Source organism: Amycolatopsis sp. MtRt-6 (assembly GCF_017308975.1).
In the GTDB taxonomy this organism is placed as follows: domain Bacteria; phylum Actinomycetota; class Actinomycetes; order Mycobacteriales; family Pseudonocardiaceae; genus Amycolatopsis.
Window position 1 is genome coordinate 1 of sequence record NZ_JADWPD010000009.1, and the last position, 53,082, is coordinate 53,082.

The window sequence follows — 53,082 nt, forward strand, 5'->3', positions numbered from 1 at the left end:
GGTCCCTCGATGCCACCAGACCCGGTGACACCACCCCCCGGATCATGCGAGCGACTGGGGGCCTGAGTCATGCCGGGCCTGGCGACCACAGCTCCTTGATCAGGAACTACGAAAAAGGTAACGGGGCCGGGTGGCGGAGCCTCCGGCTCGGGGCGAAGCCCCGGATGTCACAGTCCGCAGGTGGGTGCCGGTTACCTTGAAGTGCGCGGCGCCCCTTCGGTTAGGTGGGTGGCGTGCGCGTAGACATCTGGTCCGATCTGGTCTGTCCCTGGTGTTACCTCGGCAAGCGCCGCTTCGAGCGGGCGGTGGCCGAGGTCGGCGTCGACGTCGAGCTGGTGCACCACTCGTTCCAGCTCGACCCGTCGTTCCCGCGCGGGACGTCACGGCCGACGCGCGAGGTACTGGCCGAGAAGTTCGGCCGGACGCTGGAGGAAGCGGACGCGATGGAAGCCGAGATGGAGGAGCGCGCGGCCGCCGACGGCCTCGAGTACCACCTCGACGGCGTCCACATGGGCAACACGGTCGACGGCCACCGCCTGGTCCACCTCGCGGCCGCGCACGGTCTGGCCGACGCCCTCGTCGACCGGCTCTACGCGGCCCACTTCACCGAGCGGCGGTCGTTGTTCGACCGCGATTCCCTGGTCACGCTGGCCGCGGAAGCGGGGTTGGCCGCGGACGAGGCACGAGCGGTACTCGAGTCCGACGCGTACGAAGCGGAAGTGGCGGCGGACGGCGAGCAGGCCCGCGCCCTCGGCGCGTCCGGCGTCCCGTTCTTCGTGATCGACCAGCGGTTCGGCGTGGCGGGAGCCCAGTCGCCGGAGGTGTTCGCCCAGGTGCTGAGGCGGGTCAGCGACGCCGCCGCCGGCTGAACCGCGACCGATCGGTGGCAACGCCGGCGAGGTGCAGGGCAACGCAAAGCAGCCCGGCGGTGGTGAGCGTCCCGGTGGTGATCACGGGCCCGAGCCCGAACCCGGCCAGCTCCATGAGCAGCGCGAGCCCGAACAGAACGGCGGCGAGAATGGCAAGCATGACGGCCTCGTTTCCGTGGGTGGGGCCGAACGGTCCACGCCACTGCGACGTTGGAGGTACCGGCGTTTCCGGCTTGGTGGCCGGTAATTCCCCCGCCCCCGCCCGCTGAAACGGCATCGCGTGATGCCTCCCCAATCACGCGTGATGCCCCTCCGGACACGCGTGATGCCTGGCTCGTCACGCCTGAGGTGGCGCGGTGCTGGAACGGACCACCAGTTCCGTCGGCAGCAACACCGGTTCGCCGGCCTCCGCGCCCGTCTCGATCTCCGCGAGCAGGGCCTTCACCGCGTGGCGGCCTACCGCATCGAACGACTGGCGGATCGTCGTCAGCGGGGGCCAGAAGTGGGCCGCCTCCTCCATGTCGTCGAACCCGACCACGCTCACGTCGGAGGGGACGCGGCGGCCCGTCTCGTGCAACGCGCGCAGCAGGCCCAAGGCCATCTGGTCGTTCGCCGCGAACACCGCCGTCACCGCCGGGTCCGCCGCCAGGCGCAGGCCCGCCTGGTAGCCCGACTCCGGTGACCAGTCGCCGACCAGCGCCGGCGGCACCACGCACCCCGCCCGCTCCAATGTGGCCTGCCACGACTTCCGGCGGCGCTCGGCCGAATACGACTGCGGCGGGCCCGCGATGTGCCAGACCGTCTTGTGCCCCAGTGACAGCAGGTGGCTCGTTGCCCGGGCCGCGCCGTCCGCCTGGTCGTTGTCCACCACCGGGTAGTCGTAACGAGCACTGGAGTCGATCACCACCACCGGGAGCCCGTGCGGCAGTTCGATCTCGCTTTGGTCAAGCTGGTGCTGCTCGATCAGGATGATCACGCCGTCGACGGCCTGCTCGTTCAACGTGCTGAACGCGCCCGTCACCTCGCCCTGGGTCGGGCGCGTCACCGGCATCAGGATGATCGAAAACCCCTCCGGGACGACCGCCGCCGCGATGGCGTCGAGGGTGCGGCTGTTGCCGAACGTCGGGAGCGCCGAAATGATCACGCCGATGCTGCGGAACTGGCCGTTGCGCAGGGCGCGGGCCGCGCTGTTGGGCCGGTAGCCGATGCGCCGCATCGCGGCCAGGACGCGCTCGCGCGTGGCGTCGTCCACATTGGTCTTGCCGTTCGCCACCCGGGAGACCGTCTGGCCGGACACCCCCGCCTCGCGGGCCACGTCCGCCATCGACGGTCCCCGCCGCCGGGCGGCGCGGCCGGAGGCGGGCGGGGTCACTGAGGGGGGCGGCACGGTCACTCCTGGGTGTCCTGGACATGTTTACGTCAACACGTTACTCTGCGGCCGTCCATGTTGACGTAAACATCGCGCCAGGTCCAGTGCCCGGCGCACGCACCACTCGGAGAGACGATGACGTCCACAGCGGCTCCGCCCGCCCCGGTGCCCGCGCGCCGGGCGCCCGCGGCCCGCCGGCCGCGGCGGAAATGGCGGGGCTGGCTCTTCGTCGCCCCCTTCATGGTCGTGTTCGCGCTGGCCTTCATCGCGCCGGTCGTCTACGCGTTCGTGCTCAGCCTCTACCGCGACCAGGCCTTCTTCGGCGGCACGGTGTTCGTCGGCGCCGACAACTACATCCAGGTGTTCGGCGACCCGAAATTCTGGGACGCCTTCCAGCGGGTGCTGGTGTTCCTCGTCGTGCAGGTGCCGATCATGCTGGTGCTCGCCCTGATCGCGGCGCTGGCGATCGACAGCGCCCGGCTGCACGCCGCCGGGTTCTTCCGCATCGTGATCTTCCTGCCGTACGCGGTGCCCGCCGTCGTCGCCGCGCTGATGTGGGGCTTCATCTACGGTGACCACTTCGGACTCGCGGCCGACCTGAACCACCTGCTGGGCACCGACTCGATCAAGCCGCTGTCGCAGAACTGGCTGCTCACGTCGATCGGCAACGTCGTCACGTGGGAGTTCGTCGGCTACAACATGCTCATCTTCTACTCCGCGCTGAAGGTGATCCCCAAGGAGCTGTTCGAGGCGGCCGCGATCGACGGCGCCGGCACGTTCCGCACGATCCTGTCCGTCAAGCTCCCCGCGATCCGGGGCGCCATCGTGGTCGCGACGATCTTCTCGATCATCGGCAGCTTCCAGCTGTTCAACGAGCCGAACATCATGCGCAACCTCGTGCCGAACATGATCGTCACGAACTACACGCCGAACATGTACGCCTACAACCTTTCCTTCAACGGGCAGCAGTACAACTACTCCGCCGCCGTCGCGATCGTGATGGGCGTGATCACCGCGGTCATCGCCTACGTCGTGCAGCTGCGCGGCTCCCGGAAGGAGATGTGACATGGCCACGTTCTCAGTGACCAAGCCCCGCAAGTCGCGTGTCCTCACCGGCTTCATGGCGCTCTACCTGCTCTACACGCTGGTTCCCCTGGTGTGGCTGATCATCAACGCGACCAAGACCCAGCCGGACCTGTTCTCGACGTCGGGGCTGTCCTTCGGCGGCACGTTCGCGCTGTTCGAAAACATCGGCCAGACGTTCACCTACAACGACGGCATCTTCTTCCGCTGGCTCGGCAACACCCTGCTCTACGTCGTGGTCGGCGCCGGTGGTGCGACGATCCTCGCCACGGCGGCGGGCTACGGGCTGGCCAAGTACCGCTTCCCCGGCCGCCGCGGCGTGTTCGCCGTCGTCCTCGGGGCCGTGGCCGTGCCGCCGACGGCGCTGGCCGTGCCGACGTTCCTGATGTTCAGCAAGATGGGGCTGACGAACACGCCGTGGGCGGTCCTCATCCCGTCGCTGATCAGCCCGTTCGGCCTGTACCTGATCTGGGTCTACGCCGCCGACGCCATTCCCGACGAACTCCTGGAAGCGGCGCGGATCGACGGCGCGGGCGAGATCCGCATCTTCCTCACCGTGACGCTGCGCCAGCTGGTCCCCGGGATCATCACGGTCTCGCTGTTCACCATGGTGCAGACGTGGAACAACTACTTCCTGCCGCTGATCATGCTCAGCGAGCCGAAGTGGTATCCGCTGACCGTCGGGCTCAACCAGTGGAGCGCCCAGGCCAACGGGGCCGGCGCCCAGCCGATCTTCAACCTGGTCCTCACCGGGTCGTTGCTCACGATCATCCCCCTAGTCGTCGCTTTCCTGCTCATGCAACGGTTCTGGCAATCGGGCCTGAGCGCCGGCAGCGTCAAGCAGTAAACCCGCGTCACACCGCCGTGAAGGGACATCCGATGTCAAGAATCCGCACTCGCGCCAAGGCGTTCGCCGCCGTCGCGCTGGCCGCCGCGCTCGCGGTCGGCTGCTCGTCCGGGGGCACGTCCTCCGCGCCCGCCGCCACCGGCACCCAGGACTCCGTCGACGCCGCGCTGAAGGCCGGCGGCGAGATCACGTACTGGAGCTGGACCCCGTCCGCCAAGGACCAGGTGGCCGCGTTCCAGAAGGAGTACCCGAACGTCAAGGTCAACTACGTCAACGCGGGTACCAACAAGGACGAGTACACCAAGCTCCAGAACGCGATCAAGGCCGGCTCGGGTGCTCCCGACGTCGCCCAGATCGAGTACTACGCCCTCCCGCAGTTCGCGCTGACCGATTCACTGGTCGACCTGAACTCCTACGGCTTCGGGGCGTTCGAAAAGGACTACAGCGCCTCGACGTGGGCGCAGGTCAAGAACGGCAACGGGCTCTACGGCCTCCCGCAGGACTCCGGCCCGATGGCGCTGTTCTACAACAAGGAAGTCTTCGACAAGTACGGCATCGCCGTGCCCAAGACCTGGGCCGAGTACGTCGACGCGGCGAAGAAGCTGCACACCGCCGACCCGACCAAGTACATCACCGCCGACACCGGTGACGCCGGGTTCACGCTGAGCATGATCTGGCAGGCGGGCGGGCACCCGTTCTCCGTCGACGGCCGGAACGTGAAGATCAACCTGGGCGACGCCGGCACCAAGAAGTGGACGTCGGTCTGGAACCAGCTGGTCGAGGGCAAGCTGCTCTCCCCGATCGCGGGCTGGTCCGACGACTGGTTCCGCGCCCTCGGCGACGGCACCATCGCGACCCTGCCCACCGGCGCCTGGATGCCCGGCAACTTCATCTCCTCGGTGACCGCGGGCAGCGGCAAGTGGGCCGTGGCGCCGATGCCGACCTACGACGGGCAGAAGGCCGTCACCGCGGAAAACGGCGGCAGCACCCAGTCCGTGATGAAGCAGAGCAAGAACCCGGCGCTGGCCGCGGCGTTCGTGCGCTGGCTCAACCACGGCGGCGGCGTCCAGCCGTTCATCAAGAGCGGCGGCTTCCCGTCCACCACGGCCGACCTGACCTCGCCCGCGTTCGTCGACCAGGCCATGCCGTACTTCGGTGGCCAGAAGGTCAACCAGGTGCTGACCCAGGCGTCGAAGGACGTCGCCCCGGGCTGGACCTACCTGCCGTACCAGACCTACGCGAACAGCATCTACAGCGACACCGTCGGCAAGGCCTACCTCTCGAACACCGGCCTCGACGCCGGGCTGGCGGCCTGGCAGCAGGCGCTGGTCGACTACGGCAACCAGCAGGGCTTCACGGTCAGCGCGGGATGACCGTCCACATCGAAGGCGACGCGGGCCAGGTCATCGGCCCGGTCCCGCGTCGCCTCTTCGGCTCGTTCGTCGAGCACATGGGCCGGTCGGTCCACACCGGGCTGTACGAGCCCGGACACTCCACATCGGACGATCGCGGCTTCCGCGGCGACGTCCTGGAGCTGGTCCGGGAACTCGGGCCGACCGTGCTCCGCTACCCCGGTGGCAACTTCGTCTCCGGCTACCGCTGGGAAGACGGCGTCGGGCCGGTCGAGGACCGGCCCGTCCGGTTGGACCCGGCGTGGCACAGCGTGGAATCCAACCGCTTCGGCCTGCACGAATTCGTCGCGTGGGCCGAAGCCGCGGGTGCCGAGGTGATGTACGCCGTCAACCTCGGCACCCGCGGCATCCAGGAAGCCGCCGACGTCCTGGAGTACTGCAACCACGCGGCCGGGACGGAACTGAGCGAGCGGCGGCGCGCGAACGGCGCCGACCGCCCGTTCGGCTTCAAGCTGTGGTGCCTGGGCAACGAGATGGACGGCCCCTGGCAGATCGGCCACAAGACGGCCGAGGAGTACGGCCGCCTGGCCGCGGAGACCGCGCGGCTCATGCGGATGATCGACCCCGATCTCGAGCTGGTCGTGGCGGGCAGTTCGCACGCCGACATGCCGACGTTCGGCTCGTGGGAGCGCACGGTGCTGCGCCACACCGCGGAACTGGTCGACCACATCTCGCTGCACGCCTACTACCAGGAGCTGCACGGCGACACCGACAGCTACCTGGCCAGTGGCGCCGCGCTGGACCGCTACATCCGCACGACGGCGGGGGTCATCGACGAAACCCTCGCCGAGCTGGGTCTCGACAAGAAGATCGGGATCAGCGTCGACGAGTGGAACGTCTGGGACCTGCGCCGCTGGAACGAGGTCGACCAGGCGAAGCTCGCCGAGGGCGGCTGGAAGCACCACCCGCGGATCATCGAGGACACCTACACCGTCACCGACGCGGTCGTCGTCGGCTCGCTGCTGAGTTCGTTGCTGCGCAACGTCGACCGCGTCACCATGGCGAACCAGGCGCAGCTGGTGAACGTCATCGCGCCGATCAAGACCGAGCCGGGGGGCCCGGCGTGGCGGCAGACGACGTTCCACCCGTTCCAGCGGGTGGCCGCGCTGGCCGGTGGGGCGAGCCTGCGCCTGGCGGTCGACGGCGACCGGCTCCGCACCGCGCAGCACGGCGAAGTCGACCTCGTCGACGTCGCCGCGACGGTCGAGGAGTCCGGGCGCGGGGCGGTGTTCCTGACCAACCGCGCGACGGCGTCGCCGACCGAGGTCCGGATCCGCCTCCGCGGCGCCCGCTTCGGCGTCTACGCCGCGGAAACGCTGACCACACCCGACGGCGAGACCCGCCACACCGTGAACACCGCCGACGCACAACCGGTCCGGCCGGTGCCGCTACCCGGCACGGTCGCGACGTCCGATCCCGGGGGGACCACCATCACCGTGACACTGCCACCGCTGTCCTGGACCGTGCTCCAGCTGACCCCGCAGGCGGGTCCGCATGCCTGAGTTCGCCATCGGGGAGCACGACTTCCTGCTCGACGGCCGCCCGTTCCGCATCCTGTCCGGCGCCCTGCACTACTTCCGGGTGCACCCGGACCTGTGGGCCGACCGGATCGACAAGGCCCGGCGGATGGGGCTCAACACCATCGAGACGTACGTGGCGTGGAACGCGCACGCCCCCGAGCCCGGCACGTTCGACCTGACCGGCGGGCTCGACCTGGACCGTTTCCTGCGCCTGGTCGCCGACGCCGGGATGTACGCGATCGTGCGGCCCGGCCCGTACATCTGCGCCGAGTGGGACAACGGCGGGCTGCCGGCCTGGCTGTTCCGCGACCCGGCGGTCGGGGTGCGCCGGTACGAGCCGAAGTACCTGGACGCCGTCCGCGACTACCTGACGAAGGTGTACGAGGTCGTCGTCCCGCACCAGATCGACCGCGGCGGCCCGGTGCTGCTGGTCCAGGTCGAGAACGAGTACGGCGCGTTCGGCGACGACAAGCGCTACCTGAAAGCGCTTGCCGACCACACGCGCGAGTCCGGCGTCACCGTGCCACTGACCACAGTGGACCAGCCGACGCCGGAGATGCTGGCGGCGGGCAGCCTCGACGGGCTGCACCGCACCGCGTCGTTCGGGTCCGCCGCCGAGGCCCGCCTGGCGACGCTGCGCGCGCACCAGCCGACCGGGCCGCTGATGTGCAGCGAGTTCTGGAACGGCTGGTTCGACCACTGGGGCGCCCACCACCACACGACGTCGGCCGCGGACTCGGCGGCGGAGCTCGACGCGCTGCTCGCCGCGGGCGCGTCGGTCAACCTCTACATGTTCCACGGCGGCACCAACTTCGGTCTCACGAACGGCGCCAACGACAAGGGCGTCTACCAGCCGCTGATCACGTCCTACGACTACGACGCGCCGCTGGACGAAGCCGGTGACCCGACGCCGAAGTACCACGCCTTCCGCGACGTGATCGCCCGCTACCACAAGGTGCCCGACACGGTCCCGCCGCCGGCCCGGCCCGCGCCGACACCGAGCGGGCTCCTGCGTGACCCCGTCCGGCTGCTCGACGCGCCGGAACGCTGGGGCACCTGGGAGTTCCACGAGGACCTGCCCGCGTTCGACGCGCTCACGCCGATGCCGCAGCTCGCGCTCCTGCGCACGAGGATCGAGGGCGACCGGCCCGGCGTGCTGACCTTCGGCGAGGTCCGCGACCGCGCCACGGTGTTCTTCGACGGCGACCTCGTCGGCACCCTCAGCCGGGACCACCACGAGCGCGCCATCCCGCTGCCGCGCGCGGCCGGCGAGCTGCTGGTGCTGGTCGAGGACCAGGGCCGCGTCGACTACGGCCCGCGCATCGGCGAGGCGAAGGGCATCATCGGCGGGGCGGCGCTGCACGGCGAGCCGCTGACCGGCTGGGACGTGCTGCCGTTCGACCTGCCCGCGCTGCCTTCGCTGCGGCCTGACGCGCCGGAGTCCGTGGCGGGCGCGGTGGCAGGTCCGGTGGTGCTGCGCGCCGAGATCGACGTCGACGAGCCCGCCGACCTGTTCCTCGACACCGGGGAGTGGGGCAAGGGCGTCGCGTGGTTCAACGGGTTCGCGCTAGGCCGGTACTGGCGGCGCGGTCCGCAACGGACGTTGTACGTGCCGCGCCCGGTGGTCCGGGCCGGCGCCAACGAACTGGTCGTGCTCGAACTCGGCACGATGCTCGACCCCGCGGCCCGGTTCGTGCCGCGGCCGCTGCTCGGCCACACCGAGGCCTGAAAACCGTCCCCACCGCACCGAAGGGCAGTTCGACGATGAACTTGCGGCGTTTGCTCACCGTCCTTTGTGTACCGATTGTCGCGACCGGCGTGGCGGCGGCGCCCGCGGAAGCGGCCACCGCCGTCACGGTCAAGCCGGACCCGACCTACCGGCAGCAGCCGTTCGACGGCTGGGGTGCCAGCCTGGCCTGGATGGCCGAGGCGACCGGCGGCTACCCCGACGCCATCCGGAACAAGCTGGCGGACCTGGTCTTCGGCCCGGACGGGCTGAACCTGAACATCGCCCGGTTCAACGTCGGCGGCGGCAACGCCCCCGACGTCCCGCCGTACCTGCGTGCGGGTGCCGCGGTGCCGGGCTGGTGGAAGGCACCGGCCGGCACCACCCGAAACGACAAGGACTGGTGGACCCCCGGCGACCCGGCCGAGTTCGACCCGAAGGCCGACCCCAACCAGCGCTGGTGGGTCGACAAGATCAAGAACCGCGTCACGAAGTGGGAGGCGTTCAGCAACTCGCCGCCGTACTTCCAGACCGTGTCCGGCTACGTCTCGGGTGGTTTCAACGCCACCGACGAGCAGCTGCGCTCCGACAAGATCGGCGACTTCACCGCCTACATGACGCAGGTCGTGCGCACCCTCGAAAAGGCGCACGGCATCAGGTTCGCGTCGGTGAACCCGCTGAACGAGCCCAACACGAACTACTGGAAGACCACGCTCGGCGCCGACGGCAACCCGACCGGCGGGCGGCAGGAAGGCGCGCACATCGGGCCGTCGGTCCAGTCGCAGCTGATCCCGGCGATGGCCGCGGCCCTGAAGTCGGCCGGGTCGCGGGCGATCGTCTCCGCGCCCGACGAGACCAACCCGGACATCTTCGCCGCGGACTGGAACGGCTGGTCGGCCGACGCCCGCGCGGCGGCGGGCCGGCTCAACGTGCACACCTACGGCACCGGCAACCGGCCGGTCCCGCGTGACCTGGCCAAGGGCGCGGACAAGCCGTTGTGGATGAGCGAGGTCGGCGGCAGCTGGCTCGACCGGCAGGACTTCACGAACATGGACCCCGGCCTCGGCATGGCCAAGCAGATCACCGACGACCTGCGGCTGCTGGAACCGAGCGCGTGGGTCAGCTGGCAGCCGATCGAGGACTACAACAACATGAAGCCGGGCGGCGAGTCCGCGGCCGGGATGAACTGGGGCGAGATCCAGGTCCCGTTCGACTGCCCGAAGAACGCCACCCTGCAGACGTGCCAGATCAAGACGAACACGAAGTTCAACACGATGCGCAACTTCACCCACTACATCAAGCCGGGTGACCGGCTGATCGGGGTGAACGACACCGCGTCGACGGTCGCGATGCGCGGCGAGGACCTGTCGGCGGTCGTGCACACCAACGCGGGCACCGACGACCAGGACGTCACGCTGGACCTGTCGGGCTTCCGGACCGTGCGCCCGGGCGCGTCGGTGACGCCGGTCGTCACCGACGTCAACGGGGCACTGCAGCGCGGCAAGCCGGTGCGCGTCGCGGCGGGCAAGGCGACGCTGCGGGTGCCGGCGCGCTCGGTCACGACGTTCCTCGTCAACGGCGTCTCGTCGACGGCGGCCGGCACGGGCATCGGCTCGGGCAAGCCGTTCACCTTCACCGGCGTCCAGAGCGGCAAGTCGCTGTCGGCGGAGAACGGCACGCTGGTGCAGCGCACGACGGACGCTTCGGCGCCCGCGCAGCGCTGGACACTCACCGACCGCACGGGCCGCTACGGCAACCGCGACCGGTTCACCATCACCAACGCGGGTACGGGCCAGGTGCTGAGCACGGCCGGTGGCGCGGTGACGCTGGCGGCGCCGGGCACGTGCGACCTCGCGGCGCAGTGGACGCTGTCCACCACCGGCGACGGCACCTGGACGTTCGTCAACGCGGCGAGCGGCCAGCTGCTCGACGTGACCGGCGAGTCCCGCGAGGACGGCGCCCGGATCGGCCTGTACAAGCCGACCAACGGGGCGAACCAGCGCTGGCAGGCCATCGCCGGCTGACCGGGGAACCCGCTGAAGGCCACCACCAGTTCGCTGGTGGTGGCCTTCTTTTTATGCGGGTTTGAGCGGGTCGTGACCGATCGACATCAGGCGGTGGCGCCAGTGGGCCTCGCCCGCGGTCGGTTCCAGGTCGTCGCGGCGCTCCGAGAGCACCCGGTCGACCACCTTCCGCATCACGCCGGCGTCGTGGGCGTCCACGTCGGACTTGCGCTTGCGCAGGATGGCCAGCACCTCGTTGCCGGTCGGCGGGCCTGCTTCGCCGGGGAGCGGCTCGGTCTCCGGGCCCGCGTCGCGGGTGCGCAGCCAGTCCTCCAGCTCGCGCGAGGTCATGTTCACCACCCGGTGGAACTCCGTCCACAGCTCGTCGTCAACAGCCGGATTGTCCATCTTCGTCGGCTACCCGGCGCGGCCTACGTCAAACCGGGCTCCCGCGGCCGGTAGAATTCGCCCGGACCCGTTGAAACGCCAGCGGTGGTCTCTGTTGACACTGCTGGCGAGCTCATCCCCGTGCTCGCCGCTTGACGCATGGGAGGGGTGGGCCTTGCCGACCACTGGCGACGGCATGGCGGAGCGGGTCGACGAGCTGAACGCCGTCCTGGCCGATCTCGTCGGGGTCCTCGAATCGATGTCCGACACGCCCGGCCTGCTCGACGCGGTCTGCGGCGAGGCGGTCCGGGTGGTCCCGGACGCGGACCTGGCCAGCATCATGGTCGTCCGCGACGGCGTGACGCAGACCGCGGCCTTCACCGACGAGCGCGCCCGGCGCATCGACGACGTCCAATACGCGGCGGGCGACGGTCCGGGCCTGCTCGCGGCGCTGACGGGCGAGGTGGTCCGGGTGGCGGTCGCGGAGACGGGCGGCCAGTGGCCCGAATTCGTGGCGGCGGCCAAGGAACTCGGTGTGGGCAGCTACCTGGCGGTCCCGCTGCGGGTGGACGACACGCTGGTCGGCGCGATCACGCTGTTCGGTTTCGAGACCCACGGCTACCACGAGTTCGACACGAAGGTGCTGCGGCTGTTCACGTTGTGCGTGGAGACGGTGCTGCGGCTGACCCGCCGCTACCGCGAGGCGCGGCGGCTGGCGGACGAGCTGCGCAACGCGATGGAGACGCGCGCGGTGATCGAGCAGGCCAAGGGCATGCTGATGCTGATCCACCGCGTCACCGAGGACGCGGCGATGCACCGGCTGATCGTGGAGTCCCAGCACACGAACATCAAGCTGCGGGACGTGGCGGCCCGGTTCACGAAGCGGATGAGCTCGGCGGACGGCGGCCCGGCCCGGCGCTGAACAGCGTCCCCAGGCCGTCCTGCGCCGGCGTCGCCCCGACGGCGTCCCAGACGGTGACCGCGGTCGCCGTGAGCACGGGCTTCCCGAGCCGCTCTTCCAGCTCGGCGAGCAGGGGTGTGGTGTGCAGGGCGGTCTCGGGGACGAGCACGGCGTCGGCGTCCTCGTGGCCGGCCGCCACGGCGAGCTCGGTGATCCGCTGCCCGTCCCAGGCGGCGAGCGCGCGATCGGAACCCGCGTCGGCCGAGACGGCGTGCACCGTCGTCACCCCCGCCTCGGCGAGGAAACCGGCGAAGGCGGCGGTCAGGTCCGGGTGGTAGACGGACGCGAGCGCCACGCGGCCGGCGTCCAGCCGCTCGAGGGCGGCGAGGTAGGCCAGTGACGTGCTGCTCGCCGGGACGCCGAGGTGGCCGGTGAGCGCTCGCGCCTGGTCGCGGGCGCCGTCGAGGCCGTGGGTGAAACTGCAGCTGGAGCACGCCCAGCTGACGACGTCCGGCGTGGCCGGCAGCCGGTCGGCGGCCGCGGTGAGACGCGCGGGCGTCCCGAGCGCCCGCGCGGCGGCGGTCTGGCCGGTCGCGTCGGGATCCCCTTCGACGTAGGCGAAGTCGAGGTCCGGAGCGGGGTCGAGCCGGCGGCAGAGGGCGGCGAAGTCGTCTTCGCCGCGGTCTCGGGTCGGGTACAGCAGGCCGATGCGCATGCCTCCGGTTACCCCGACGGGCGCCGGTGCAACAGGTCGAAGCGGGACCACATCGCTTCGGCCGCCTCGATCGACTCGCTCGTGCGGGCCGGGTCGACCGCCGCCAGCTGGGCCACGATGGCCTGGGCCAGTGCCATGCCCGCGGTCAGCGACGGGAAGAACGTCACGCCCTCCGCCGGCACCATCAGCACGTGCTCCGCCGCGCTCGCGAGGGCCGGGCTGGCCGCGTCCGTGATCGCGAAGACCCGGGCGCCGCGGTCGCGGGCCTCGTTCGCCGCCAGGACCGTGCTCTCGTACAGGCGCCAGAAACTGATCGCCACCAGGACGTCGCCGGCCGTCAGCTTGGCCGTCTGGTTGGCCAGCTCCGCGTCGCCCGCCGTCACCGCGTGGACGTCGTAGCCCGCCAGGCGCGCGTTGTGCGCCATCGCGATGCCGACCGCCGCGTAGCTGCCGTCGGCGATCACCAGCGTGCGGCGGGCCGCCGCGATCGCCCGCGCCACCGTGCGCAGCACCTCCTCGTCGAACCGCCGGTTCAGCAACGCGAGGCTGTCGAGGTCGCGGCGCAGGGACGCCGACCCCGGGGAGCCGACGTCGCGGTGCTCCTCGGCGACCTGCGGGGCGCTCAGCGACGACAGGTACCGCGCCCGCAGCTCCTGCTGCAACGCCGGCCAGCCCGCGAAGCCGAGCGCCTGTGCCGTGCGTGTCACCGTCGCGACGTTGACGCCGGCCAGCTGCGCCAGCTCGGCCGTCGATCCGAAGGACGCCCGCCGCGGCTGGGAGACCAGCACCTCCAGCACCGCGGCCGACTTCGGCCGCAGGCCCCGTTCGGGCAGCCGGTCGCGCAGCCACGCCTCGAAACCGTCGTCGGTCTCCGCCACTCGGCGCCTCCCCTCGGGTCGGGGTGAACCGTAACGCACTGCAAAGAACGTTGCAGATTTGTCGAAATGCAGTCTATGTTGTCGGCACTCCTCGACGGAAGGCGTTCCCCATGACGCTGCTGGCTCGACTGGACCGGCTCCCGCTGAGCCGTCCCCACTACAAGCTGCTGCTCATCGGCGGCCTCGGCTACACCTTCGACGGCATGGACTCGGCGGTCGTCGCCTTCCTCCTGCCCAGCGCGAAGGCGGTATGGCAGCTCGGCAACGGCCAGCTCGGCCTGATCGGCTCCGCGACGCCGTTCGGCTTCCTCTTCGGCGCGATCGCGGCCGGCCTGCTCGGCGACCGCATCGGCCGCAAGAAGGTCATGATGTACGCGCTGGCGTGCTACGCGGTGTTCTCGGTCGTCGCGTCCTTCGCGCCGAACTACGAAGTCTTCCTCGGCGCCCGCGTGCTGGCCGGGGCGGGCGCCGGTGCGGAAAGCGCGATCATCGCGCCGTTCCTGTCCGAGTTCGTCCCGGCCAAGCGGCGCGGCTGGTTCGTCGGCGCGCTCGCCGGGTTCTTCTCCTTCGGCTTCGTCGCGGCCGCGCTGATCGGGCGGTTCGTCGTGCCGTCGTTCGACGAGGGCTGGCGGGTCGCGCAGCTGATCACCGCGCTGCCGATCGTCATGCTGCTGTGGTGGCGCCGGTCCCTGCCCGAATCGCCGCGCTTCCTGCTCGCCCACGGCCGCGCCGCCGAGGCCGAGGCCGTCGTCGCGAAGATCGAGCGAGACGTCGAGAAGGCCACCGGCACGGCTCTCCCGCCGGTGCCGCCGTCCGACGCCCGGCCCGCGACCGAGACGCCGAAGGTGAACCTCCTCAGCGCGCTGAAGTTCCTGTGGAGCCCCGCGATGCGCCGCCGGACGGCGGTGATCTGGACCGTCTGGTTCGTGATCACGTTCTCCTACTACGGCTTCTTCTCGTGGATCCCGACGCTGCTCGTGGAACGCGGCATCACGGTGACGAAGAGCTTCGAGTTCTCGATCATCATCTACCTGGCCCAGGTGCCCGGGTACTTCTCGGCCGCGTGGCTGTCCGAACGGCTCGACCGCAAGCACACGATCGCGCTGTACCTGGCCGGCTCGGCGGTGAGCGCGTTCTGGCTGAGCCAGACGAGCGCGCCGTGGTCGATCACGCTGGCCGGCGCGGTGCTGTCGTTCTTCCTCAACGGCACCTACGCCGGGGTGTACTCGTACACGCCCGAGGTGTTCCCGACGTGGATCCGCGCCAGCGGCACCGGCCTGTCGAGCGCGTTCGGCCGCGTCGGCAGCATCCTCGCGCCGACGATCATCGGCCTGTCCGCGGCGAGCCTCGGCTTCGCCGGCGTCTTCGGCCTGACGACGGCGGTGCTGGCGGCCGGGGTGCTCTGCGTGCTGGTCTTCGGCCTGTCGACCGCGGGCCGCTCGCTGGAGGAACTGACCGAACACGGCGCCCCGGTGGCGGCCGCGAAGGAGATGACGAAGTGAGCTTGTCCACTGTGGAGGAACGGGTGCGCGCCGAGCTGGGCGTGCGGCTGTTCACCGTCCTCGCCTGGCTCCCGGAACGCCGGGCGCTGCGACGCGTGCACAGCAGCCACCCGGCGGAGTACCCGGTCGGCGGGGAGAAGACCGTCGAGGTCGCGGCGGGCTGGCTGGACCGGTGCATCACCGCGCGGAAGCCGTACTTCGGGCCGGACCGCGCGGCGGTGCGGGAGATCTTCACCGACCACGAGCTGATCGAATCCCTCGGCTGCGGCGCGATCATCAACGTGCCCGTGGTCGCGGACGGCCGGACGCTCGGGGTGCTCAACATCCTCGACGCGGAGGGCGCGTACGACGATTCTTCCGTTCGGGTGGCCGAGTCCCTCGCGCCGCTCGCCGTGGCCGCGCTTGCGGAGGAGGCACGATGACCGGCTCACTGCTCCTGCGCAACGCCCGCCTGCTCGACCCGCTCTCCGGCGACTACACCGAGGGCGACCTCCGGTGCGCCGACGGCCGGATCGCCGAGGTGGGGCCCCGCCTGGCCGCGGCCGACGTGCCCGCCCTCGACCTGCGGGGCGCCGTCGTGCTGCCCGGGCTGGTCGACGCGCACGTGCACGTCACGGCGTCGACCGCGGACCTGGGCTCGCTGCCGTCGGCGTCACCGTCCTATGTGGCCGCGCACGCCGCCCGGACGATGAGCCGGATGCTCGACCGCGGGTTCACCACGGTCCGCGACGCCTCGGGCGCCGACTACGGCCTCGCCGACGCCCAGGCGGAAGGCCTGTTCCGCGGTCCGCGGCTGCTGTTCTGCGGGCGCGCGCTGAGCCAGACCGGCGGCCACGGCGACAGCCGCACCCGCGGCACGCAGGTCAAAGACGACCACCCGTGCTGCGCGGGCCTGGGCCGGGTGGCCGACGGCGAGGACGCCGTCCGCGCGGCGGCCCGCGACGAGCTGCGCAAGGGCGCCCACCACATCAAGGTGATGGCCTCCGGCGGCGTCGCGTCCCCGACCGACCGCATCGACTCGACGCAGTATTCGGCCGGGGAGCTGCGCGCGATCGTCGAGGAAGCCGAGGCGGCCAACCGGTACGTCGCCGCGCACGCGTACACGGCCCGCGCCGTGAACCGCGCGCTGGAGCTGGGCGTCCGGTCGATCGAGCACGGCAACCTCATCGACGACCGCAGCGTTTCACTGTTCCGCGAGCACAACGCGTTCCTCGTGCCCACTTTGGTGACGTACTGGGCCCTGAAGGAGGAAGGCCGCGAGCACGGGCTCCCGGAAGCGAGCTGGCGCAAGGTGGACGAGGTCCTGGAAGCGGGCCTGGCGGCCCTGGACCGAGCCGCCCGCGGCGGCGTCCGCCTGGTCTACGGCACGGACCTCCTCGGCGGCATGCACCGCCACCAGAACCACGAGTTCCGCCTGCGCGCCGAGGTCCAGTCACCGGTGGAGATCCTCCGTTCGGCAACGTCGACGGCGGCGGAGCTGCTGAACCTCACCGGCGAGATCGGCACCCTCGCCGTGGGCGCGCACGCGGACCTGCTGGTGGTGAACGGAGACCCGCTGGCGGACATCGGAGTGCTGGCGGAGCCGAAGCACTTCCGGCACATCATCCAGGGCGGCGAGGTGGTGTCCGGCTGACTACCAGTTCCGCACCGGAGGCGCGTATCCCGCCGGCTTGTCGCCGACCTTCAGGCCCGGGCTCACGATCCAGTTCTGGTACGCCGGGGTGAACATGCGGTACACCGACGCCGGCTGGATCGCGCTCGCTTCGTCCAGCGTGGCTCGCAGCTCCGCCGGGATCTCGAAGTCCAGCGCCGCCATGCTCCTGCCGAGCTGGTCCGCGCTGCTCGCGCCGACGATCGCCGCCGCGATGCCCGGCTGGGTGGCCACCCAGTTGAGCGCCACCTGGGCCATCGTCACGCCCAGGGCGTTCGCGACCTCCTCCAGCGGCTTGAGGAGCTGCCAGTCGCGGTCGGTCCACGTGGGTGCGTCGCTGAGCCGCCCGGCGCCGCCGTCGCGGTACTTGCCGGTGAGGAAGCCGCCCGCCAGCGGGCTCCACGCCGTGATGCCGAGGCCGAGGGTCTGGCCCATCGGGACGTGCTCGGTCTCGATGTCGCGCTGCACCAAGGAATACGGCAGCTGCAGGTTGACCATCGGCGCCAGCGCGTGCGACTCCGCGAGCGTCTGGGCCCGCGCCGCGTACCAGCTCGGGACATCGGACAGGCCCGGGTAGCGGATCTTGCCCGCGCGGACCAGGTCGTCGAACGTGCGCACCACCTCCTCCACCGGAGTGATCCGGTCCCAGGTGTGGAGCAGGAAGACGTCGACGTGATCGGTGCCCAGACGGCGCAGGGACGCCTCGAGCGCGCGGATCATGTGCTTGCGCCCGTTGCCGCCGGCGTTGGGGTCGGCCGGGTCGACGCTGTTGGTGAACTTGGTGGTGAGCACCACGCGGTCGCGGACCTTCGCCTCGGCGATCAGCTTGCCGAGGATCGTCTCGCTTTCGCCCGCGGTGTAGAAGTCCGCCGTGTCCAGGAAGTTGCCGCCCTCGTCGAGGTACTTCCGGAAGATCGGGCGGACGTCGGCTTCGGTTTTGCCGTAGGCGGCGTGGAAACCGCCGGTGCCGAAGTTCATCGTGCCGAGTGCGAGCCGGCTGACGCGCAGGCCGGAGCGGCCGAGGAGGTAGTACTGGTCGAGTGCCATGACGTCAGCGTGCCGAGCCGATTTTGGACCCGCAAGTCCAGTCCGCTCCAACGCACCCAATGTGGCCTTCGGTGCGTTCAACGCACCGAAGGCCACATTGGGGCGCTTGGGGCCGGGACTCAGCGGCAGCGGTAGCTCGACGCCGTGGCCGGGTCACCGCCGGTGTACCGCGAAACCCGCGGCAACGGGCACAGGTCGCGCGTCTTGCCGTCCGTGGACGCCGCCGTCAGCGTCGCCGGCGCCTTGCCGTGCTCCACCCAGTCGACGAGCTGCCCGAGCGCGTTCGTCGGCTCCGGGCCGCCACCGCCGAAGCAGTGCTCGACACCCGGCGCGGGGAACAGCCGGTAGAAGTCGTTGACCCGGTGCGCGCCGCCCATCGTGCGTTCCACCTGGGCGCGGTAGGACAGCGTGCCGCCCGGCGGGATCAGCTGGTCGTTCGCGCCGACGAACGTGATCAGCTTGCCGCCGGCGCGGCGGAACGCCGACAGGTTCGGGTCGGACGTGCCGATGACGGCGTCGTACTCCCGCACCGACTGGCGGAACAGGGCCGCGAACTGCGCGTACGTGAGCTTCGAGGTGTCGAAGTCCGCCTGCTTCGCCAGGAACGACTGCACCCACTTCACGGCGACCGGGAAGCCCGGCGCGGTCAGCGTGCCGTCGGGACCGGGCTGGGTGCCGGCGAGCCAGGTGAAGTCGGCGCCCTTCGGCAGCCCGGCCCACAGCCTGCGGCCGTGTTCGTCCGTCGGGCCGGCCCAGATCTTGCGCACGACCTCGGCGTCCGCGGCCGTGACGGTGTACTCGTGGCCGTCGCAGACCACCTTCGTCCCGACGAGGCGGCGCGGGTCCCAGCCGCACTCGTCCGGCCGGTCGACGATGCCGTTGGTGACGCCGTCGCGCGCGTCGCACGCCTGGACCGCGGCCGTGCGGAACGCCGAAAGCACGCAGGGGCTGGGGAAGTCGTGACTGGAGTTCATCACGACCTGCGGCCACAGGGTCGCGACCGCGAACTGCGTCCAGTCGACGGCGGGCGCGTTGGCGAGGATGCCGTCGAAGTCCCCGGGGTACTTCTGGGCTTCGGAGTAGCCCTGGCGGCCGCCGGTCGAACAGCCGGTCCAATAGGAGTACGAGATCGGGCGCTGGTAGTACCGCTGCGTGACGGCCTTGCCGATGACGGCTTCTTCGTGCGCCGACCGGGTGGCGAAGTTGGTCAGGAGCGTCTGGTCGACCTGGCCGTCCTTGAGCGCCCAGGACGTGTCGAGGCCGTTCAGGGACACGCCCGCGTCGGTCGTCACGGCGGCGTAGCCGTCCTTGACCGCCTGGGGGAGCGCGTCGAAGTTGCCGGCGGCGTAGGCGCTGCCGCCGAGGGCCTGGAGCCGGCCGTTCCACCCGGTGTCCGGCAGGGCCACGGCGACCTTGACGTGGTCCGCGCCGGTGTGCGTGAGCGTGACGGTGATCTGGCAGTACGACGGCTGGGCCGCGGCCTGCACGGACTCGATCGTGGCGCCCGGCGGGGCGGGCACCGCGACGGCGGCGCACGGGGCCGGGGTTGCTGCCGAGGCGGCCGGCTGCGTGACGGTGGTCAGCAGAAGCGGCACGGCGGCAGCGAGAAGGAGGCGTTTCATCTGTCTCTCCGGTCGCTGGTCATTGCGGGGCAACGCTAGGTTCGGGGCCCGCGGCCCCGCGCCCGTCGGATGACGCTGCCGGCGTACGTCACTCGGCCGTGAGCTGCGGAAACACTGTTGGGTAAGGTCGTTTCCATGGCGCTGATCGGACGGGACACCGAGCTGAAGGAGCTGGGCGAGCTCGTCGACGGCCCGGCGGACCGCAGCGGCGTGGTGATTCGCGGCGAGGCGGGCATCGGCAAGTCCGCGCTGGTGGCCGCGACGGCCGCGGCGGCGTCGGTGGCCGGGCTGCGGGTGCTGCGGACGACCGGCGCCGAGGCGGAGCGGAACCTCGCTTACGCCGGTCTGCACCAGCTGCTGTACCCGGTCCGGGCCGGGGTGACGGAGCTGCCCGAGCCGCAGCGCGACGCCCTGCGGACGGCGTTGGGGCTGGCGTCGGGGGCGGAGCCGAGCGCGTACCTGGTCGGGCTGGCGGCGCTGACGCTGCTGGCCGACGAGGCGGCGGCCAAGCCGCTGCTGCTGGTGGCCGAGGACGCGCACTGGCTGGACCGCGCGAGCGCGGACGTCCTCGCGTTCGTGGCGCGGCGGATCGAGGCCGAGCCGATCGTCCTGGTGGCGACCCTGCGGGACGGTTTCGAGTCCCCGCTGGCCGACGCGGGCCTGGCGCCGATGGTGCTGGACCGCCTGCCGGCCGACACGGCGGCCGCGCTGCTGGATTCGGTCGCGCCCCGCCTGGCACCGGCGGTGCGGACAAGGCTGCTGGCGGAGGCGGCGGGGTTGCCGCTGGCGTTGACGGAGCTGCCGTCGGCGGTGGCGGAGCCGGCCGTGCTGGATCCGGTGCTGCCGCTGACGGAGCGCTTGGAGCGCACGTTCACGGCCCGGGTGGCGGCGCTGCCCGAGGTGACGCGCACGGCGCTGCTGGTGGCGGCGTTGAACGAGACGACATCGTTGACAGAGACGTTGGTGGCGACGAGCGCGCTGCTGGGGGTGGACGCCGATCCCGCGATCCTCGCTCCCGCCGTCGAAGCTCGGCTGATCGAGCTGTCCGCCGGGACCGTCACCTTCCGGCACCCGCTCATGCGGTCCGCCATCCCCGCCTCCGCCACCCCGCTCGACCGGCGGAACGCCCACCTCGCCCTCGTCGAAGCCCTCCGTGACCAGCCCGACCGCCGTGCCTGGCACCAGGCCGCCGCCAGCGCCGGGCCAGACGAAACCGTGGCCGCCGAACTCGAACGCACCGCCGAGCGGGCCCGCTTCCGCGGTGGGGCCGCCGCCGCGATCGCCGCCCTCGAACAGGCCGCGCGGCTGAGTCCCGGCGCCGACCGCAGAACCGACCGGCTGCTGCTGGCCGCCGAACTGGCCGTCGAGTCCGGGCGGCGGGAAACCGCCGAACGCCTGGTCCACGCCGCCAACCCCGCCGATCCGCGACGGCGGGCCACCGCGGGCCGGCTGCTCAGCGAGTTCGAAGACGGCGTCCGCGAGGACCCCGCCCGCGTCGCCGCACTCGCCCGGACCGCCGCCGACGTCGCCGCCGACGGGCAGCACGACGCCGCCATGCGCATCCTCTGGAGCGCCGCCATGCGCTGCTTCTGGACCGAACCCGGGCCCGAAGCGAGGAAAGATCTGCTCGACGTCGCCGACCGGCTGCCCGTCCCCGGCAGCGACCCGCGGATCGTCGCCGTCACCGCGTACGTCGCTCCCTTCGAACGCGGCGAGGCCGTCCTCGGACACCTGCGGGAGCTGGTCTCCAGGACCGGCGCCGATCCCGAGGTCGACCGGTACCTGGGCAGCGCCGCGCTGCAGGTCGGCGCCTTCGACCTCGCCGCCCGGTTCTCCGCTGCCGCCGCGCCCGGGCTGCGGGCGCAGGGCCGGCTCGGGCTGCTGCCGCGGGCGCTGGCCGTCCAGGCGTGGAGCCGCGTCCGGCTCGGCGACCTCGCCGGGGCCGTGCCCGCCGCCGCCGAAGCCGCCCGGTTCGCCCGGGAGACCGGCCAGCCGTTCATGGCCGGGTTCGCCACCGCGGTCCAGGCCGAAATCGCCGCCCTGCGCGGCGACCACAAGCAAGCCAAGACCCTGGCCGACGAGGCCGAACGCGCCGGGCTCGCGGCCGGCGCCCGGCCCGTGCTCGCCACCGTGCAGCTGACGCGCGGGCTGACGAACCTGAGCGAGGGCCGGTTCGAGGACGCCTTCGCCGATCTGCGCCGGCTGCTCGACCCGGCCGACCCCGCCTACCAGCTGGCGTTGCGCGCGTACTGCGTCCCGGAACTCACCGAAGCCGCGGTCCGGGCCGGGCAGACGGACGCGTTGCGGGACGTCGTGGCCGAACTCGAGGCCCTCGGCACCTCGGCACCCGCCCTGCGGATCGGCCTCCGGTACGCCCGGGCCGTCCTCGACCCCGGCGACGAGCTGTTCGCCGCGGCCCTCGACGCCGACCTGACCGGCTGGCCCGCCGAACGCGGCCGCGTCCACCTGGCGTTCGGTGAGTGGCTGCGGCGGCAGCGGCGGGTCGTCGAATCGCGGACGCACCTGCGGACCGCCCGCAAGACCTTCGACGCGCTCGGCATGGCCGCCTGGGCCGACCGCGCCCGGCGCGAGCTGCGCAGCGCGGGCGAGTCGAGCCCGAACCGCGGCCCGGACGCCCGCGACAAGCTGACCCCACACGAGCTGAGCATCGCGCAGCTGGCCGCGGAAGGGCTGACGAACCGGGAGATCGGGCAGCGGCTGTACCTTTCGCACCGGACCGTCGGCACCCACCTGCACCGGATCTTCCCCAAGCTGGGCGTGAGCTCCCGCGCCGACCTCGCCGGGATGCTGAAGACCCTCGAAGGGTGACGTACACCGGCTGCGTCACCTGACGGGCGCGAAGGTCACCAAGCCGCTCCTAACGTCGTGAAAGTCCCACCCACGTTCGGCGCAGGAGCAGCACATGATCAGCAGGAGAAGGTTCGGGCAGACGGTCGCGGCCGGGCTCGCGGCGACGTCCTTGGCGGCCTGCTCGCCGGGCACTCGCGCCGCCGCCCCCGCCGCGGCGCCCACTCCCGACCTGCGGGCCGGGTCCGGGGAACACACCTCGCTCGGCCCGGTCAAGCACGCCGACGCCGGGGTGCTCACCATGGCCTACCACGAGTTCGGGCCGGCGACCGGGCAGCCGGTGGTGCTGCTGCACGGCTGGCCGTACGACCCGTACAGCTACGTCGACGTCGCACCGATCCTGGCCGCGGCCGGCTACCGGGTGATCGTGCCCTACCTGCGCGGCTACGGCCCGACGGCGTTCAAGTCCGCCGAAACCGTCCGCAACGGCCAGCAGACGGCCGTGGCGCTTGACGTCGTCGCCCTGCTGGACGCGCTCAAAATCGACAAGGCCGTCTTCGGCGGCTACGACTGGGGCGGCCGGACCGTCGACATCATCGCCGCGCTGTGGCCGCAGCGCTGCAAGGCGATCGTCGCCGTCAGCGGGTACATCGTCACGAACCTCGCCGCGAACCAGAAGCCACTGGCCCCGCAGGCCGAACTCGGCTGGTGGTACCAGTACTACTTCGCGACCGAGCGCGGCCGCGCCGGCTACGCGGCCAACCGCCACGACTTCAACAAGCTGATCTGGAAGACCGCGTCCCCGGCCTGGAAGTTCGACGACGCGACGTACGACCGCAGCGCGGCCGCGTTCGACAACCCGGACCACGTCGCCATCGTCATCCACAACTACCGCTGGCGCCTGAGCCTCGCGCCGGGCGAGCCGCAGTACGAGACGTACGAACAGAAACTGGCCGCCGGCGCGACCATCGGCGTCCCGTCGATCACCATCGGCAGCGACTTCGACGGCGCCGCCAAGGACGGCAAGGCCTACCGCGCCAAGTTCACCGGCAAGTACGAGCACCGGGTGTTCGACGGCATCGGCCACAACGTGCCGCAGGAAGCACCCCGGCCGTTCGCCCAGGCGATCGTCGACGCCGACCGGATGTGAAGAAAGGGGCCCGGAACACCGGGCCCCTTTTCAGCGCGTCGCGCGGTGGATGACGTCGACCACGGCGCCGGGCGCGGCCGACGCGATCGCGTGCGGCGAGTCCACCTCCGTGATCGACGCGTGCGCGCGCCGGGCCTCGAACCGTTCCGCCGCCGGGGGAATCGCCTGGTCGCGGGTCGCGACGAGAGCGTACTTCCGGATACCCGCCGGCGCGGTGGCGGTGGTCTTCTCGTCGAAGGCCGCCGCCAGGATCGGGCGCTGGCCCGCCGCCGCGACGGCCGTGTCGAGCGCCGGGAGTTCCGCGGCGAACAGCGAGGGGTAGCTCGCCGCGTTCACGAACAGCTCCGGACCCACGGTGTGCGTCGTCGACGGGCCGATGAGCGACCCGGGGAACTGGGCGTTCAGCTGCCCGGCCGTCTCACCCGCCTCCGGGATGAACGCCGCCGCGTAGACCAGGGCCCGCACGTCGGCCGTCCGGCTCGCCAGCTCGCTGATCAGCAGGCCGCCGTACGAATGCCCGACGAGGATCTTCGGGCCGGGCACCGCATCGAGAATCCCCTGCAGCGAAGCGACGTCCGCGGCGATTCCCCGCAGTGGAACCGCGGGCGCCACGACCGGGTAGTGCTCGGCCAGCAGCCGCCGGGTCACCGGTGCCCACGCGGAAGCGTCCTCGAACGCGCCGTGCACCAGCACGACCGTCGGCTTCGGGCGCGCGGGCGCGGCGGCGACGCCGGGGGAGGCGGCGGTGAGCACGCCCGCCCCGGCGATCGCCACGGCGGCCAGCGCCGTGAGCGCGTGCTTCATCAGGCGACCGTCGCGTCGAGGGTGACCTCGATGTTGCCGCGGGTGGCTTTCGAGTACGGGCACACCTGGTGCGCGCCCTGGACGAGCTCGTCGGCGGTGGCCTGGTCGATGCCCGTCGCCTCCAGGTGCAGCACCGCGCTGAGCTTGAACTCGCCCGCCTCGGTGTCGTGGTGCAGGGTCACCTCGGCGACCACGGCGAGGTCGTTCAGCGGCACCTTCTTCGCGCCCGCGACACGGCGCACGGCCCCGACGAAGCAGGACGCCCAGCCCGCGGCGAACAGCTGCTCCGGGTTGGTGCCGTCGCCCGCGCCGCCGAAGGCCTTGGGCACGGCGAGGGTGACGTCGAGCGCGCCGTCGTCGGAGGTCGCGCGGCCGCCGTTGCGGCCCTCCGCGGTGGAGGTGGCGACGGCGGTGTAGGTCACTTCGGACATGGTGTTCCTTTGCTCTCGGGGTGGTGATCCCAAGTTAGGAACCCGCGTACGCGCGCGGCGACCGTCGCACGACGTCACCCGTGTACGTCACCGGCTTCCAGCCGCAACCAGCGGTCGATCCCGATCGCGTCGAGGAAGCGTTCGTCGTGGCTCACCACCACGAACGCGCCGCGGAACGCCGTCAGCGCGCTCTCCAGCTGCCCGGTGCTGACCAGGTCGAGGTTGTTCGTCGGCTCGTCCAGCAACAGCAGCTGCGGCGCCGGTTCGGCGAACAGGACGCAGGCGAGCGTGGCGCGCAGCCGCTCCCCGCCGGAGAGTGCGCCGACCGGCAGGTGCACCCGGGCGCCGCGGAACAGGAAGCGGGCCAGCAGGTTCATCCGCCGGTCGGCCGGCAGCGCCGGGGCGGCGGCCGCCAGGTTCTCGGCGACGCTGCGGTCGTCGTCGAGCAGGTCGAGGCGCTGGGACAGGAAGGCGATCCGGCCGTCGGCGCGGGTGAGCGTGCCGCCGTCGGGCTCGAGATCGCCGTCGACCAGCCGCAGCAGCGTCGACTTCCCGGCGCCGTTGGGGCCGGTGAGCGCGATCCGCTCGGGACCGCGGATCGCCAGGTCGACGCCGTCCCCGAAGAGGTCGCGGACCCGCAGGCCCGCGCCGAGGAAGAGCGTCCGGCCCGCCGGGACCTCCGTCTGCGGCAGCTGCAGGCTGATCTTCTGCTCGGTGCGCAGTTCGCGCTCGGCCTGGTCGAGCTTGGCCTTCGCGGCACCGACTCGGGCGGCGTGCGTGCCGTCGGCCTTGGCCGCCGACTCCTGAGCGTTGCGCTTCATCGTGCCGGCGAAGATCTTCGGCAGCCCGGCGTTGCCGAGGTTGCGCGACGCGGTGGACGCCCGGCGCGCGGCGCGTTCGCGGGCCTGCTGCAGCTCCCGCTTCTCGCGCTTGACCTCCTGCTCGGCGGTGCGGATGTTCTTCTCGGCGACCTCGCGCGCGGCTTGGACGGCTGCCTCGTACGCGGTGAAGTTGCCCCCGTGGAACCGGATTTCGCCGCGGTACAGCTCGGCGATCCGGTCCATCCGGTCGAGCAGCGCGCGGTCGTGGCTGACGACGAGCAGGCAGCCGGACCAGTCGTCGAGCACCGCGTACAGCTTGTGCCGCGCTTCGGTGTCCAGGTTGTTGGTGGGCTCGTCGAGCAGCAGCACGTCCGGCCGCTTCAGCAGTTGCGCGGCCAGGCCCAGCGACACGATCTGGCCGCCGCTGAGGGTGCCCAGCGTGCGGTCGAGCCCGATGCCGGCGAGGCCGAGCCGGTCGAGCTGCGCGCGGGTGCGCTCCTCGATGTCCCAGTCGGTGCCGATGGTGGTGAAGTGCGCTTCGTCGACGTCGCCGGATTCGACGGCGGCGAGCGCGCGCAGCACCGGGGCGACGCCGAGGATTTCGGCGACCGACGGCTCCCCGCTCAGCGGCAGGTCCTGCGGGAGGTAGCCGAGCACGCCGTCGGTGGTGACGCTCCCGGCGGCCGGGGCGAGGACGCCGGCGACGAGCTTCAGCAGTGTCGTCTTGCCGGAGCCGTTCGGGGCGACGAGACCGGTGCGGCCGCTCGGGAACGTGGCGGACAGGCGGTCGAAGACGGAGGTGTCGTCCGGCCAGGAGAAGGACAGGCCGGACAGCACGATTTCGGACATGGCGAAGACCTCGGGTGGGTGAAAGCGGAAAAGGGGACGTCGACGGCGGCCCGCACCGGCTGTGCCGGGGGCCTGCGCACTCCGGGGCTACCCGGAGATGTCGACGTCACCTGCCACGACTGGTCTCCTCCAGACGATCTTCCCTTCCGAAGATAGCAGGATTGGCGGGCCGGGTCCCGGGTAACCGGCCCGGATGCGCATCGTGGTGACCGGAGCGACGGGCAACATCGGGACCGGGGTCGTACGCGCCTTGCGCGCCGATCCGCAGGTCGAGACGATCGTCGGGCTCGCCAGACGTCCGGCGGAAGGCGTGGTGACGGCGGACGTCGAACGCGACGACCTCGTGCCGCTCTTCCGCGGTGCCGACGCGGTCGTGCACCTGGCGTGGCTGTTCCAGCCCACCCGCCGGCCCGAACGCACGTGGCGCGCGAACGTCCTCGGCTCGCTGCGGGTGTTCGACGCGGTGGCCGCGGCGGGTGTGCCCAAGCTCGTCCACACCTCGTCGATCGGGGCGTACTCGCCGCGGGAGGACGACGAGCCGGTCACCGAGGACTGGCCGACGCACGGCTGGCCGGGCGCGGCCTACACGCGGGAAAAGGCTTATCTGGAACGGTATCTCGACGCGTTCGAGGCGCGGCACCCGAAGCTCGACGTCGTCCGGCTGCGGCCGGGGTTCGTCTTCCAGCGCAGTGCCGCGACCGCACAGCGCCGCCTGTTCGCCGGGCCGTTCCTCCCGGGTTTGCGGCCGGGGCTGATCCCCCTCGTCCCGGACGTGCGCGGGCTGCGCGTCCAGGTGGTGCACACCGACGACCTGGCCGACGCCGTCCGCCGGGTGGTGACGCGCCCCGTGCGCGGGCCGTTCAACATCGCGGCCGGGCCGGTCGTGGACCCCCGGTTCGTGGCGGACCTGCTGGGCGCGCGCACGGTCCCGGTCCCGGCTGCGGTGGTCCGCGCGGCGGTGGACGCGGCGTGGCGGCTGCACGCGGTTCCCGTCACCCCGGGCCTCTTCGACGCGGTCATGCGGCTGCCGGTGCTGGACACGCGCCGCGCGGAGTCCGAACTGGACTGGCAGCCCCGGCACGATGCCGCGTTCGCGCTGAAGGAGTTCCTCGCGGGCTTGCGCGCGGGCGCCGGGGCGGACACGGCCCCGCTGGCCCCGGACCGCCACCGGCTGCACGAGATCTCGACCGGCGTGGGCCGCGAACCCTGAGTCAGTGGCCCTGCTTCTCGGGCTCCGGGTACTGGCCGCGGGCCCGGTCGGCCGCCGCCGTCGCGACGCCCGCGGCGATCATCGCCACGCCGAGACCGAGGTGCAGCCAGTCGGCGGCGTTGTCGAGCGGGACGAAGTTGGCCGGGCTGTCGTGGTCCAGCGCGAGGCCGAACACCCACAGCAGTACGTAGATCCCGCCGCCGATCATCAGGAACGCCCGCGAGCTCCCGTTGGCGCGGGCGGCGAGGACGCCGAGCACCCCGAACAGCAGGTGGACGAGGTTGTGCAGCACCGACACGGTGAACACGCCGAACAGCTGCGCGCCCGACTCGTGACCGGCGAACCTCAGCGCGTCGTAGTCCGTGGTGATGCCGGGGACGAACCCCAGCACGCCGACGAGCAGGAACGCGGCACCGAACAGCAGGGCGGCGGCCCGGGCGGTGCTCCGCCGGGGCCGGGCATGGACGTCTGTCATGGTGCCCGGCTACCCGCCGCGGACCCGGGCAAACGCGCTTCGGCGCGCACCTCGTCCAGGACCCGGCGCAGCGGCTGCCCGGCCGCCCGCACCTCCTCGTACTCGGGCTGGGCCGTGACGACCTCCCCGTTCAGGTAGCCGCGCTTCACGCTGACCGGCGTGCCCCGGTAGTCCACCGTGACGCTGTCCCGCGGCAGTGCGCGCCGCTCGACCGGGGACAGCCGGACCCAGCGTCGTGGTGTGGGCGAAGACCGCCGCGCAGACGCCGTCGACGCGGTCCTCGGCCGCCAGCGCCGTCAGGAGGACGCCCGGCCGGCCCTTCGCGGCGGTCACCGGCGCGCACCAGGCGTCGGCCGCGCCCGCCTCGCGCAGGGCGGCCAACACCTCCGGCCACAGCCGGGGATCCAGATCGTCCACAGTGGTCTCGACGAACCGTCATCGCCGAACGTGCCCAGGACGGCGGCGCCGCGGCCGACCCGACGACCACGCGGACAACGTTGGCGTGCCCGGGTGGGTCGGCGGTGCCCGACGCCCACCTTCACCGGCACGCACGCCGGCATGGGGCCGTACGCGTCGGCCAGCGTCACGAGCAGCGCGGCGCTGGTCGGCGACCACGAGCGGACACAGTTCCGAGTCCCACAGAGCCGAGTCCCACAGAGCCGAGTCCCGCAGAGCCGGGCCGTGACCCGGTGATCACCTCCGCGCTCGCCCCGGCGACCGGCTGCACCGGCACGTCGTCCCCCTGGGCACGGCGGTCGACCCGGTCACGGCCGCCGCGGCCCTGCGCTCCGCCGGCCGCGTCATGCTGACCGGGGGCGCCGACCCGGTCCTCGCCGCCGGCGAGCTGGCCGTCCTTTCCCACCCCGGCGGCGGCTCGCCGCTGACCGCCGCCGTCGACCTCCTGCGCGGGCGCTCGGCGTGACGGTGGAAGGGGCGGCCGCGTGATCTGCGTGATCGACAGCTACGACTCGTTCGTCTACAACCTGATGCAGTACCGCAACGACGAGCTGACCGTGGCCGACGTCGCCGCGCTCGCCCCGGAGCTGGTCCTGATCTCCCCGGGCCCGGGCGACCCGGCGGACGCGGGCATCTCGGTGGAGCTGGTCCGCGAGCTGGCCGGGCGCCTGCCACTGCTCGGCGTCTGCCTCGGCCACCAGGCCATCGGCGCGGCGTTCGGCGCCCGGGTGGTCCACGCGGCCGAGCCGATGCACGGCAAGTGGCGACGGGCGAGGTGATGGGCGTCCGGCACCGGTCACTGCCGGTCGAGGGGGTCCAGTTCCACCCCGAGTCGCTGTTCACCGAGGAAGGCATGGCGATGGTGGCGAACGATGCGCTCACGCACCCTCGTGCGCGGTGCGGCGAGCTGGGCGAGCTAGGCGAGCTCGGCCGAGACGACCGACGGCAGCCCGCGCAGCCGGGCGAGCAGGGACGCGGTCTCCTCGGCCGCGAGCAGGACGGCGCAGACCATGCTGCTCTCGCGGACACCGTCCTTGATGTCGACCGACAGCTCGTGGACGAGCCGGCCTTCGAGGGCGCCGACCAGCGCGGGGATCTCCTCGGCACCGCCGACGAAGTAGGTGGCGATGCGGCGGCGCAGCAGCATGGCGGAGCGCGGCGCGGGAACGGCGAACGAAGTGGACATGGCGGATCTCCCGGGTGGAGGGGGAACGAGATCGGGGCCAGGTCCCGGAAAAGGCGGTCGCCAACGCTGCGCGCCGGCGACCTGGGTTCAGCCGGCGCGCCGGGTTACGAGTCGCGAGGACAACGTCGGGCGCAGCACGGCGACAGGCTAACACGGTGCGCGCGGCCCGTCAGCTCGCCCGGATGATCCCCAGGCCGAGCGGCGTGATCTCGTGGATCTGCGACTTCCCCGACCGGTTGCTGCCGATCAGCCCGCTGGCCCGCAGCACCGACGCGTGCTGGCTCGCCGTGGCCGGGGAAATGCCCGTCAGCTCGGCCAGCTCGCTCGTGTTGCACCGGGTCGTCGCGATCGTCACCAGCACCCGGGCCCGCGTCTGGCCGAGCAGTGCCGCCAGTGACGGGCCTGGCTCCGCGTCGCTGTCGAACCGCGGGTGGCTGATCGCGTAGACCAGGGCGGGCGGGCGGGCCGGGTCCTTGTACGTCGTCGGCATGCCGTGGGCGAAGAACGCCGGGACCAGCCGCAGCCCGCGGCCGTTGAGGTGCAGCTCCTGCTCGATCGGGAAGCGCACCCGCAGCACCGGCGGTGCCCACGTCACGTCCGGGTGCAACGTCGAGAGCAGCAGCTGCGGCCCGCCCCGGTCCAGGTTGGCCTGCAGCCGGTGGCGGTCGCGGGCCACCGCGCGGCGGACCGCCGCCCAGTCCGGGGCGACGCACTGGCGGTAGTAGTCGTGCAGGGCCGTGCCCAGCCGCCGCAGCTCGCCCGGCTCGCCGTCGCCGACGCGGCGCAGCCAGGCCGGGACGTGGGTGCCCTGCGCCGCCAGCTCGGCGACGTCGCCGGCCAGCGTGCCGACCGGCGTTTCGAGCACCGCGGAGACGCCCTCGCCGATCGTGCGGGCGCCGGCCGGGGTGAGGAAGTCCGGGCAGTAGCCGTACGGCGGGACGGCGGACATCAGCAGCCGGCCGGACTGCGGGACCGCCGAGCGCGACCCCCGCCGCCAGCGGCCGAAGAACGGCTCACCCTCCGGCCGCCGGATGCGGTAGCTGCTCATCAGCAGCTCCCACATCGGATCGGCGTCCTCGGCGATGGTGATCTTCGCCAGGTCCGCTTCCGTGAAGTGAACTTTCAACATCCGCCGTGTGCACTCCCTTCCCGGACGAGCGTACGCGGCCGCCGGAAATTCACGCACCCGGGACGCAATTCCGCACGGTCTGGCGAGAAGTCTTCACCCTCCGCAAGGGTAAAAAGCCGTGCTGTCGCACTTCACGCTGCGTTATTGATGCATACGGGGGAAACGGCCGGTGTTCCTTGACAAGGCCGCGGTTGCCAGGGTTACGTCTCCGGCTGAATTCTGCGGAATAAGGAACCGGAAATAGTTCTCGGGTCACCGGTACGAATCGAGCCACGCCACCGATGAAAGAAGACGAACCCCTGTCCCGTCGTTCCGCCACCTCCTGGAATCCCGGCAGCTGGCGGTTGCGCACCAAGATCTCCGTTGTGCTGTTGCTGCCCGTCCTGGTCGCCCTGCTGCTGGCGGGCAGCCGGGTGCAGGCCGAGCTGGGCCGCGCGGGCGGCCTCAGCGCGGTCCGCGACCAAATGCCGGTCGTGCAAGGGATTTCCGAACTCGCCGGGCTGGCCGACGACGAGATGATCCACGACGGCGGCGCCGCCCAGACCGCACTGGTCGACGAGAAAGCCGCCGCCGTCCGCCACGACGCCGCATTTTCCCAGCTCAACGCGGAGCTGTTGCGATCATTGGAAGATCAGCTCGGTAAATTGGCCGGACTGCGGCAGCAGACCGGTTCGCCGTCGGCCAAAACTGCCGCGTACCACGACTTCACCGTCGGGCTGAGCGAAGTGATCGACGGCGTCGTCGAGCAGGCCGGGAATGGTGATCTCGGCGCCTTGGCCGCCGTTGCAGAATCGCTGGTGCAGCTGAGGACCAGCCTCGCCGGTCAAGAAGCGCTCGCCGGCCGGTCCGACGGCGCTTCCGCGGCGGCCGCCGAGCGGGCCGCGGCCGAAGAAACCGTGCTTACCGGGCAGATCCGGCGTGCCCTGCCCGCCGGCGCCGCGGCCGCCCGGTTCGCCGCGGCCACCAGTCCCGGTGCCGGGGGCGCCGAGGCGAAGCGCACGATGCTCGGCACCATCCTCGCCGAGCAGGTGAAAACGCTTTCGGACGCGGTGGGCGCGCAGACCAACACCGCCCGCTCCGACGCGCTGCGCGACGCCGCCCTGGTGCTCGCCTCGCTCCTCGGCGCCCTCGCCATCGCCCTCGCCGTGGCCCGGTCGGTGGTCGCCCCGATCCGGCGGCTGCACGCCGCCGCGCTCGACACCGCGCAACGCCGGCTGCCCGGCACCATCGAACGCATCCGTGAGGGCGAGGACGTCGACTGGCGGGCGACCGCGCCGATCCCGGTCGACTCCGAAGAGGAGATCGGGCAGCTCGCGCGGGCCTTCGACGACATGCACCGGCAGGCGGTGCGCCTGGCCGTCGGCGAGCAGGCCGAGATGCGGATCCAGGTCAGCGAGATGTTCATGACGCTGTCCCGGCGCAGCCAGTCGCTGGTCGAGCTGCAGCTGTCGGTGATCGAGGACCTCGAAGCCGACGAGCAGGACCCGCAGCGGCTGGCCGAGCTGTTCCAGATCGACCACATCGCCACCCGGCTGCGGCGCAACGGCGAAAACCTGCAGGTCCTCGCGGGTGGCCGGCCGGTGCGCCGCGACGTCGGGCCGGTCGCGACGGTCGAGCTGCTGCGGGCCGCGACGTCGGAGGTCAAGGACTACCAGCGCGTCTCGCTCGGCAACGCGCCGCGCGGCTCGGTGCAGTCCGAGGCGGCGGCGGACGTCGTGCACATCCTCGCCGAGCTGCTGGAGAACGCCATCCGGTCGTCCCCGCCGGACGAGCAGGTCGTGCTCACCGCCGACCGCGGCTTCGACGGCGGCCTGCTCATCGAGGTCGTCGACGTCGGGCTCGGCATGACCCGCGAGGACCTCGAGGCGGCGAACGCCCGGCTCGCCGCGGGGGCCGCGGTCAGCCCGGAGACGACCCGCCGGATGGGCCTGTTCGTGGTGAGCAGGCTGGCCGCGTCACACGGGATCACGGTCCGCCTGCGGCCGACGACCACGCGCACGGCGAGCGCCGGCATCACGGCCAGCGTGCACGTCCCGGGCGTGCTGATCCTGGTCGACCTGCCGCCCCGGGCCGTCCCGCCCACGATGACTGTCAACGGCGCGGTCAATGGTGCCTCGGTCAACGGCAGCTCGAACGGCACCGCCCGGCACGAGCTCGAACCGCGGTGGCCGGCCGAAGAGCCGCCGCCGGTGGCGGACCCGCCGACGCCGATCTTCGACCAGATGCTGTCGCACTGGTTCGCCGAAGCCCCGGCGACCCCGGCCCGGCCCGGCGGCTGGGCGACCCCGGCCGACCAGGTCCGCCAGGCCGCGGAAGCCGCGGTCAGCACCCTCGACGACCTGGCCGACCTCGAGTTCACCGATTCGGGGCTGCCGGCCCGGACACCGGGTGCGCAGCTGGCGCCCGGCTCGGTCGCCCCGCGTCCGCAGCAGCCGCCGGACACGTCGTTCCGCGACCCGGCCGCGGTGCGGAACAACCTTTCCCGGCACTACAGCGGCATGCGCGCGGCCCGGCACCGGGTCGCGGGCGAGCCGGAGGCGGAGCAGCGATGAGCACCCGGCAGGAAGGAACGGAAGTGGCCGAGAGGTCCCGGAACTGGCTGGTTTCGGCGTTCACCCAGGAGGTTCCCGGCGTCGCGCACGCCGCGCTCGTCTCGGCGGACGGGCTGCTCGTGGCGGCGAACGAAACCCTGCCGCGCGACCGCGCCGACCAGCTCTCGGCGATCGCGTCCGGCCTCTCCAGCCTCGCGCTCGGCACCGCCGACCTGTTCACCGCGGGGCGAGTGGTGCAGTCGGTGATCGAGATGGAGCAGGGCTTCCTGCTGCTGATGAACGTCGGCGACGGCTCGAACCTGGTGGTGCTGGCCAACCCGGGCTGCGACATCGGGCTGGTGGGCTACGAGATGACGTTGCTGGTGGACCGGGTCGGGAAGGTGGTCGAGACCCCGGCTCGGCCCGCGGCCGCCCCGGGGGCGGCCCGGTGACGGAAGGCCGGCGACGCGAGGGCGGGCGGCACGCGGCGTCGCTGGCCCGCCCGTACGCGTGGACCGCCGGTCGCACCCGGCCGACGGTCGACCTGGCGGTGGAAGCCCTCGTGGAGACGACGGCGGAGGGCCGCACGGCGCCGTACAGCCCGACCAACCCCCTGGCGGTGATCACGCAGCTGTGCCTGCACCAGCGGTCGGTCGCCGAGGTCGGCGCCCACCTGGGCGTGCCCCTCGGCGTGGCCAGAGTGCTCATCGGCGACCTGCTCATCGCCGGCCAGGTGTCGATCCGCGACACGCTCACCGCGGACGCCTCCTGGGACGAACGGAACGACCTGCTCGAAAGGGTCCTCAGTGGACTACGTGCGCTCTGACGGTGTCATCCCAAGCAGTGCTCCCAAGAGCACTACCTCATCCAGCCGGATCACCTCGGCGAAGATCGTCGTGGCCGGGGGGTTCGGGGCCGGCAAGACGACGTTCGTCGGTGCCGTCTCCGAAATCGACCCGCTGCGGACCGAGGCGCTCATGACGTCGGCCGCCGTCGGCGTCGACCGGACCGAAGCGGTGCCGGGGAAGTTCGCCACCACGGTCGCGATGGACTTCGGCAGGCTCACCCTGGCCGAGGACCTGGTGCTCTACGTCTTCGGCACACCGGGCCAGCACCGGTTCTGGTTCATGTGGGACGACCTCGTCTGCGGCGCGGTGGCGGCGATCGTCCTGGTGGACACGCGCCGGCTGGCGGACTCCTTCGCCTCGATCGACTTCTTCGAGTCGCGCGGGCTGCCGTTCCTGGTCGCCATCAACCAGTTCCAGGACACCCGCCAGCACGGGCCCGAGCAGGTGCGCGAGGCCCTCAAGATCCCGGCCGCGGTGGAGGTCGTCACGTGTGACGCGCGCTCGCCGGAGTCGACGAAGCGGACCCTCATCGCCGCGGCCGAGCACGCGCTCGCCGAGCACCACGCGCCCAGATCACGGAAAGCCTGAAGGAGCCGGGAAATGCCCATGGACCACGAAGACTTCGCGATGGGCAACTGGCTCGTCGTCCTCGCCTACCTCACCTCGGTGGTGGGCTGCGCCCTCGGCCTCGCCTGCACGCTGCAGGCGCGCTCGACCGACAGCCCCCGTGCCCGGCTGACCTGGCTGGTGCTCGCGGCGGTGTCCATCGGCGGCGTCGGCATCTGGGTCATGCACTTCATCGCAATGCTCGGGTTTTCCACACCGGGCCTGCCGGTCCGTTACGACATCCTGCGCACGGCGCTGTCGGCGATCCTGTCGGTGGCGGCCGTGTTCTGCGGGTTGCTGGTGTTCGGCGTCCGCAACCGGTTCGCGTGGCGGAGGCTGCTGCTCGGCGGCTTGCTGACCGGGCTCGCGGTGGCCGTGATGCACTACACGGGCATGTGGGCGGTGCAGGTCAAGGGCAGGATCGGCTACGACCCGACGCTGGTGGTGCTGTCGGTGGTCATCGCGGTGGTGGCGGCCACGGCGGCCCTGTGGTTCACGGTGGGATTGGACAAGCTCCTGCCCCGCCTGGCGGCGGGCCTGGTGATGGGCGCGGCGGTCACGGGCATGCACTACACGGGCATGGCGGCGGTCCGCGTCCACCTGGACCCGGCGGCACCGGACCCGTCCGGAACGGAGGTGTTTTCGTTCCTGTTCCCGGTGTTCGTCCTGGCGGCGCTCGCAATGGCGGTCCCGATCTGCGCGGTCCTGATGGCGACGTCGAGTTCGGAGTCACCCCGCCACACGACGGTCGTCTCCTAGGGCCACAACGGCACTGGGGGGTGGGTCGTGGGCAGCTGGGGTGGGTGCAGCCCGCGTCCCGGATGGCGAGGGCTCGGCGCTGGGCCGGGGTTGCCGTGTCGGGCATAGGCTCGGTGAGAAAGAGGTGGCTGGGTTTCAGGCACGGCTTCGCCGTGGCGTGGGGAATCGGCGCTCCAGGGGTTGGGTCGCGTCGTGGGTCGCCAGCGCCGATTCCCCGCGCTTCGGTTGCCCTGTCGTGGTTTTCGGTGTTCTGGGGTGCGGACGGCGGCTTTACCTTTTGTTCTCACCGTATCGAGTGATGACCCTGTGTTCGATGGCCGGTAGCTTGGAGGCATGACCAACGACGTGGCTCTCTCCTCCGAGGCGGTGGCTCTTGCCGACCGCCTCGGTGAGCTGGTCGCGTCGATGCGGTCCGCTGAGGCCGAGCTTGGTGCGGTGCTGGTGGAAATCGAGCAGCGGGGTGTGATGGAGCTGTTCGGCTACCGCTCCGCCGCCCGGCTTCTGGAGCACCTGGCCGATGAGCCGAAGCCGGCTACGGAACGGTTGATCAAACGCGCCCGCCTGCTCAACCCCGGCCGCAACCTCGACGGCTCCCCGATCCCCGCCTTGGCCCCCGCCACCGGGGTCGCGGCCCGCGCGGGGCGGTTGAGCAACCCGATGATCGACGTGATCACCTCGGTCCTGGCCCAGGTTCCGCCCGAGCACTGCGCGAGCGCCGAGGCCAACCTCCTGGCCTTCGCCGAAGAGGCCGGGCACAAACAGGTCGCCGCCCTCGGCGCCCGCATCCTCGCCCACCTGGTTCCCGACGGGCCCGAACCCGACGACACCGAACCCACCGCCCCCACCCGGGAGCTGTTCCTCCGCCGCAAAAGAACCGGGATCTGGGAACTGAGTGGCCGGTTCGATGACGAGACCGGCACCCGCGCCCACGCATTGCTCGACGCTTTGGCCGAGCGCCGCACCGGCGACGAGGGTCCCGACTTCCGCACCACCCCGCAACGCTACGGCGATGCCTTCTCCGACGCCATCGACCTCGCGCTCAACTCTCCGGATCTGCCGATGCAGGCCGGAGAACGCGCCCACGTCATGGTCGCCGTGTCGTTCGAAGACTTGAAGTCCGGTGTCGGCAAGGCCACCCTCGGTGACACCGGGACGATGTCCGCGGCCGAAGCACGGGTGCATGCCTGCGACGCCATGATCATCCCCGCGGTCCTGGGCGACAAGAGTGAACCGCTGAACCTGGGCCGCCTCCGCCGGTTGATCTCCGCCGGACTGCGCCGCGCGTTGTTCCTCCGGGACCGGGGTTGCGCGTTCCCGGGCTGTCATCGGCCACCCCGGCACTGTCAAGGTCACCACATCCGCCACTGGGCAGACGGCGGCCCCACCGACCTCACCAACCTGGTGTTGATGTGCGCCCACCACCACCGGCTCCTGCACCGCTCCGGCTGGGAAGTCCGCATCGCCACCGACGGCCTACCGGAGTTCCTCCCACCGGTGTTCATCGACCCACGACGAAAGCCCAGGCGCAACAACCTCCACGAACCACTCCCATTCGCAGCCTGAACACGGGACAGGCCCGCAGCCCACGGCTACGGGCCCACACCCACGAGCACACCACAAGTCGCCCGTTGATCGCCGCGATTCGTCGGCCGGCCCGGTCTCCGGTATTTGGTTCGCCGACCAAGAAGAACCCGGACATCGGAGACCTCGTGGGTGCCCTGGCGGTGGTGGGGCGGTTTGACCTGACCGACGCTCGGTGGGCAGCGCGGGAGTCGTTGCTGTCGATTACACGAACAGGCATTCGAACGGCCATCGCTCGATCGTTCAGTCCACAATGGACGACTGCGCCACCGGAAACCGGTCGGCGCTGAAGTGGACCAGGATCGCCGTCGCCGTGGCGCAGACGACGTCGCCCGCCTTGAGCTCCCCGGTCGCGTGGAGCTTCCGGCCGTCGCGGCGGACGAGCCGGCCTTCCGCGGTGAGCGGCACCGCGTACGGCGTCCCGTGGTGGTAATTGACCGTCAGGGACGCCGTCATTCCCGGGAAGCCCGCCGCCGCCGTCGCGCGGCCGAGCACGTGGTCCAGCACCGCGGCCACCCAGCCGCCGTGCACGCGGCCGGGCGGGCCTTCGTGCGCGGCGCCGAGGAGGACGTCGGCGCGCGCCGACTCGGGGCCCACGTGCACCCATGACAGCGGTGGTGCCAACGGGTTCCCCGGTCCTTCGAGGGGATTGTTGATGCTCAGGTAGCCCCCGCCCTCGAGCGCGGCCAGCAGCAACGGCGACCTGCGCCCGCCCGCGCGCAGTGCCTCGGTGACCGCTTCGACACGGCGTGCGGCGGCGGCGAGATCGGCTTCGTCGTCGTCGCGGACGCCGACGGAGGCCTCGATCAGCTCGCGGATCCGGGCGCCGAGCAGCGCCCGCCCCGGCGGCACGCCGTCGACGACCGGAAACGGATTTTCGGACATCGCGCTCCCCGGGTGACCGGAACTAGAACACGTTTCAGTCTAGCAGGGGATCACCAGGTCGGGTGGGCGGTGACGCCGCCGTCGACGACCAGGTCGTGGCCGGTGATCCAGGACGCCAGCGGGGAAGCCAGGAAGACGCACGCGTTGCCGATGTCGGCCGGGGTGCCCAGCCGGCCCAGGGGTGCCGCGCGCTGCCAGCGTTCGACGCCCTCCGGCCAGTCCCCGGCCAGGCCCGGCCGCGAGATCAGCCCGGGTGACACCGTGTTGACGCGGATCCCGCGCGGCCCGTACTCCAGCGCCGCGCCGCGGGCGTGCATCACCAGGGCCGCCTTGGCCGCGCTGTAGTGGACGTGGCCCGGTGCGGGCTGCCGGGCCTCGATCGAGGCGATGTGCGTGACGCTCCCGCCGTCGCCCATCAGCCGCGCCGCTGCCTGGGTGCAGGAGAACGCGCTGGTCAGGGTGTTGTCCAGCATTGCGCGCCAGCGCCGCACCGGCATTCCTTCGAGTGTTTCGACCGGCTGGACGCCGGCGTTGTTGACCAGCGCGTCGAGCCGGCCGCCCCAGTCCGCGACGGCGTCGAGCAGCGTGTGGCAGGCGCCGTCGTCGGTGAGTTCGGCGGCGAACGCGCGGGCCCGCCAGCCCGCGGCTTCGATCGCCGCGACGACGTCGTCGGCCGCGCCCGGACGGCGGTGGTGCACGGCGACCGCCGCGCCCGCTTCGGCGAACCGGAGCGCGATTCCGCGGCCGATCCCGCCGGACGCGCCGGTGACGCAGGCGATCGTGCTGGACAGGTCGGGAAGGGCGGTCACCGCGCGATCGTAGCTGCGTGCCCCCGGTCCGTCGTAGGTTGGGACGCATGGCCAAAACCCGGAAGTTCGCCGAACTGCTGCAGACGCAGATCCGCCACGAGTTCACCGCCGCCCAGCAGTACATCGCCCTGGCCGTCTGGTTCGACGCCCGCGACCTGCCGCGGCTGGCCAAGCGCTTCTACCGGCAGGCGATCGAGGAGCGCAACCACGCGCTGGCGATGGTGCGCTACCTGCTCGACCGCGACGAGCCGGTGGCCATCCCCGGCAGCGGTGACGTGCGGAACGACTTTTCGAGTGTGCACGAAGCGATCGAGCTCGCCTTGACACAGGAACGCGCGGTCACCGCCGACATCGAGGCGATGGCGAAGGCCGCGCGGGTGGAGGAGGACTACCTCGGCGAGCAGTTCGTGCACTGGTTCCTCAAGGAGCAGGTGGAGGAGGTGGCGCAGATGTCGACGCTGCTCACTGTCGTCGAACGGGCCGGCGGCAACCTGTTCGAAGTCGAGAACCACCTGTTCCGCGAGGCGGGTACCGAGGCCGAGGACGCCCCGGACATGCCGCCGGTCGCGGGCGGAAAGCTGTGATCGAGCGGGCAGTGGCCGGGCCCGCCGCCCGGCCACTGCCCGGCCGGGTCACCACTTCTTGCAGGCGGTCCCCAGGATCTGCTGGTTGTCGACGCGCTTGATCTGGCCGCAGCTCTTGATCCCGACGCCGTGCGCGTACGTGGCGTTGACCTTGAACTGGTGCGTGCAGCTGCTGCCGGTGCCGCTGCCGCCGCAGATCATCGTGTACGTCTTGGTCGGCGACGTCGTCGCGGAGTAGATGAACTCGTACTGCGCCGGGCCCTGCGGCTCGGGCAGGCCGTGGACCGTGGCCTTGTCGACGTGGTAGCCGCTGCCGAAGAGGATCATCTCCACGTTGCCGCCGGTGACGACGGTGTCCGCCGACGCCGCCGGGGCGAGGGCGACCGAAAGCGCCGCCGCCGCGCCGAAGACGCCGAGAGCCCTGGTGTACTTCACTTCTTGCCTCCCAGAAAAATTTCCACCCAGTGTGCTTCCAGTGGGTTATTCCCCGCTGGTGGCAGCGGAGCCTAGGGTCGCGTTCTTGATCTTGTCAATCGACGGGGTGACGGCCGGCGACCCGCGCGCCGCTGACGTTTCACCTGTTTGCGCGGTATTGCCGCGAGATCGGGTGGTCCGCCCGGACGTCGGCCTCGATGGGGTTGCGGGCGTGCAACCATTTGCCGTCGGTCGGCCGCTCCTGAGCCGCCGGGGCTAGCGCCGTGCCGCCGTTCGGCGTAATGGTGAGGGTTCTCGCCGGCGACGGGGCCGGCGGAAGGTGGCAGCGATGGCGGAGCGGTTCGACTTCACCCTCGACCCGGTCGAAGCGGATGTTCTCGGCCAAGCCCTCGGCGTGCCCGCGCGGATCTTCCCCCTCCGGTTCGGGCCCACGCCGGGTGACCCCGCGCGCCTGGCCGCGCTGGCCGAAGACGTCGAGACGGCGCTCGCCGGGCGGCGGCTGTCCGTGCGCGGCCGGCTCAACAGCCACCTCCAGACCGCGTTCTCCCTGTTCGCCGGGCATCGCGTGCTGGTCGCCATCGCCGGGATCGACGGGCTCGGCGCGACCATCGCGGTGGCCGCGCTGACCGACGGTGCCCAGGCGCTCGGCATCACGCAGTTCGCCGCGGACGACCGGCTCGGGTTCTCGCTCTTTTCGGACGAGGAGTTCGTCGACGTGCTCGCCGGCGTGCTGCCGGCGGTCGCGGGCGCGGCCGGACCGGTCGTCGCCGTCGAGCGGCGGGCGGGTCCCGAGATGTCGGCGATGCGGCGGCGGCGCCTGGCCGAGGCCGAGCACGACCACGAGGAGACGCTGGCCTTCGACACCCTCGAAATGGGCCCGGACCTCGGCCCCGGCGAGCCGCCGGAACCCGAGGCGGACGAGCTGGCCGAGCTGCTGGCGGGTGTCCGGTACGGCGGCGGGCAGATCGTGGTGACCGGCCGGGACCGCGCCGGGCGCCGGGCGGCTGCGCCCACGCTGGGCTGGGTCGACACGGCCGCGGGCCGGTATCTGGTGCACGCGCAGGCGGGGCCCGGCGGGGCCGTGTCGGCGCACTACGAACCCGCCGGCCGCGACGTCGTGGCCGGCGCGATCGGACGGGCGGTGGCGAATGTCTACTGACGGTGGTTTCGCGGTCGGCGCCCAGGTCGGCGCCCAGCTGGTGACGGCGCTCGACGCCGTCGCCGCGACGTTGGCGGCGGAAGCGGGCCGATGGGCGGTGATCGGCGGGGAGCCGCCGCTGGGCGCGACGCCGGCCGGCCGGTTCGTCGCGGCCCGGATGGCCGCCACCGCGACGGACGACCGCGGCCTGCTGACCGGGCTCGAACGCGCCAGGACGATGTTCCCCCAGTACGTCGAGGCGATCGAGACGGCGGCGAAGAACTACGCCGGGCGGGAGGCCGCGACGCTCTCGGTCTTTTCGAGGCCGGAGTCTTGACCGCGGTGTGGCACGACGAGTTCCGGCGCCGGCTGCTGCGCCCGCCCGCCGCGGCCTCGGTGCCGGCCGACGGCTTGGAGCTGCGGCCGTTCGACGGGGTGCCGATGACGGTGTGGGAGAACGTTTCCCACGAGCAGATGACGACCGAGGTGACGACGAACGCCAACCCGGCGGCGATCGCGGAGTCGGCGCGGGAGTGGCTCCGCATCGCCGACGAGCTCCAGCAGCACGAGCGGGCGTTGCGCCGGGCGATCGAGGAGAGCCGCGGCGACTGGCAGGGCGCGGGCGGCGACGCGGTCCGCCGCCACGCGGCGAAGGTCGCGGACTGGCTGGCCACCACGGCCCGCGGCGCGCTGCTGGCCGGGCGGCAGCAGCAGGTCCACGCGCAGGCGCTGGAGGAGGCCCGCCGCCGCATGGCGGCCAACCCGCCGGTCGGGTTCTCCGCGGCGGAGGCGAACGCGCGGCTGCAGGGGATCACGGATCCGGCGGCGTACGCGCGGCAGCTGGCCGAGGACACGCGGCTGCGGGACGCCCAGGAGGTGGCCCACGCCGAGGCGGTGCGGATCATGACGGAGTTCGACCGGGCGCTGGCCCAGGCGGTGGTGACGCCGTTCTTCGCGGCGCCACCGGAGTTGCCGGGGGTCCCGGTCCGAAGTGGACTGTCGCGGGACGCGGGTGCGGTGGCCGGTGTGCCGGGGATCGGCGAGGAGCCGGTGGTCGCGGCCGCGGCCGGTCCGGGGGCGGCTCCGCCGCTGGTGACGAGCGGAGCCGGCGGGGTGACGTTGCCGGATTCGACGGCGGTGAGCGGAGTGCCGCCGGTCCGGCAGCCGGATGCGGTGGCCGGCGTGCCGCCGCTGCCGGGTTCGACGGCGCCGGCCGGGGCTCGGCCGGATGCGGCTGGGGTGCTGCCGGGTTCGACGATGCCGGAGGGGGCTCGGCTGCGGTCGGATGCGGTGGCCGGCGTGCCGCGGACGGATTCGGGTGCGCCGGAGGGGGCTCGGCCGGATTCGGGTGGGGTGGTGCCGGGTTCGAGGGTGCCGGAGGGGGCTCGGCTGCGGTCGGATGTGGCTGGGGTGGTGCCGGGTTCGACAGTGCCGGAGGGGACTCGGTCGCGGTCGGATGCGGCAGCTGGGGTGCCTCCGTTCCGGCAGCCGGACTCGACGATGCCGGACGGGGTTCGGCCGCTGCCGGATGTGGCAGCCGGGGAGTCGCCGGATTCGGCGGGGCTTCGGCCGCGGTCGGATGTTGTCGCCGGGGTTCCGCCCTTCCCGCAACCGGATTCGACGGTGCCGGGCGGAGTTCCGCCGCACTCCGGCTCGACCGGCGTGAGCGGCGCCCGCTTTACCCCGCCGATTCCGCCGATCCCGGCGGCGGATCCGGCCGTCGCGGTTCCGCCGCTGCCGGCCGATCCTCCCGCCGTGGGTGGAACCGGCGGGCCCGGCCGGGGTTCGCCGGGACCCGGCATGTCCGGCCTCGGCGGCACTCCGCGGCGCGGCCCGGGCGACGACACCCGGCGCCGTCCGCCGAGGCTTGGCTCCGGCGCTCCCGGTGGTGCGCTCGGTGATGCCGACCTGCCCCCGGCCGGGTCCGGCTTCACCGGCTCGGCGGAACGGTCCGGGCCGGTGCGGGACAGCACGCCCGCCGGTGCGCCCGAACCGTCGCGGTCCGGTCAGCAAGCTTCGGCTCCCCTCACCGGCATTCCGCGCGCCGGGGGCAAGCCGGCCGAAGACGAAGAACACCGCGTTGCCGATTACCTCGAAGCCGATCCCGAGCTCTTCGCCGCCGAACAACCGCCTGTTCCGCCCACCCTCGGCGACTGGAAGAAGAACAAGAACTGGAGGAAGCAGCCGTGACCGGATTCGGCGTGGCCGCCGACGAGCTCACCGTGCACGCCGGTCACCTCGACGCCATCGAGAGCCGGCTGGCCGCCGTGGCCGATGGTGTCGCCGCCTCGGCGATGCCCGCGAATGCCTACGGGCTGCTCTGCTCCTTCCTGCCCCCTTGCGTGAACCCCGTCGAGGACAAGGGAAAAGCCGCCTTGGCCGCCACCGTCGAGGCCGTGCGGACCACCGCCGCGAACGTGCGGACCGCCGCCGAAAGCTACCGGCAGCGGGAAGACTCCTCGGCCCAGCCCTTCCGCGACTACCTCGCCTGAGAGGACCCGAGATGACCGGACCCGGCGTCATGGCCATGAACGGCAGCCCCGACGAAGCGAAAGCACGCCTCGACCAGTGGGCCGAGGGCTTGAGCGCCAAGGCCGCGAAGTACGAGTCGGTCGCGCGGCAGACCGAGAGCCTGCGGCTGAGCGCCACCAGCGTGTCGAACTTCGTGAAGGTGACCGTCCGGGCCGACGGGAGCGTCACCGACCTCGAGTTCGGGCCCAAGGCCCGCACCGTCCCGATGCCCGAGCTGGCCACGCTCATCCTCGACACCATGCGCCGCGCGCAGGCCGGCATCGCCGGGCGGGTCGGCGACGTCCTGGCCGCCGAACTCGGCGACGAAGACCCCCAGACCCGCGAACTGATGCTGGCCGAACTGCGCGGCCGGTTCCCCGACCCCGACGAGGAACCCGACGACGAACCGCAGGAGCCCGGAAGCGACACCGCCCCAGAAGACGATGCCACCCAGGACGAGGAGCCGTGGTGACCAACCCCGCGTTCACCGGCGCTTCGCTGCTGGAGTCGGCCGCCGACCTCAAGTCCGCGATCGACAGTGGCGACTGGGCCACCACCGCCCTCGCGGCGGCCGGCGCCGGGCTCGACGCGCTGGGCGCGGTGATGGACCCGTTCGGCACGATCCTCTCCCAGGGGGTCGGCTGGCTGATGGAGCACGTGGGCCCGCTCAAGGAGGCCCTGGACGCGCTCGCCGGCGACCCGGCGGAGATCGCCGCGCACGCCGAGGCGTGGCAGTCCGTCGGCGCCGAGCTCGCGGCGATCGGCACCGACCTCGCCGCGCTGGCCGCCGCCGACACGCCGAGCTGGACCGGCCCGGCCGCCGACGCCTACCACCAGCGGACCACCGATACCGCGCAGCTCCTCCTCGCCTCGCAGAACGCCGCCGAGGGGGCCGCGGGCGGGGTGCGCACCGCCGGGGAACTCGTGGGCGCGGTCCGCTCGCTGGTCCGGGACATCATCGCCGAGCTGGTCGGCCGCATGATCAGCTGGGCGCTGCAGGTCCTCGGCACCTTCGGCATCGGCCTGACCTGGGTGGTGCCGCAGGTGGCCAGGGCCGTCGCCTCGACCGCCGCGAAGATCGCGAGCCTCACCGGCCGGGTGATCGACGCACTGGACCGGCTCGTCCCGCTGCTCAAGCGGGCGGGCGACGTCTTCGGCGACGCGTCCGCGGCCCTGCGGCGCGTCGACGCCGGCTCGGTCACGCCGTCGCGCGCGGTCGGCGACCTGCCGACGCGGCCCAGTGCGGTGGAAACCCTGCCCGGCGACGGCGGCGCGGTCACGCCTTCCCACGCGGGTGGTGGCGCGCCGGGTGGCAGCACGCCGACGCACCCGGACGGCGACGCACCGGGCGCCACCCCACCCCCGCAACCGTCCACTCCGGACACTCCCGCGGCCACGAAACCGTCGTCGGCCACGCGTCCGCTGAGCGAGCGCGGCAACCCCGCCGAACACGACGTCCCCGTCAAGGACCGCACCCTCTGCGCCGACCCCATCGACGTCGCCACCGGCTGGGTTGTCCTCGCCCAGGACGACGCCGAGTTCGCCGGCGCCCTGCCGCTCGTCGTGTCGCGAACCCACATCTCGGCCTACCGCTACGGCCGCCTCTTCGGGCCGTCCTGGGCGTCCACGCTCGACCAGCGCCTCGAAGCCGGGCCCGGCGGGCTGGACCTCGCGCTGGCCGACGGCACCGTGCTCACCTTCCCCGTCCCGGCCGGCGCCGATCCGGTCGTCCCGGACAGCGGCCCGCGGCTGCGGCTGTGGCGGGACGGCGACGGGTACGCCGTCGGCGATCCGGCCACCGAACGGCTGCTGTTCTTCGATCGGGACGGCCGGCTGCACGCGGAAGGCGACGGCGACGGCAACCGCGTCGTGATCGTCTACGACGCCGCCGGCCTGCCTGCCGAGCTGCGGCACTCCGGCGGCTACCGGCTGCTCGTCGAGACCGCCGACGGCCTGGTGACCGCCCTGCACGTCCCGGGCGCGGACACCCCGCTGGCCCGCTACGCCTACGACGCGCAGCGGCGGCTCACCGAGGTGACCGACGCCCGCGGCGTCCCGACGAAGTTCACCTACGACGCCGACGGCCGGATCGTCCGGTGGGAGGACTGCACCGGCCGCTGGTACCGCTACGGCTTCGACGCGCTCGGCCGGTGCGTCCGCACCGAGAGCGACGGCGGCCACCTGGACTGCACGCTGGAGTACGACCGGGAAAACCGGGTCACCCGGCTCACCGACTCCCTTGGCGCGACCACGACCTACCGGCTCGACGAACGCCTGCGCGTGGTCGCCGAGACCGATCCGCTCGGCCACACGTCCACAGTGGACATCGATGCGCACGGCCGGGTCCGCGGCCGCACCGACGCGCTCGGCCGCACCACCGCCTACGAACTCGACGACGCGGGCAACGTGGTGCGCGTGACCCGCCCGGACGGCGGCGTCGCGGTCGCCGAGTACGACGGCAACGGCCGCCCGGTGCTGCGCGTGGGTCCCGACGGCGCGGCCTGGCAGTGGGAGTACGACCCGCGCGGCAAGCTCGTGCGCGCCACCGACCCGGTGGGTGCGGTCACGCGGTACGGGTACGACGAAGCGGGCAACATCGCCGCCGTCACCGACGCGCTCGGCGGGGTCACCCGGTTCGAGAACAACGCGGCGGGGCTGCCGGTCTCGGTGACCGACCCGCTCGGTGCCACCACCCGCTACGAATACGACGGCTTCGGCCGGGTCACCACCGTCGTCAGCCCGCTCGGCGCGGTGACCAGGATGCGCTGGGCGCCCGGCGGTGACCTGCGGGAGCGGGTCGCTCCGGACGGCGCGACCTGGCGCTGGTCCGACGCCGCTTCGGGCGCCGCCGAAGAAGCCGTCGACGCGCGCGGCCTGGTCAGCCGGACCGAGTTCGGCCCGTTCGACCTGCCGATCGCCGACGAAGGGCCGGCCGGGCAGCGGCTCGAGTACACCTACGACACCGAACTGCGGCTCGTGGCGGTGACCGACGGGCAGGGGCTGGTGTGGCGCTACGAGTACGACGCCGCCGGGAACCCGGTCTCCGAAACCGACTTCAACGGCCGCACCACGCGCTACGGCTACGACGCCGCGGGGCAGCTCGTCCGGGTCGACCGGGCCGACGGCGGCACCGTCCTGCTCGAACGCGACGTCCTGGGCCGGATCGTCACCCGCCGCGCGGGTTCCGACGTGGCCGTCTTCGCCTACGACGCCGCGGACCGGCTGATCTCCGCGCGCAACGACGTCGCGGAGGTGACCTTCGCCTACGACCCGCTCGGCCGGGTGGTCGCCGAGTCCGTCGACGGCCGCGTGGTGCACTCGGCGTACGACGTCCTCGGCCGCCGGACCCTCCGGCGGACGCCGTCGGGGGCGCAGTCCGCCTTCGCCTACGACGCGGCGGGCCGTCCGGTCGCGCTGCGCACCGGCACCCGGGAGCTGTGGTTCACCCACGACCGGGGCGGCCGCGAGCTGTCCCGCCGGTTCGGGCACACCGAGCTGCGGCAGTGGTGGGACCCGCAGGACCGGCTGCTCGGCCAGGCGGTGCGGGCCGGCGACCGGACGACCCAGCGGCGCGAGTACGCCTACCTGCCCGACGGCCACCTCGCCGGCGTCACCGACGCGCTGTCCGGCCCGCGCGCGCTGGAGGTCGACGCCGCCGGGCGGGTGCGCTCGGTGTCCGGGCCCGCCTGGCGCGAGGACTACGCCTACAGCGCGTCCGGCGCCATCACGCACGCGGGCTGGCCGGCCGGACTGCTTTCTTTCGGGGGTTCCGGGTGGCGGAGCCCCCGGCCCGAGGCGGAGCCTCGGATGTCACCGGACGCCGCGGTCGGGCCGCGCCGGTACGCGGGCACGTTGCTGACCGCCGCCGGCGACACGGTCTACCGGCACGACGCCCTCGGCCGCACGGTCGAGCGGCAGCGGCACGGCCGGAGCTGGCACTACCGCTGGAACTCCGACGACCGGCTCACCGGGGTCGGCACCCCGGACGGGACCGAGTGGGTGTACCGGTACGACGCGCTCGGGCGGCGGATCGCGAAGCTGCGGCTCGACGGCGACGGGCGCGTCGCCGAAGCGATCGGCTTCACCTGGGACGGCACCGAACTGGCCGAGGAGACCCACGCCGGGATGACCGTCGGGTGGGACCGCGAACCCGAAGCCGGGCGGCCGATCGCCCAGACCGAACGGTGGGGGACCGGCGAGCGGTTCCACACGATCGTCACCGACCTGGTCGGGGCCCCGGCCGAGCTCGTCGACGAAGCGGGCGAGATCGCCTGGCACCCGCGCGCCACGCTGTGGGGCAAGGTCGCCGACGAGCCCGCGCGGGCCTGGACGCCGCTGCGCTTCCCCGGGCAGTACCACGACCGGGAAACCGGGCTGCACTACAACTTCCACCGCTACTACGACCCCGAAACCGGCCGCTACCTCAGCCACGACCCGCTCGGGCTGGGCCCGGCGCCGGACTCGCTGGCGTACGTGCCCAACCCGACCCGGCAGATCGACCCCCTCGGCCTGACCGGCGTCACGCCGTGCGCGGCGGGCGGCAGTGGTGGCGGCAAGCGGCCACCGGGCAGCAATCCGGGGCTGACGCCCGGTTCGTCGTCGGGACCGCAGCCGCCGAAGCGGGCCAAGACCGGGTACGCCGAGGGCACCCACGGCGCGAAGGGCCGGGAGCAGCAGCGGCTCACCAAGCTGTTCGACGCCGAGCTGAAGGGACCGGGCGGCCCGGCGAAGGGCAAGGTCAGCGGCGACACCCACCAGTCGGAGCACCCGATCGGCTACGAGGTGCTCGGCCGCGGCAGCGCCGCGAAGCGCGGGGCCGGGGAGCAGCAGAAGCAGCTGGAGAACCACGCGCCCGCGTACCAGGAGGAGTACGCGTCGCACCGGGCGCACATCGGGACCGGCACCAGTTCGCGGACCGCGGAGTCCGGGTTCACCGCGCAGTCCTACCGCGATTCGCAGCGCAACGCGCTGGAGGCGGGCGACCCGAACACGGCCATTCAGCTCAACCAGCTCGACTACGCCCACCAGCAGCACTTCCACACCACGACCGGCACGGTCGCGGGCAACATCGCGGACGACTCCTACCGGCACATGGTCGAGAACGCGAAGGGCAAGGGCGTCACGTACGCGACGGGCCCGGGTGTCAACGCGACCACTCCGCCGATGAGCACGCACGACGTGCGGGAACTCAAGGCGGCGCGGGAAGCCGCGCGCACCGGGAAGTTCCCGGACCACCAGACGTACGAGGAAGAACTCGAGCAGATCCACCGGAAGTACCCCGACCCGACGCCGCAGGACTGGGCGGCGCTGAAACGCGGCGACCTCGGCGGGCCGTCCTACGACTCCGACGACGGCTGATCCGGCGGGCCGTCGAGCAGTTCCCTGGCCAGTGCTCCGGCCCACCAGCGCTCGACCCGTTCGGGCGACCAGCCGCGTTCGACGGTGAACGTGGTGTAGACGTCGATGGTGCACAGGCCGGCGTAGACGTCCACCGCGGTCGGGATGTCGTGGCGCAGCGTGCCTTCCGGCCAGGACGTGAACACCTGCACGCGTGTCCCGTCGGCCGCCTGCCGGGCCTGCCGGTACAGGTCCGCCAGTTCGGGCTCGGTGCGGCCCGCCTCGCGGACCAGCGCGATGAGGTCGCCCGCGCGCTCGAACAGCCGCCGGTCGTACCCGGCCATGGCCGCCAGCTGCCGCGCCGGGACCGTGGTGCCTTCCAGTTCGTCGAGCAGCCGCGGGAGGTCGGCGGTGAGGTCGGCGGCGTCGGCCAGCGCGCGGACCAGGCCGGTCTTGTTCTGGTAGGCCGCGTAGACGGTCGGTACCGAAACCCCGGCTTCTCGCGCCACGTCCCGCACCGTGGTCGCCGCCCAGCCCTGGGCGACGAACAGCCGGCGGGCCGCTTCGGCGATGTCCGCGCGGGTGCGCTGGGCCTGTTCCAGCCGGCGCAGTGAGTCGTAGCGGCGCTCTCCCATGCGTTCCTTCCGTTGGCTATATTCAATATAGCATCCGTAAAGTCAAAGGGGGAAGATCATGGATTTCACCGCTGTGGCCGGCTGGGGCGGCTTCGGGTTCGTGCTGCTGGCCGTCGTGGTCAACGTCTGCTACCTCCGGGCCGGGCTGCCGATGCCCGGCCGGCAGCCCGCCGACGTCGCCGCGGCCTTCGCGGCTTCGGGTCGCGCGCTGAAGCGGCCTTCGGTGCTGGCGCCGGCGTCCTGGCTGTGCACGACGGTCTTCGCGGCCGGGCTGCTTTCGGTTCTGCCTGGCGGGTGGGCCTGGCCGGGTTCGCCGGTGTGCTCCTGCAGAACGCCACCTTCGCGGTCGTGGAGGCCCTGCGGTTCGGCTTGGCCGCGGCGGCGCGTGACGGCGGCCCGGTGGCGGGGCTGTGGGGGTTCAGCACCGTGCTCTTCGGGTTCAACCAGGTGTTCCTGGCGATCGCGCTGCTCGGCTTCTCGGTGGCGGGGGCGCAGGCCGGGCTCTTCGCGGACTGGCACGCCTGGCTCGGGTACGTCAGCGCGGCCCTGCTGTTCGTTTCGGCGTCGGCCGCGCCGTACCACGTCGACGGCACGAACCGGGTCGCTCCGGTGGGGCTCGCCGGCTGGCTGGGCTGGATCACCTGGATCGTCGCCGGCGGCGTCACCCTGCTGGCGCTCTGAGCATTTCCCGCCAATGCGCTTTCATCGGCCGTTGTCATTGAGCGGTGGGCGGGTTTAAGCTGGGCCGACAATCGAATGTTATCGCTAACAGCATCAGCGAAAGTTTCGAGAATTCGTCGAATTTCGGGTCCGGTGGCGAAAGTTTCGGCCGCCACCGGCTCGGTTCTCTATTCGCGCCACAGCAAATTCCTTCGCCCCGCGCCGGCTCCAGTACCGGACCAATTCGAACTGCTGACGAGGAGGACGTCGATGAGAAACCGCTTACTGGCCGCCGCGGCGGCACTGGCGATCGCGTTCACCGGCCTGACCGGCCTGACCGGGGTCGCGAACGCCGAATCGAACGGCGGCGTGCGGATCATGCCGCTGGGCGACTCGATCACCCACGGCACCGGCGTGCCCGGCGGGTACCGGATCGGCCTGTGGCAGCGCCTGGCCGCCGGCCGCTACACCAACGACTTCGTCGGCTCGCAGTTCAACGGCCCCGGCAGTCTCTGGGACCACGACCACGAAGGGCACCCCGGCTGGCGCATCGACCAGATCGACGCGAACGTCACCGGCTGGCTGCGCACCTACAACCCGCGTTCGGTGCTGCTGCACATCGGCACCAACGACGTGCTGCAGAACTACAACGTCGCCGGCGCGCCCGGCCGGCTGTCCACGCTGATCGACCACATCACCGCGGCCGCGCCGAACGCCGACGTGTTCGTCGCGCAGCTCATCCCGCTCGGCTGGGCGAGCGGGGACGCCGCGGTGCGTACGTTCAACAACGCGCTGCCCGGGATCGTGCGGAGCAAGGTGAACGCCGGCAAGCGCGTGCACCTGGTGAACATGCACAGCGCGGTGCCCACCGCCGACCTGCCCGACGGCGTCCACCCGAACGCCGCGGGCTACGACAAGATGGCGGCCGTCTGGTACAACGCCCTGCGGTCGGTCCCGGGCAGCATCGGCAACCCGCGGTCCGCCGTGGCCACGCGGCAAGCCGCGGCGGCGACTCTCGGCTCGGCGGCCGGTGCGAGGGGCAGGACGTTCGGCGCCGCCGTCGCCAACAGCCACCTCGGCGAAGCGGCCTACACCGGCACGCTCGACCGCGAGTTCACCGGCGTCACCCCGGAGAACGAGATGAAGTGGGACGCGACCGAGCCGGCTCGCGGCTCGTTCCACTTCGGCCCCGCCGACGCGATCGTGAACCACGCCCAGAGCCACGGCCAGAAGGTCCGCGGCCACACGCTGGTGTGGCACGCCCAGGTACCCGCCTGGGTGACCCGCATCGGTTCCGCCGCCGAGCTGCTCGCGGTGATGCGCAACCACATCAACGGCGTGGCCGGGCACTACCGCGGGAAAATCGCCTACTGGGACGTCGTCAACGAGGCGTTCAACGAGAACGGCACCCGGCGCGCGTCGATCTTCCAGCAGCGCATCGGCAACAGCTACATCGAGGAGGCGTTCCGCGCCGCCCGCGCGGCCGACGGCTCGGCGAAGCTGTGCTACAACGACTACAACACCGACAACCAGAACGCCAAGAGCGACGGCGTCTACGCCATGGTGCGCGACTTCAAGGCCCGCGGCGTGCCGATCGACTGCGTCGGGTTCCAGGCCCACCTGTCGGCCGGGCAGAACCTCTCGACGCTGCAGGCCAACCTCCAGCGGTTCGCCGCGCTCGGCGTCGACGTGAACATCACCGAGCTCGACGTCGGCGGCTCCGGCAGCGCCCAGGCGAACACCTACAGCCAGGTCATGCGGGCCTGCCTGGCGGTTTCGCGCTGCACGAGCATCACCACGTGGGGCGTCACCGACAAGTACTCCTGGCGCAGCGGCAGCACCCCGCTGCTGTTCGACGGCAACTACGCCAAGAAGCAGGCCTACACCGCCGTGCTTTCGGCCTTCGGCGCGGCGTGAGGGGAGACGCGATGAAACGCATGCTCGGTGTCCTGCTGGCACTGGTGGTCATGGTCACCGGACTGGCCGCGCCCGCCCAGGCGGCGGCGCTGACCAGGGTGACGAACTTCGGGAACAACCCGACGAACCTGAACATGTACGTCTACGTGCCCGACCGGGTCGCGGCCAAGCCGGCGCTGCTGGTGCTGGTGCACTACTGCGGCGGCTCGGCGAGCTCGGTCTTCGGCTGGAACGGCAAGGACTACGTCACCGCGGCCGACCGCTACGGGTACGTCATGGTGCTGCCGGAAGCGACCCGCAGTGAGAAGTGCTTCGACGTCTCGACGCCGAACGCGTTGCGCCGCAACGGTGGCGGCGACTCGACGGGCATCATGTCGATGGTCGCCTGGGCCAAATCGCGCTACAACGTCGACCCGGCGCGGGTCGTCGTCAGCGGGTTCTCGTCCGGGGCGATGATGACGAACGTGCTGGCCGCCCAGTACCCCGACGTGTTCGCGGCGGGTTCGGCGTTCTCCGGCGTCCCCGCCGGGTGTTTCGCGACCACGAACGGCTCGCTGTGGAACAGCACCTGCTCGGGTGGGCGGTCGATCAGGACCGCGCAGCAGTGGGGTGACCTGGCCCGGGCGATGTACCCCGGCTACACCGGCCGCTACCCGCGGATGCAGCTGTGGCACGGCACCACCGACACCACGCTGGCGTACCCGAACTTCGGGGAAGAGCTCAAGCAGTGGACCAACCTGAACCGGTTGAGCCAGACACCGGCGTTCACCGACCACCCGCAGTCGTCGTGGACGCGCACCCGGTACGGCAACACCGGCACCCAGGCCACGGTGGAGGGCGTCAGCATCGCCGGCGTCGGGCACTCCCTGCCGATGACCGGCCAGCTGGCGTACGCCATTTCGTTCCTCGGCCTCGACCGCTGAGCCTGCCGCGGCCGTGGGGGGGGTGGGGTAAACGAATTGAAAAACAGAATAAAAAAACAAACAAGGATAAAA

48 protein-coding genes and 2 pseudogenes are annotated in these 53,082 nt (G+C 72.1%); 31 read left to right on the top strand and 19 right to left on the bottom strand.

Translation table 11 applies throughout. The features are described from left to right. The first annotated feature begins 245 nt into the window (after positions 1–245). Positions 246–869 (top strand): DsbA family oxidoreductase, encoded by a 624-nt coding sequence (locus I4Q55_RS16965; protein WP_307793244.1) that lies wholly within the window; start codon positions 246–248, stop codon positions 867–869. Here the strand turns inward: I4Q55_RS16965 and I4Q55_RS16970 are convergent. Further along, complete coding sequence (locus I4Q55_RS16970) at positions 847–1,029, bottom strand: hypothetical protein (protein ID WP_091317050.1); 183 nt, start codon at positions 1,027–1,029, stop codon at positions 847–849. The two genes, I4Q55_RS16965 and I4Q55_RS16970, sit on opposite strands and share 23 nt — an antisense overlap. A 177-nt stretch (positions 1,030–1,206) precedes the next feature. Then, positions 1,207–2,193 carry a LacI family DNA-binding transcriptional regulator gene (locus I4Q55_RS16975; RefSeq protein ID WP_242546179.1) on the bottom strand — a complete coding sequence of 329 codons (987 nt, stop codon included), beginning with the start codon at positions 2,191–2,193 and terminating at the stop codon, positions 1,207–1,209. 180 nt (positions 2,194–2,373) lie between these two features. Here I4Q55_RS16975 and I4Q55_RS16980 point away from each other — a divergent pair, with 180 nt between their 5' ends. The 6 genes from I4Q55_RS16980 to I4Q55_RS17005 all read left to right on the top strand — a co-directional run bounded on the left by I4Q55_RS16980 (position 2,374) and on the right by I4Q55_RS17005 (position 10,850). Further along, positions 2,374–3,303 carry a carbohydrate ABC transporter permease gene (locus tag I4Q55_RS16980; protein ID WP_206788891.1) on the top strand — a complete coding sequence of 310 codons (930 nt, stop codon included), beginning with the start codon at positions 2,374–2,376 and terminating at the stop codon, positions 3,301–3,303. Position 3,304: 1 nt separating this feature from the next. Continuing rightward, positions 3,305–4,168: a carbohydrate ABC transporter permease gene (locus tag I4Q55_RS16985; protein ID WP_206788893.1), complete on the top strand. Its 864-nt coding sequence runs from the start codon at positions 3,305–3,307 to the stop codon at positions 4,166–4,168. 32 nt (positions 4,169–4,200) lie between these two features. Further along, positions 4,201–5,541, top strand: coding sequence for a sugar ABC transporter substrate-binding protein (locus I4Q55_RS16990; protein ID WP_206788895.1), 1,341 nt, complete (start codon positions 4,201–4,203; stop codon positions 5,539–5,541). Then, positions 5,538–7,082, top strand: a complete 1,545-nt coding sequence (locus I4Q55_RS16995) for an alpha-N-arabinofuranosidase (RefSeq protein WP_206788897.1) — start codon at positions 5,538–5,540, stop codon at positions 7,080–7,082. Before I4Q55_RS16990 ends, I4Q55_RS16995 begins: the two co-directional genes overlap by 4 nt. Next, entirely contained in the window at positions 7,075–8,829 is a 1,755-nt protein-coding gene (locus tag I4Q55_RS17000; RefSeq protein WP_206788898.1) for a beta-galactosidase family protein, read from the top strand. Before I4Q55_RS16995 ends, I4Q55_RS17000 begins: the two co-directional genes overlap by 8 nt. A gap of 89 nt (positions 8,830–8,918) precedes the next feature. Then, positions 8,919–10,850: a glycoside hydrolase gene (locus I4Q55_RS17005; protein WP_307793231.1), complete on the top strand. Its 1,932-nt coding sequence runs from the start codon at positions 8,919–8,921 to the stop codon at positions 10,848–10,850. A 51-nt stretch (positions 10,851–10,901) separates the two neighbouring features. Here I4Q55_RS17005 and I4Q55_RS17010 read toward each other — a convergent pair whose 3' ends face one another. Next, entirely contained in the window at positions 10,902–11,237 is a 336-nt protein-coding gene (locus tag I4Q55_RS17010; protein ID WP_206788900.1) for a DUF3140 domain-containing protein, read from the bottom strand. 175 nt (positions 11,238–11,412) lie between these two features. Here I4Q55_RS17010 and I4Q55_RS17015 point away from each other — a divergent pair, with 175 nt between their 5' ends. Further along, positions 11,413–12,138 (top strand): ANTAR domain-containing response regulator, encoded by a 726-nt coding sequence (locus I4Q55_RS17015; protein WP_206789209.1) that lies wholly within the window; start codon positions 11,413–11,415, stop codon positions 12,136–12,138. On the opposite strand, the gene I4Q55_RS17020 is transcribed toward I4Q55_RS17015, so the two are convergent. Both I4Q55_RS17020 and I4Q55_RS17025 read right to left on the bottom strand, forming a co-directional pair. Beyond that, positions 12,092–12,832, bottom strand: a complete 741-nt coding sequence (locus I4Q55_RS17020) for a decarboxylase (protein WP_206788901.1) — start codon at positions 12,830–12,832, stop codon at positions 12,092–12,094. The two genes, I4Q55_RS17015 and I4Q55_RS17020, sit on opposite strands and share 47 nt — an antisense overlap. 8 nt (positions 12,833–12,840) lie before the next feature. After that, positions 12,841–13,710 carry a MurR/RpiR family transcriptional regulator gene (locus I4Q55_RS17025; RefSeq protein ID WP_206788902.1) on the bottom strand — a complete coding sequence of 290 codons (870 nt, stop codon included), beginning with the start codon at positions 13,708–13,710 and terminating at the stop codon, positions 12,841–12,843. A 110-nt stretch (positions 13,711–13,820) separates the two neighbouring features. Between I4Q55_RS17025 and I4Q55_RS17030 the strand changes: the two genes are divergently transcribed. Genes I4Q55_RS17030 through I4Q55_RS17040 form a run of 3 tightly spaced genes read left to right on the top strand, consistent with a single transcriptional unit; the run spans position 13,821 to position 16,845 of the window. After that, the gene (locus tag I4Q55_RS17030; RefSeq protein ID WP_206788903.1) at positions 13,821–15,212 is read left to right on the top strand and encodes an MFS transporter; all 1,392 of its coding nucleotides are present in this window, start codon (positions 13,821–13,823) and stop codon (positions 15,210–15,212) included. Continuing rightward, entirely contained in the window at positions 15,209–15,634 is a 426-nt protein-coding gene (locus I4Q55_RS17035) for a GAF domain-containing protein (protein ID WP_206788904.1), read from the top strand. The genes I4Q55_RS17030 and I4Q55_RS17035 overlap by 4 nt, the downstream gene beginning before the upstream one ends. Continuing rightward, positions 15,631–16,845 carry an amidohydrolase family protein gene (locus I4Q55_RS17040; protein ID WP_206788905.1) on the top strand — a complete coding sequence of 405 codons (1,215 nt, stop codon included), beginning with the start codon at positions 15,631–15,633 and terminating at the stop codon, positions 16,843–16,845. The genes I4Q55_RS17035 and I4Q55_RS17040 overlap by 4 nt, the downstream gene beginning before the upstream one ends. On the opposite strand, the gene I4Q55_RS17045 is transcribed toward I4Q55_RS17040, so the two are convergent. Beyond that, positions 16,846–17,910, bottom strand: a complete 1,065-nt coding sequence (locus I4Q55_RS17045) for an aldo/keto reductase (protein ID WP_206788906.1) — start codon at positions 17,908–17,910, stop codon at positions 16,846–16,848. A gap of 119 nt (positions 17,911–18,029) precedes the next feature. Next, complete coding sequence (locus tag I4Q55_RS17050; RefSeq protein WP_206788909.1) at positions 18,030–19,532, bottom strand: tannase/feruloyl esterase family alpha/beta hydrolase; 1,503 nt, start codon at positions 19,530–19,532, stop codon at positions 18,030–18,032. Positions 19,533–19,667: 135 nt separating this feature from the next. Here I4Q55_RS17050 and I4Q55_RS17055 point away from each other — a divergent pair, with 135 nt between their 5' ends. After that, the gene (locus tag I4Q55_RS17055) at positions 19,668–22,361 is read left to right on the top strand and encodes an AAA family ATPase (RefSeq protein ID WP_206788911.1); all 2,694 of its coding nucleotides are present in this window, start codon (positions 19,668–19,670) and stop codon (positions 22,359–22,361) included. A gap of 94 nt (positions 22,362–22,455) precedes the next feature. Further along, entirely contained in the window at positions 22,456–23,490 is a 1,035-nt protein-coding gene (locus I4Q55_RS17060) for an alpha/beta fold hydrolase (RefSeq protein WP_206788913.1), read from the top strand. A 30-nt stretch (positions 23,491–23,520) separates the two neighbouring features. Here the strand turns inward: I4Q55_RS17060 and I4Q55_RS17065 are convergent, their stop codons facing one another. The 3 genes from I4Q55_RS17065 to I4Q55_RS17075 all read right to left on the bottom strand — a co-directional run bounded on the left by I4Q55_RS17065 (position 23,521) and on the right by I4Q55_RS17075 (position 26,395). Next, on the bottom strand, positions 23,521–24,294 hold the full coding sequence (locus I4Q55_RS17065; RefSeq protein ID WP_206788915.1) for an alpha/beta fold hydrolase: 774 nt from the start codon (positions 24,292–24,294) through the stop codon (positions 23,521–23,523). Beyond that, positions 24,294–24,725: an organic hydroperoxide resistance protein gene (locus I4Q55_RS17070; RefSeq protein WP_206788917.1), complete on the bottom strand. Its 432-nt coding sequence runs from the start codon at positions 24,723–24,725 to the stop codon at positions 24,294–24,296. Before I4Q55_RS17070 ends, I4Q55_RS17065 begins: the two co-directional genes overlap by 1 nt. A gap of 74 nt (positions 24,726–24,799) precedes the next feature. Next, positions 24,800–26,395 carry an ABC-F family ATP-binding cassette domain-containing protein gene (locus tag I4Q55_RS17075; RefSeq protein WP_206788919.1) on the bottom strand — a complete coding sequence of 532 codons (1,596 nt, stop codon included), beginning with the start codon at positions 26,393–26,395 and terminating at the stop codon, positions 24,800–24,802. A gap of 193 nt (positions 26,396–26,588) precedes the next feature. Here I4Q55_RS17075 and I4Q55_RS17080 point away from each other — a divergent pair, with 193 nt between their 5' ends. Then, on the top strand, positions 26,589–27,605 hold the full coding sequence (locus tag I4Q55_RS17080) for an NAD-dependent epimerase/dehydratase family protein (protein WP_206788920.1): 1,017 nt from the start codon (positions 26,589–26,591) through the stop codon (positions 27,603–27,605). A gap of 1 nt (position 27,606) precedes the next feature. On the opposite strand, the gene I4Q55_RS17085 is transcribed toward I4Q55_RS17080, so the two are convergent. Together I4Q55_RS17085 and larC are read right to left on the bottom strand one after the other, a co-directional pair. Further along, positions 27,607–28,080 carry a DUF4383 domain-containing protein gene (locus I4Q55_RS17085; protein WP_206788921.1) on the bottom strand — a complete coding sequence of 158 codons (474 nt, stop codon included), beginning with the start codon at positions 28,078–28,080 and terminating at the stop codon, positions 27,607–27,609. Further along, positions 28,077–28,497: pseudogene (larC, locus tag I4Q55_RS17090) on the bottom strand (nickel insertion protein). The gene I4Q55_RS17085 and the pseudogene larC overlap by 4 nt, the downstream one beginning before the upstream one ends. A gap of 524 nt (positions 28,498–29,021) precedes the next feature. On the opposite strand from larC, the pseudogene I4Q55_RS49190 reads away from it, so the two are divergent. Continuing rightward, positions 29,022–29,407 (top strand): annotated as a pseudogene (locus I4Q55_RS49190) (aminodeoxychorismate/anthranilate synthase component II); the annotation flags it as partial. Positions 29,408–29,452: 45 nt separating this feature from the next. On the opposite strand, the gene I4Q55_RS49195 reads toward I4Q55_RS49190, so the two are convergent. Together I4Q55_RS49195 and I4Q55_RS17100 are read right to left on the bottom strand one after the other, a co-directional pair. Then, positions 29,453–29,722 (bottom strand): hypothetical protein, encoded by a 270-nt coding sequence (locus I4Q55_RS49195; protein ID WP_242546180.1) that lies wholly within the window; start codon positions 29,720–29,722, stop codon positions 29,453–29,455. A gap of 169 nt (positions 29,723–29,891) precedes the next feature. Continuing rightward, a complete protein-coding gene (locus I4Q55_RS17100; protein ID WP_206788923.1) occupies positions 29,892–30,851 on the bottom strand; it encodes a helix-turn-helix transcriptional regulator in 960 nt (319 codons plus the stop codon). A gap of 344 nt (positions 30,852–31,195) precedes the next feature. Here I4Q55_RS17100 and I4Q55_RS17105 point away from each other — a divergent pair, with 344 nt between their 5' ends. The 6 genes from I4Q55_RS17105 to I4Q55_RS17130 all read left to right on the top strand — a co-directional run bounded on the left by I4Q55_RS17105 (position 31,196) and on the right by I4Q55_RS17130 (position 37,158). Then, positions 31,196–33,403 (top strand): ATP-binding protein, encoded by a 2,208-nt coding sequence (locus I4Q55_RS17105; RefSeq protein WP_206789210.1) that lies wholly within the window; start codon positions 31,196–31,198, stop codon positions 33,401–33,403. Then, positions 33,400–33,834, top strand: a complete 435-nt coding sequence (locus I4Q55_RS17110) for a roadblock/LC7 domain-containing protein (protein ID WP_206788924.1) — start codon at positions 33,400–33,402, stop codon at positions 33,832–33,834. The genes I4Q55_RS17105 and I4Q55_RS17110 overlap by 4 nt, the downstream gene beginning before the upstream one ends. Beyond that, entirely contained in the window at positions 33,831–34,208 is a 378-nt protein-coding gene (locus I4Q55_RS17115; RefSeq protein ID WP_091317012.1) for a DUF742 domain-containing protein, read from the top strand. Before I4Q55_RS17110 ends, I4Q55_RS17115 begins: the two co-directional genes overlap by 4 nt. 70 nt (positions 34,209–34,278) lie before the next feature. Next, positions 34,279–34,818, top strand: coding sequence for an ATP/GTP-binding protein (locus tag I4Q55_RS17120; protein WP_091317010.1), 540 nt, complete (start codon positions 34,279–34,281; stop codon positions 34,816–34,818). Positions 34,819–34,836: 18 nt separating this feature from the next. Then, positions 34,837–35,595, top strand: coding sequence for an MHYT domain-containing protein (locus I4Q55_RS17125; RefSeq protein ID WP_206789211.1), 759 nt, complete (start codon positions 34,837–34,839; stop codon positions 35,593–35,595). 333 nt (positions 35,596–35,928) lie between these two features. After that, positions 35,929–37,158, top strand: coding sequence for an HNH endonuclease signature motif containing protein (locus I4Q55_RS17130; protein ID WP_206788925.1), 1,230 nt, complete (start codon positions 35,929–35,931; stop codon positions 37,156–37,158). Between the two features lie 261 nt (positions 37,159–37,419). On the opposite strand, the gene I4Q55_RS17135 is transcribed toward I4Q55_RS17130, so the two are convergent. Together I4Q55_RS17135 and I4Q55_RS17140 are read right to left on the bottom strand one after the other, a co-directional pair. After that, the gene (locus I4Q55_RS17135) at positions 37,420–38,061 is read right to left on the bottom strand and encodes a PaaI family thioesterase (RefSeq protein ID WP_206788926.1); all 642 of its coding nucleotides are present in this window, start codon (positions 38,059–38,061) and stop codon (positions 37,420–37,422) included. A 50-nt stretch (positions 38,062–38,111) separates the two neighbouring features. Next, the gene (locus I4Q55_RS17140) at positions 38,112–38,870 is read right to left on the bottom strand and encodes an SDR family NAD(P)-dependent oxidoreductase (protein ID WP_206788928.1); all 759 of its coding nucleotides are present in this window, start codon (positions 38,868–38,870) and stop codon (positions 38,112–38,114) included. A 47-nt stretch (positions 38,871–38,917) separates the two neighbouring features. Between I4Q55_RS17140 and I4Q55_RS17145 the strand changes: the two genes are divergently transcribed. Next, on the top strand, positions 38,918–39,454 hold the full coding sequence (locus I4Q55_RS17145; protein ID WP_206788930.1) for a ferritin: 537 nt from the start codon (positions 38,918–38,920) through the stop codon (positions 39,452–39,454). Between the two features lie 48 nt (positions 39,455–39,502). Here I4Q55_RS17145 and I4Q55_RS17150 read toward each other — a convergent pair whose 3' ends face one another. Beyond that, positions 39,503–39,889, bottom strand: coding sequence for a hypothetical protein (locus I4Q55_RS17150; protein ID WP_206788931.1), 387 nt, complete (start codon positions 39,887–39,889; stop codon positions 39,503–39,505). A gap of 328 nt (positions 39,890–40,217) precedes the next feature. Between I4Q55_RS17150 and I4Q55_RS17155 the strand changes: the two genes are divergently transcribed. From I4Q55_RS17155 to I4Q55_RS17180, 6 genes are read left to right on the top strand one after another with little or no spacing between them, the layout of a single operon-like run. Further along, a complete protein-coding gene (locus I4Q55_RS17155) occupies positions 40,218–41,048 on the top strand; it encodes an ESX secretion-associated protein EspG (protein ID WP_206788932.1) in 831 nt (276 codons plus the stop codon). Next, positions 41,038–41,364 carry a hypothetical protein gene (locus I4Q55_RS17160; RefSeq protein WP_206788933.1) on the top strand — a complete coding sequence of 109 codons (327 nt, stop codon included), beginning with the start codon at positions 41,038–41,040 and terminating at the stop codon, positions 41,362–41,364. The genes I4Q55_RS17155 and I4Q55_RS17160 overlap by 11 nt, the downstream gene beginning before the upstream one ends. A 5-nt stretch (positions 41,365–41,369) precedes the next feature. Further along, positions 41,370–43,217, top strand: coding sequence for a PPE domain-containing protein (locus tag I4Q55_RS50165; protein ID WP_307793245.1), 1,848 nt, complete (start codon positions 41,370–41,372; stop codon positions 43,215–43,217). Further along, positions 43,214–43,519, top strand: a complete 306-nt coding sequence (locus I4Q55_RS17170) for a type VII secretion target (protein WP_206788935.1) — start codon at positions 43,214–43,216, stop codon at positions 43,517–43,519. Before I4Q55_RS50165 ends, I4Q55_RS17170 begins: the two co-directional genes overlap by 4 nt. A gap of 11 nt (positions 43,520–43,530) precedes the next feature. Next, positions 43,531–44,010, top strand: a complete 480-nt coding sequence (locus I4Q55_RS17175; protein WP_206788936.1) for a YbaB/EbfC family nucleoid-associated protein — start codon at positions 43,531–43,533, stop codon at positions 44,008–44,010. Continuing rightward, positions 44,007–48,896 (top strand): RHS repeat-associated core domain-containing protein, encoded by a 4,890-nt coding sequence (locus I4Q55_RS17180; protein WP_206788937.1) that lies wholly within the window; start codon positions 44,007–44,009, stop codon positions 48,894–48,896. The genes I4Q55_RS17175 and I4Q55_RS17180 overlap by 4 nt, the downstream gene beginning before the upstream one ends. Here I4Q55_RS17180 and I4Q55_RS17185 read toward each other — a convergent pair. Together I4Q55_RS17185 and I4Q55_RS50170 are read right to left on the bottom strand one after the other, a co-directional pair. Beyond that, the gene (locus tag I4Q55_RS17185) at positions 48,875–49,510 is read right to left on the bottom strand and encodes a TetR/AcrR family transcriptional regulator (RefSeq protein ID WP_206788938.1); all 636 of its coding nucleotides are present in this window, start codon (positions 49,508–49,510) and stop codon (positions 48,875–48,877) included. The genes I4Q55_RS17180 and I4Q55_RS17185 overlap by 22 nt on opposite strands. A 129-nt stretch (positions 49,511–49,639) precedes the next feature. Continuing rightward, positions 49,640–49,762 (bottom strand): hypothetical protein, encoded by a 123-nt coding sequence (locus tag I4Q55_RS50170; RefSeq protein ID WP_277991923.1) that lies wholly within the window; start codon positions 49,760–49,762, stop codon positions 49,640–49,642. Between I4Q55_RS50170 and I4Q55_RS17190 the strand changes: the two genes are divergently transcribed. The 3 genes from I4Q55_RS17190 (at position 49,757) to I4Q55_RS17200 (ending at position 53,010) form a co-directional block, all read left to right on the top strand. Next, positions 49,757–50,191, top strand: coding sequence for a hypothetical protein (locus I4Q55_RS17190; RefSeq protein WP_206788939.1), 435 nt, complete (start codon positions 49,757–49,759; stop codon positions 50,189–50,191). The two genes, I4Q55_RS50170 and I4Q55_RS17190, sit on opposite strands and share 6 nt — an antisense overlap. Positions 50,192–50,440: 249 nt before the next feature. Beyond that, positions 50,441–52,087: an endo-1,4-beta-xylanase gene (locus I4Q55_RS49205; RefSeq protein ID WP_242546182.1), complete on the top strand. Its 1,647-nt coding sequence runs from the start codon at positions 50,441–50,443 to the stop codon at positions 52,085–52,087. Between the two features lie 11 nt (positions 52,088–52,098). Then, on the top strand, positions 52,099–53,010 hold the full coding sequence (locus I4Q55_RS17200; RefSeq protein WP_206788940.1) for a PHB depolymerase family esterase: 912 nt from the start codon (positions 52,099–52,101) through the stop codon (positions 53,008–53,010). Positions 53,011–53,082 lie beyond the last annotated feature (72 nt).

Excerpts from the sequence above, each read along its gene's own strand:
- I4Q55_RS17185 (WP_206788938.1), bottom strand. The coding sequence starts at position 49,510 with ATGGGAGAGCGCCGCTACGACTCACTGCGCCGGCTGGAACAGGCCCAG.
- I4Q55_RS17010 (WP_206788900.1), bottom strand. The coding sequence starts at position 11,237 with ATGGACAATCCGGCTGTTGACGACGAGCTGTGGACGGAGTTCCACCGG.
- I4Q55_RS17040 (WP_206788905.1), top strand. The coding sequence starts at position 15,631 with ATGACCGGCTCACTGCTCCTGCGCAACGCCCGCCTGCTCGACCCGCTC.
- I4Q55_RS17175 (WP_206788936.1), top strand. The coding sequence starts at position 43,531 with ATGACCGGACCCGGCGTCATGGCCATGAACGGCAGCCCCGACGAAGCG.
- I4Q55_RS16985 (WP_206788893.1), top strand. The coding sequence starts at position 3,305 with ATGGCCACGTTCTCAGTGACCAAGCCCCGCAAGTCGCGTGTCCTCACC.
- I4Q55_RS17080 (WP_206788920.1), top strand. The coding sequence starts at position 26,589 with ATGCGCATCGTGGTGACCGGAGCGACGGGCAACATCGGGACCGGGGTC.
- I4Q55_RS17160 (WP_206788933.1), top strand. The coding sequence starts at position 41,038 with ATGTCTACTGACGGTGGTTTCGCGGTCGGCGCCCAGGTCGGCGCCCAG.
- I4Q55_RS17050 (WP_206788909.1), bottom strand. The coding sequence starts at position 19,532 with ATGAAACGCCTCCTTCTCGCTGCCGCCGTGCCGCTTCTGCTGACCACC.
- I4Q55_RS17085 (WP_206788921.1), bottom strand. The coding sequence starts at position 28,080 with ATGACAGACGTCCATGCCCGGCCCCGGCGGAGCACCGCCCGGGCCGCC.
- I4Q55_RS17100 (WP_206788923.1), bottom strand. The coding sequence starts at position 30,851 with ATGTTGAAAGTTCACTTCACGGAAGCGGACCTGGCGAAGATCACCATC.
- I4Q55_RS17145 (WP_206788930.1), top strand. The coding sequence starts at position 38,918 with ATGGCCAAAACCCGGAAGTTCGCCGAACTGCTGCAGACGCAGATCCGC.
- I4Q55_RS17135 (WP_206788926.1), bottom strand. The coding sequence starts at position 38,061 with ATGTCCGAAAATCCGTTTCCGGTCGTCGACGGCGTGCCGCCGGGGCGG.
- I4Q55_RS49195 (WP_242546180.1), bottom strand. The coding sequence starts at position 29,722 with ATGTCCACTTCGTTCGCCGTTCCCGCGCCGCGCTCCGCCATGCTGCTG.
- I4Q55_RS17065 (WP_206788915.1), bottom strand. The coding sequence starts at position 24,294 with ATGAAGCACGCGCTCACGGCGCTGGCCGCCGTGGCGATCGCCGGGGCG.
- I4Q55_RS17130 (WP_206788925.1), top strand. The coding sequence starts at position 35,929 with ATGACCAACGACGTGGCTCTCTCCTCCGAGGCGGTGGCTCTTGCCGAC.
- I4Q55_RS17060 (WP_206788913.1), top strand. The coding sequence starts at position 22,456 with ATGATCAGCAGGAGAAGGTTCGGGCAGACGGTCGCGGCCGGGCTCGCG.
- I4Q55_RS17110 (WP_206788924.1), top strand. The coding sequence starts at position 33,400 with ATGAGCACCCGGCAGGAAGGAACGGAAGTGGCCGAGAGGTCCCGGAAC.
- I4Q55_RS16970 (WP_091317050.1), bottom strand. The coding sequence starts at position 1,029 with ATGCTTGCCATTCTCGCCGCCGTTCTGTTCGGGCTCGCGCTGCTCATG.
- I4Q55_RS17070 (WP_206788917.1), bottom strand. The coding sequence starts at position 24,725 with ATGTCCGAAGTGACCTACACCGCCGTCGCCACCTCCACCGCGGAGGGC.
- I4Q55_RS16975 (WP_242546179.1), bottom strand. The coding sequence starts at position 2,193 with ATGGCGGACGTGGCCCGCGAGGCGGGGGTGTCCGGCCAGACGGTCTCC.
- I4Q55_RS17200 (WP_206788940.1), top strand. The coding sequence starts at position 52,099 with ATGAAACGCATGCTCGGTGTCCTGCTGGCACTGGTGGTCATGGTCACC.
- I4Q55_RS17075 (WP_206788919.1), bottom strand. The coding sequence starts at position 26,395 with ATGTCCGAAATCGTGCTGTCCGGCCTGTCCTTCTCCTGGCCGGACGAC.
- I4Q55_RS16990 (WP_206788895.1), top strand. The coding sequence starts at position 4,201 with ATGTCAAGAATCCGCACTCGCGCCAAGGCGTTCGCCGCCGTCGCGCTG.
- I4Q55_RS17000 (WP_206788898.1), top strand. The coding sequence starts at position 7,075 with ATGCCTGAGTTCGCCATCGGGGAGCACGACTTCCTGCTCGACGGCCGC.
- I4Q55_RS17055 (WP_206788911.1), top strand. The coding sequence starts at position 19,668 with ATGGCGCTGATCGGACGGGACACCGAGCTGAAGGAGCTGGGCGAGCTC.
- I4Q55_RS17020 (WP_206788901.1), bottom strand. The coding sequence starts at position 12,832 with ATGCGCATCGGCCTGCTGTACCCGACCCGAGACCGCGGCGAAGACGAC.
- I4Q55_RS17155 (WP_206788932.1), top strand. The coding sequence starts at position 40,218 with ATGGCGGAGCGGTTCGACTTCACCCTCGACCCGGTCGAAGCGGATGTT.
- I4Q55_RS16980 (WP_206788891.1), top strand. The coding sequence starts at position 2,374 with ATGACGTCCACAGCGGCTCCGCCCGCCCCGGTGCCCGCGCGCCGGGCG.
- I4Q55_RS17045 (WP_206788906.1), bottom strand. The coding sequence starts at position 17,910 with ATGGCACTCGACCAGTACTACCTCCTCGGCCGCTCCGGCCTGCGCGTC.
- I4Q55_RS16995 (WP_206788897.1), top strand. The coding sequence starts at position 5,538 with ATGACCGTCCACATCGAAGGCGACGCGGGCCAGGTCATCGGCCCGGTC.
- I4Q55_RS17125 (WP_206789211.1), top strand. The coding sequence starts at position 34,837 with ATGGACCACGAAGACTTCGCGATGGGCAACTGGCTCGTCGTCCTCGCC.
- I4Q55_RS17030 (WP_206788903.1), top strand. The coding sequence starts at position 13,821 with ATGACGCTGCTGGCTCGACTGGACCGGCTCCCGCTGAGCCGTCCCCAC.
- I4Q55_RS17015 (WP_206789209.1), top strand. The coding sequence starts at position 11,413 with ATGGCGGAGCGGGTCGACGAGCTGAACGCCGTCCTGGCCGATCTCGTC.
- I4Q55_RS49205 (WP_242546182.1), top strand. The coding sequence starts at position 50,441 with ATGAGAAACCGCTTACTGGCCGCCGCGGCGGCACTGGCGATCGCGTTC.